Genomic DNA, 55,307 nt, shown 5'->3' with positions numbered 1-55,307 from the left:
CCGTCACGAGCCCCCTTTCGCCCGCTGAACATCCGCGTGTCCGGGCACTCGGGTGCCATTCCTTCCGGCCGGGGCGAAGCCAACACGACCCGACCCCCGCGAAGATCGCGCTACCCGCAACGTCTAGAGTGGCGTGGTACGCGCAAGTCTTCACCGGGCCTTCACCGCCCGGCTGTGCTTGCTGGCCTTATCTCCGCGGCGCCAGCCGCAGAAGTTACTTCCAGGGGTGTGCGTGACGGCCGTCGAATCCCGTCCTGCGGGGGCGCTCTCTCGGAGCCCGGGGAATCCCGGTCCCGTGAACCGGCCGTTCGGGGCCCGGGTCATGGCATTCGTGGCACTGACCAAGCCGCGGATCATCGAGCTGCTGCTCATCACCACCGTTCCGGTGATGTTCCTCGCCGAACAGGGCGTGCCCGACCTGACGCTGGTGCTGCTCACCTGCGTCGGCGGCTACCTCTCGGCGGGCGGCGCCAACGCGCTGAACATGTACATCGACCGCGACATCGACGCGCTCATGGACCGCACGTCGCAACGTCCGCTGGTCACCGGCATGGTCAGCCCGCGCGAGTGCCTGGTCTTCGGCATCTCGCTCGCCGTGATCTCGACGCTCCTCTTCGGACTGACCGTCAACTGGCTCTCGGCCTGGCTCTCGCTCGGCGCGCTGCTCTTCTACGTGGTCGTCTACACGATGATCCTGAAGCGCCGTACCTCCCAGAACATCGTCTGGGGCGGCATCGCCGGCTGCCTGCCGGTCCTCATCGGCTGGTCGTCCGTGACCAACTCGATGTCCTGGGCGCCGATCGTCCTCTTCATGGTGATGTTCTTCTGGACGCCGCCGCACTACTGGCCGCTGTCCATGAAGGTGAAGGAGGACTACGCGCGTGTCGGCGTGCCGATGCTCCCCGTCCTCGCCTCGAACAAGGTCGTCGCGCGGCAGATCGTCCTCTACAGCTGGGTGATGGTCGGCGTGTCGCTGCTGCTGCAGCCGCTGGGCTACACGGGCTGGTTCTACACGATCGTGGCCGTGCTGTGCGGGGCCTTCTGGCTGAAGGAGGCGCACGCCCTGCAGGCCCGCGCCAAGGCGGAGGTCACCGGCGCCAAGCTCAAGGAGATGCGGCTCTTCCACTGGTCCATCACCTACGTGTCGCTGCTCTTCGTGGCGGTCGCGGTGGACCCGTTCCTGCGCTTCTGAGCCCCGGTCCTGCCGTGGAGGCCGTGCGCCGGTGGCCGTGAGGCCGTTCGGCGGGCGGCCTCTTCCGCGTTCTGTTACCGGCGGGTAGCATGCGGCTCATGGCAGACACCAAGCAGGCGGACGAGCAGCTGGACAAGCGCTCCGAGAAGCAGGCGGCGAGGCTCGCCCGTGAGATGCGGAACTTCGCCGGGTCCCACGGCGGCAGCGCCGAGGGCCAGCTCGCCCACATAGGGCGCGGCCGGGTGCGCGTCGCCCTCGTCGGCGGCAACGGCGAGTGGGGCAACCTCGTCGCCCCCTCCCAGGCGGCCGCCCGCAAGGCCGCCGAGCTGGCCGGGGTGACCCTTCACGACGACTTCGACGGCGACCTGGCCGCCAAGGTCCGCACCGGCCCGTACGAGTGGTCGCGGATGGCCGGCATCCAGGTGGGCGGCCCCTCCAACGGCTGAACCTGCCGCGCGCACGCAGAAGCCCGCCGGCCACGGTCCTCTTCCGAGGGCCGTGGCCGGCGGGCTTTCGTACGTGTGCTGAGAGTGCCTCAGGCGGCCGTGGTGGCCTTGGGGGCCGCCAGCGGCTCCTGGTCCCCGGCGGGGGCCGGAACGGCCGCGAGCGGGCCGCGCTCGCGCAGCGAGAGGAAGACCCGCAGCACGCAGATCCACACCAGCGTCGAGCCGAACATGTGGATGCCCACGACCAGCTCCGGCAGGTGCAGGAAGTACTGCACGTAGCCGATGACGCCCTGGAAGGCGAGGCAGCCGAAGAGCTCGAGGAGCATCCGGCGCGGCGCCGCGGGCGCCTTGACCGCACGGAGCGTGAACCACAGGGCGACGCTCAGGCCGACCACGATGTACACGAAGTCCACGTGCAGCTGGGTGATCTCCTGCCAGTCCAGCGGGATGCGGTGCACCTTGCGCGCGTCACCGGCGTGCGGGCCGGCGCCCGTGACGACCGTGCCGATCACCGTGAGTGCGGCGGTGGCCAGCACCAGCAGCCAGGAGAGCTGGCGGACGGGCCGGGCGACCAGGTCGCGCGGCTCGTCGTCGCCCTCGGAGGCCCGCCGCCACGAGATGACCGCGACCGTGAGCAGCGCCGAGGACACCAGGAAGTGCGAGCTGACGATGTACGGGTTCAGGCCGGTCAGTACGGTGATGCCGCCGACCACGGCGTTGCCCATGACGACCCAGAACTGCGCCCAGCCCAGGCGGGTGAGCGAGCGGCGCCGGGGGTGGCGGGCGCGGGCGGCGATGATGAAGAGGCCGATGACCGCGCACAGCACGTAGGTGAGCAGGCGGTTGCCGAACTCGATGATGCCGTTGATGCCCATCTCATGGGTCGGCGTGAGGCTGCCGGGGGTGCACTGGGGCCACGTGGAGCAGCCCAGGCCCGACTGGGTGAGCCGGACCGCGCCGCCGGTCACGACGATGACGACGGCCATGACAACCGTGGCGAGCGCGGCGCGTCGCACGAAGGCAGCCGACGGCTGCCAGCGACGGGCGATCTGCTCCAGGGGATTCAGCGAATTCGGCACGGGCTCATCGTAGGCGGCGGCTTGTGCGTCTTTTCACGAGGGGTGCGAAACGGTGCGTACCGTGTACTCCGCGTGGCCCGGACGTCACTCCCAGCGGAAGAACTCCGCCGCCGCGCCCAGACCGAGCACGGTCCACACGGCGAGGATGCCGAGGTCCGCCAGGGGAAGTCCCGCACCGTGCTGGAGGACGTCGCGCAGCCCGTCCGAGAGCGCCGAGATCGGCAGCAGCTGGAGCACGGACTGCACCGCGCCGGGGAACTTCTCCAGCGGCACGATGACGCCGCCGCCGACCAGCAGGAGCAGGAAGACCAGGTTGGCCGCGGCGAGCGTGGCCTCGGCCCTGAGCGTGCCGGCCATCAGCAGGCCGAGCCCGGAGAACGCCGCCGTACCGAGGACCAGCAGCAGGACGACCCATACGGGGTTGCCGTGCGGGGACCAGCCGAGCGCGAAGGCGACCACGGTCAGCAGCACGATCTGCAGGACCTCCGTGACCAGCACGGAGCAGGTCTTGGCGGTCATCAGGGCCCAGCGGGGGAGCGGCGAGGCGCCGAGCCGCTTGAGCACCCCGTAGCGCCGCTCGAAGCCGGTGGCGATGGCCTGGCCGGTGAAGGCGGTGGACATCACGGCGAGCGAGAGGATGCCGGGCGCCAGGAAGTCGACGGACTTCCCCGCTCCTGTGTCGATGATGTCGACGGCGGAGAACAGCACCAGGAGGAGCGTCGGGATGATCACGGTGAGCAGCAGCTGCTCCCCGTTGCGCAGCAGCATCTTCGTTTCGAGGAGCGCCTGTGCGCGGATCATCCGGGGAAGCGGCGCCGCGCCCGGCTTCGGGGTGAACACACCCGTGGTCGTACTCACGCGCGCAGCTCCTTACCGGTCAGCTCGAGGAAGACGTCCTCCAGGGTGTGCCGCTCGACCGCTATGCGGTCCGGCATCACGCCGTTCTGCGCGCACCAGGAGGTGACGGTGGCCAGCAGCTGCGGGTCGATCGTGCCGGTGACCCGGTACGCGCCGGGCGTCAGCTCGGCCGCCGCGCAGTCCGCGGGCAGCGCCTTCAGAAGCGAGCCGAGGTCCAGGCCCGGCCGGCCCGTGAAGCGCAGGGTGTTCTCCGCGCCCCCCTTGCACAGGGCCTCGGGGCTGTCCTGGGCGATGACCCGGCCTCCGTCGATGATCGCGACGTCGTCGGCGAGCTGCTCGGCCTCGTCCATGAAGTGGGTGGTCAGCACCACGCTGACGCCGTCCGTACGCAGCTCCCGTACGAGGTCCCAGGTGGCGTGGCGGGCCTGCGGGTCCAGGCCCGCGGTCGGTTCGTCGAGGAAGACCAGCTCGGGGCGGCCGACGACGGCCATGGCGAGCGCCAGGCGCTGCTGCTGGCCGCCGGAGAGCCGCCGGTAGTTCGTCCGGCCGCAGGAGCCCAGGCCCAGCCGCTCGATCAGGAGGTCCACGTCGACGGGGTGGGCGTGCAGCGAGGCGGTGTGCCGCAGCATCTCCTCGGCGCGGGCACCCGCGTACACGCCCCCGGACTGCAGCATCACGCCGATACGGGGGCGCAGCGCGGCGGCGTCGGCGACGGGGTCCAGGCCCAGGACGCGGACGGTGCCCGCGTCGGGGCGGCGGTAGCCCTCGCAGGTCTCGACGGTGGTGGTCTTGCCGGCGCCGTTCGGGCCGAGGACGGCGGTGACGGTGCCGCGGGCGACGGTGAGGTCCAGGCCGTCCACGGCGGTCTTGGTGCCGTACCGCTTGACCAGTCCCGTGACCTCGACGGCAGGCTCTCGCCCGTGGGTCCGGGGGGTGTCCCCCGGAGAGGTGCTGCGCATGACCGGCAGTCTACGAAGGGGCGCCCCTCGGCTCCCACGGGGGCTCCCGCGTATCCGACGCGAGGCGGCCTTGCACTTAGGGGAACCTAAGTGATAGAGGCCACCACGCGCACGGCCGGGCGAGGCTTGTCCTGGTCTGAAGAATTACGCAACAATGGCGTTGTGAAATACGCGAGCGAGGATCGACAGGAGCCCGTGGCCGGCCCGGCCGCCGGGCCGGTGACCTCCGCTTCTGCGCAGGTCACCGGGCAGGACGAAGCGCACGGCACGCGCAATCGCGTCGCCCGCTCCATCCTGGACCACGGCCCCTCCACCGCCGCCGAGCTGGCACTGCGGCTGGAGCTGACGCAGGCCGCCGTACGCCGCCATCTGGACGCCCTCGTGGCCGAGGGCGTCGTCGAGCCCCGCGAGAAGCGGGTGTACGGCACGCGTTCCCGGGGCCGCCCCGCGAGGGCCTTCGCGCTGACCGACTGCGGCCGGGACGCCTTCGACCAGGCGTACGACAGCCTGGCCTCCGACGCGCTGCGCTGGATCGCGCAGAGCGCGGGCGGCGGCGAGCGCGGCGAGGCCGCGGTCGCGGAGTTCGCCCGCGCCCGGCTGGAGGCCCAGGCGGAGGAGTACCGCACGGCGGTCGAGGCCGCGTCCCCCGAGGAGCGCACGAAGGCCCTGGCGAAGGCCTTGAGCGCGGACGGGTACGCTGCTACGGCGCGCAGCGCCCCCCATCTGCAGCAAGGTGAACAGCTCTGCCAGCACCACTGCCCGGTCGCCCATGTGGCCGAGCAGTTCCCTCAGCTGTGCGAGGCGGAGACCGAGGTCTTCTCGCGCCTGCTCGGGACCCATGTGCAGCGTCTTGCCACCATCGCCCACGGCGACGGTGTCTGCACGACCTTCGTACCGAAGGCGACCGCCCAGGGCACCCCCAAGGCCCAGGGCCCGCCGCGGACACCGAAGGCCACCGGCAAGGCCGATCACCGCATCACCAAGACCACCACCGCATCTGCAAGCACGGCCGGGAGGAACCCCGCATGACGCTCCCCACGGAGACTGCTCACCCTGAGCTCGAGGGTCTGGGCAAGTACGAATACGGCTGGGCCGACTCCGACGTCGCCGGCGCGTCCGCCAAGCGCGGCCTCTCCGAGGAGGTCGTCCGCGACATCTCGGCGAAGAAGAACGAGCCGGAGTGGATGCTCAAGCTTCGCCTCAAGGGCCTGAAGCTCTTCGACAAGAAGCCCATGCCGAACTGGGGCTCGGACCTCTCCGGCATCGACTTCGACAACATCAAGTACTTCGTCCGCTCCACCGAGCAGCAGGCTGCCAGCTGGGAGGAGCTGCCGGAGGACATCAAGAACACCTACGACAAGCTCGGCATCCCGGAGGCGGAGAAGCAGCGCCTGGTCGCCGGTGTCGCCGCGCAGTACGAGTCCGAGGTCGTCTACCACCAGATCCGTGAGGACCTGGAGCAGCAGGGCGTCCTGTTCCTGGACACCGACACCGCGCTCAAGGAGCACCCGGAGCTCTTCAAGGAGTACTTCGGCACGGTGATCCCGGCGGGTGACAACAAGTTCGCCTCGCTGAACACCGCGGTGTGGTCCGGCGGCTCGTTCATCTACGTGCCCCCGGGCGTGCACGTCGACATCCCGCTGCAGGCCTACTTCCGGATCAACACCGAGAACATGGGCCAGTTCGAGCGGACGCTGATCATCGTCGACGAGGACGCCTACGTCCACTACGTCGAGGGCTGCACGGCGCCGATCTACAAGTCGGACTCGCTGCACTCCGCCGTCGTGGAGATCATCGTCAAGAAGGGCGGCCGCTGCCGCTACACGACGATCCAGAACTGGTCGAACAACGTCTACAACCTGGTCACCAAGCGTGCCGTGGCCTACGAAGGCGCGACCATGGAGTGGGTCGACGGCAACCTCGGCTCCAAGGTGACGATGAAGTACCCGGCCGTCTACCTGATGGGCGAGCACGCCAAGGGCGAGACGCTGTCCATCGCCTTCGCGGGCGAGGGCCAGCACCAGGACGCCGGCGCCAAGATGGTCCACATGGCTCCGAACACCTCCTCCAACATCGTCTCCAAGTCGGTGGCGCGAGGCGGCGGCCGGACCTCCTACCGCGGCCTGATCGAGATCGGTGAGGGCGCCGAGGGCGCCAAGTCCAACGTGCTCTGTGACGCGCTGCTGGTGGACACGATCTCCCGCTCGGACACCTACCCCTACGTGGACGTCCGCGAGGACGACGTGTCCATGGGCCACGAGGCGACCGTCTCCAAGGTCAGCGAGGACCAGCTCTTCTACCTGATGGCGCGCGGCCTGTCCGAGGACGAGGCCATGGCGATGATCGTCCGCGGCTTCGTCGAGCCCATCGCCCGCGAGCTGCCCATGGAGTACGCGCTGGAGCTCAACCGGCTGATCGAGCTGCAGATGGAGGGCGCGGTCGGCTGACCCGAGCCGTCCCGGGCCGGGTCCGCGCACCCGGCCCACCCCCCCCGCAGCAAACTTCTTGATCCAGAAAGCGAGCTACACGACAGCCATGGCTGAGGCTCAGAACATCCCGGCCGGTTCGACGACCGCCGGTTCGATCGCGGTGGCCGCGGAGTCCACCGTCGCCACCCGGATGAGCGCCCCGCCGTCCTACGACGTGGCGGACTTCCCCGTGCCGCACGGCCGCGAGGAGGAGTGGCGCTTCACGCCGCTGGAGCGCCTGAAGGGCCTCCACGACGGCACCGCCACCGCCACCGGCGGCATCACGGTCGAGATCAACGCGCCGGAGGGCGTGACGGTCGAGGCCGCGGACCGGGACGACGCGCGGGTCGGCAAGGCCGGCAAGCCCATCGACCGCGTCGCCGCGCAGGCCTACAGCTCCTTCGAGAAGGCCTCCGTGGTCTCCGTGCCCAAGGAGACCGTGCTCAGCGAGCCCATCCGCATCGCCGTCCACGGCGAGGGCGGGGTCGCCTACGGCCACCAGGTCATCGAGCTGGGCGCCTTCGCCGAGGCCGTCGTCGTCATCGACCACACCGGTGACGCCACGCTCGCCGCCAACGTCGACTACCTCCTCGGTGACGGCGCCAAGCTGACCGTCGTCTCCGTCCAGGACTGGGACGACAGCGCGGTCCACGCCGGCCAGCACAACGCCCTGGTCGGCCGGGACGCCTCCTTCAAGTCCGTGATCGTCACCTTCGGCGGCGACCTGGTCCGGCTGAACCCGCGCGTGACGTACGCGGGCCCCGGCGGTGAGGCTGAGTTCTACGGCCTGTACTTCACCGACAACGGCCAGCACCAGGAGCACCGTCTCTTCGTCGACCACGAGGCGACCAACTGCCGCTCCAACGTCGTCTACAAGGGCGCCCTCCAGGGCGAGGACGCGCACGCCGTCTGGATCGGTGACGTCCTCATCCGCGCGGCGGCGACCGGCACGGACACCTACGAGCTCAACCGCAACCTCGTCCTCACCGACGGCGCGCGGGTGGACTCGGTGCCGAACCTGGAGATCGAGACCGGCGAGATCGTCGGTGCCGGCCACGCCTCGGCGACCGGCCGCTTCGACGACGAGCAGCTCTTCTACCTGATGGCCCGCGGCATCCCCGCCGAGGAGGCCCGCCGCCTGGTGGTCCGCGGCTTCTTCGCCGAGCTGGTCCAGCAGATCGGCCTCCCGGACGTCGAGGAGCGCCTCATCGCCAAGATCGAGGCCGAACTGGAAGCGTCGGTGGCATGACCCCCAACTTCGTACGAGCCTGTGGGCTGAGCGAGCTCGAAGAGGACACCCCCAAGCGGGTCGAGCTCGACGGCACCCCGGTCTCGGTCGTCCGCACCGAGGGCGAGGTGTTCGCGATCAACGACATCTGCTCGCACGCGAACGTCTCCCTCTCGGAGGGCGAGGTGGAGGACTGCTCCATCGAGTGCTGGCTGCACGGCTCCAGCTTCGACCTCCGCACCGGCAAGCCGTCCGGCCTTCCCGCGACGCAGCCCGTCCCCGTATACCCCGTAAAGATCGAAGGGGACGACGTGCTCGTCTCCGTCACCCAGGAGTCCTGAGTTCCCCATGGCAACGCTTGAGATTCACGACCTGCACGTCTCCGTCGAGGCCGAGAACGGCCCGCGCGAGATCCTGAAGGGCGTCGACCTGACCGTGAAGCAGGGCGAGACGCACGCCATCATGGGCCCCAACGGCTCCGGCAAGTCCACCCTCGCGTACTCCCTCGCGGGTCACCCCAAGTACACGATCACCGGCGGCACCGTCACCCTCGACGGCGAGGACGTCCTGGAGATGTCCGTCGACGAGCGCGCCCGCGCCGGCGTCTTCCTCGCCATGCAGTACCCGGTCGAGGTCCCCGGCGTCTCCGTCTCCAACTTCCTGCGCACCTCCGCCACCGCCGTCCGCGGCGAGGCCCCCAAGCTGCGGACGTGGGTCAAGGAGGTCAAGGAGGCCATGGAGCGCCTCAACATGGACCCGGCGTTCGCCGAGCGCAACGTCAACGAGGGCTTCTCCGGCGGTGAGAAGAAGCGCCACGAGATCCTCCAGCTGGAGCTGCTCAAGCCGAAGATCGCGATCCTCGACGAGACCGACTCCGGTCTGGACGTCGACGCGCTGCGCATCGTCTCCGAGGGCGTCAACCGGGTCCGCGAGACCGGTGAGGTCGGCACCCTGCTGATCACCCACTACACGCGGATCCTCCGTTACATCAAGCCCGACCACGTCCACGTGTTCGCCAACGGCCGGATCGCCGAGTCCGGTGGCCCGGAGCTGGCGGACAAGCTGGAGGCCGAGGGCTACGAGGCGTACGTGAAGGGTGGCGCAACCGCGTGACACAGCTGCCGGGCCTCCTCGACACAGAGGCGATCCGTAAGGACTTCCCCATCCTGGGGCGTGAGCTCCACGACGGGAAGAAGCTCGTCTACCTGGACAGCGCTGCGACCTCGCAGACGCCCAGCCAGGTCATCGACGTGCTGAGCGAGTACTACGAACGCTACAACGCCAATGTCCATCGCGGCGTGCATGTGCTCGCCGAGGAGGCCACGGCGCTGTACGAAGGTGCTCGCGACAAGGTCGCCGAGTTCATCAACGCACCGAGCCGCGACGAGGTGATCTTCACCAAGAACGCCTCGGAGTCGCTCAACCTCGTCGCGAACATGCTGGGCTGGGCCGATGAGCCCTACCGGGTGGACCACGAGACCGAGATCGTCATCACGGAGATGGAGCACCACTCCAACATCGTGCCGTGGCAGCTGCTCTCGCAGCGCACGGGCGCGAAGCTGAAGTGGTTCGGGCTGACCGAGGACGGCCGGCTCGACCTCTCGAACATCGACGAGATCATCACGGAGAAGACCAAGGTCGTCTCCCTGACCCTGGTGTCCAACCTCATGGGCACGGTCAACCCCGTCGAGGCGATCGTCCGCAAGGCGCAGGACGTCGGCGCGCTGGTCGTCTTCGACGCCTCGCAGGCCGCGCCGCACATGCCGCTGGACGTCCAGGCGCTCCAGGCCGACTTCGTGGCCTTCACCGGCCACAAGATGTGCGGCCCGACCGGCATCGGCGTGCTGTGGGGCCGCCAGGAGCTGCTGGAGGACCTGCCGCCGTTCCTCGGTGGCGGCGAGATGATCGAGACCGTCTCGATGCACTCCTCCACGTACGCCCCGGCACCGCACAAGTTCGAGGCGGGCACGCCCCCGATCGCCCAGGCCGTCGGCCTCGGCGCGGCGGTGGACTACCTCAACTCCATCGGCATGGAGCGGATCGCCGAGCACGAGCACGCGCTCACCGAGTACGCGGTGAAGCGGCTGTTGGAGGTCCCCGACCTGCGGATCATCGGCCCGACCACGGCCGAGGACCGGGGCGCCGCGATCTCCTTCACGCTCGGTGACATCCACCCGCACGACGTGGGGCAGGTGCTCGACGAGCAGGGCATCGCGGTCCGGGTCGGCCACCACTGCGCGCGGCCGGTCTGCCTGCGGTACGGAATTCCTGCGACGACACGAGCGTCGTTCTATCTGTACTCCACCCCGGCCGAGGTCGACGCCCTGGTCGACGGCCTGGAGCACGTCCGTAATTTCTTCGGATGAGGACGAGGACTGACTGACCCGTGAAGCTGGATTCCATGTACCAGGACGTCATCCTGGACCACTACAAGCACCCGCACGGCCGGGGCTTGCGGGACGGCGACGCCGAGGTGCACCACGTCAACCCGACCTGCGGTGACGAGATCACCCTGCGCGTCCGCCTGGACGGCGCGACCATTGAAGACGTGTCCTACGACGGCCAGGGCTGCTCCATCAGCCAGGCCAGCGCCTCCGTCCTCAATGAACTCCTGGTCGGCAAGCAGCTCGGCGAGGCACAGCAGATCCAGGAGACCTTCCTGGAGCTGATGCAGTCCAAGGGCCAGATCGAGCCCGACGACGCCATGGAGGAGGTGCTGGAGGACGCCGTCGCGTTCGCCGGCGTCTCGAAGTACCCCGCCCGCGTCAAGTGCGCCCTCCTGAGCTGGATGGCGTGGAAGGACGCGACGGCCAAGGCCCTCTCCGAGGAGGCGAAGACCGCATGACCGAGAACGCAAGCGCCACGGAGGCGCCGGCCGGGGCAGCCGCCCTGAAGCCGGCCACCGAGGAAGAGGTCCGCGAGGCCCTGTACGACGTCGTCGACCCCGAGCTGGGCATCGACGTGGTCAACCTCGGCCTGATCTACGGCATCCACATCGACGACGCCAACATCGCCACCATCGACATGACGCTCACCTCGGCGGCCTGCCCGCTGACCGACGTCATCGAGGACCAGGCGAAGTCCGCCACCGACGGCATCGTCAACGAGCTGCGGATCAACTGGGTCTGGATGCCCCCGTGGGGCCCCGACAAGATCACCGACGACGGCCGCGAGCAGCTGCGCGCGCTGGGGTTCAACGTCTGAGCCGCCCGTCGACCGGTTTTTCGGCCGTGCCCGCCAGGACACCTGGCGGGCACGGCCGTTTTCCGTGCCTCGTCGATCAGGTTGTGTACGCCCGTACGCATCGTTGTGTACGCTTGTACGCATGGCCTATGTGACGCTGGGTGCGGCGATTCTGGTGGAGGTGCTGGCCACCACCGCGATGAAGTACAGCGACGGGTTCACCAAGCTGTGGCCCTCGCTCGGCACCGCGGCGGGGTACCTGGTCGCCTTCGTGCTGCTCGCGCAGACGCTGAAGACGATGAGCGTGGGGACCACGTACGCGATCTGGTCCGGCGCCGGGACCGCCGTGATCGCCGCCATAGGGATGCTGTTCCTCGGGGAGGCGGCGAACGCGGCACGGCTGATCGGCATCGCGCTGATCATCGTCGGCGTGGTCGTGCTGAACCTGGGCGGGGCGCACTGATGCCCCGGCGCTACGACCCCGAGCGGCGGCAGCGGATCATCGACGCGGCGATCCGGGTGGCCGAGGAGCAGGGCATCGGGGCGCTCAGCCACCGCGTGGTGGCCCGCGCCGCGGACGTGCCGCTGGGCTCGACCACGTACCACTTCGCGTCCCTGGACGACCTGCTGGTGGCCGCGCTGCGGCAGGTGTGCGGCGAGTCGGGCACCGCGGTGGCGAGCTGGACGGCGTACCTGGAGCGGGAAGCGCCGCTCGCGGACCGGATCGCCGACCTGCTCCAGGCGTACATGGACGACGAGCGGCGCGGCCGGGTGCGGATGGAGTACGAGCTCTACCTCGCGGCGCTGCGGCGGCCCGCGCTGAGCCCGGTGGCCGCCGAATGGCTGGACAGCACGCTGGAGGTGCTCGCCCGGTACACCGACCTCGGTACGGCCCGGGTGCTCGGCGCGCTGATCGACGGGCTGCTGCTGCAGCTGCTCCTCACCGGCCGGCCGTTCGACCGGGACGAGGTACGGGCCGAGGTGGCCCGGGTGACCGGCGAGCAGCCGGTGCCGGTCCGCGCACGTCTGACGGCTGAGACCGGTTCGCCAGGCCGGGGGCGCGCCGGTTAGGTTTTCCGCATGACCGAAGCAGCAGCCTCCTCCCGTACGACCGGCGCCGTCGCCGCCGGACTCGCCACCGTCACCACCGACGGCACCGTCCTGGACACCTGGTTCCCGGCGCCCGAGCTCGTCGCCGAGCCCGGCCCGGCCGGTACCGAGCGGCTGACCGCCGAGCGCGCCGCCGAACTGCTCGGCGAGGCCGCGCCCAAGGCGCTCGGCGCCGACGCCCGCCGCGGCGTGGAGATCGTGGCCGTGCGCACGGTCATCTCCTCGATCGACGACAAGCCGCTGGACGCGCACGACGTCTACCTCCGTCTCCACCTGCTCAGCCACCGCCTGGTGCAGCCGAACGGCCAGAACCTCGACGGCATCTTCGGCCTGATGGCCAACGTCGCCTGGACCTCGCTCGGCCCGGTGGCCGTCGACCAGCTGGAGACCGTGCGGCTGAACGCCCGCGCCGAGGGCCTGCACCTCGCCGTCTTCGGCGTCGACAAGTTCCCGCGGATGACCGACTACGTCGCCCCGTCCGGCGTCCGCATCGCCGACGCCGACCGGGTCCGCCTGGGCGCGCACCTCGCGGCCGGCACCACCGTCATGCACGAGGGCTTCGTCAACTTCAACGCCGGCACGCTGGGCTCCTCCATGGTCGAGGGCCGCATCAGCCAGGGCGTGGTGGTCGGCGACGGCTCCGACATCGGCGGCGGCGCGTCCACCATGGGCACCCTCTCCGGCGGCGGCAAGGAGCGCATCCGCATCGGCGAGCGCAGCCTGGTCGGCGCCGAGGCCGGTGTCGGCATCGCGCTCGGCGACGAGTGCGTGGTCGAGGCGGGTCTCTACATCACCGCCGGTACCCGCGTGACGATGCCCGACGGCCAGATCGTCAAGGCCGCCGAGCTGTCCGGCGCGGACAACATCCTCTTCCGCCGCAACTCGACCACCGGCGTGGTGGAGGCCCGTCCGAACAACGCGGAGTGGGGCGGCCTGAACGACGTGCTGCACCACAACTGAGCCGCACGTCCACGGCACCGCCGAACGGCCCGTGCGCCCCGGATCCCGTCCGGAGCGCACGGGCCTTCGGCATTGTCGGTGGCCCCCGATAGGGTGACCGTATGCGTGATCTTGTGGCGGGGCTGGGTTACTGGGGCAAGGGGCAGCGCTGGGTCGCGCGGCACGGCCGGTGGTGGGGTTTCGGGCTGCTGCCCGCGCTCGTCACCCTGGTGCTGTACGCGGTCGCGCTGACCGTCTTCTTCTTCTGGGCGGACGACATCGCCGGCTGGGCGACACCGTTCGCCGACGGCTGGGGCTCGCCCTGGCAGGGGCTGGTGCGCGGGCTGTTCGTCGCGCTGCTCGTGGCGGGCGGCCTGCTGCTGTCCGTCCTCACCTTCACCGCCGTCACGCTGGTGATCGGCGACCCGTTCTACGAGTCGCTGTCGGAAAAGGTCGAGGAGTCCGAGGGGGACTGCCCCGAGGGCCCGGACCTGCCGCTCTGGCGCGAGGTGTGGATCGCGGTCAAGGACAGCGTGTACGTGCTGCTGCGGGCCGCCGGGTTCGGACTGCTCTTCTTCGTCCTGGGCTTCCTGCCGGTCATCGGCCAGACCGTGATCCCGGCCATCGGCTTCTGCGTCTCCGGCTTCTTCCTCACCGTCGAGCTGACCTCGGTCGCCCTGCAGCGCCGCGGCATTCCGGTGCGCGAGCGGATGCGGCTGCTGCGCGGCCGCAAGGCGCTCGCCGTCGGCTTCGGCACCCCGCTCGTCCTGCTCTTCCTGGTGCCGTTCGTCGCCGTGGTCCTGATGCCGGGCGCGGTCGCGGGCGCGACGCTGCTGGTACGGGAGCTGGTGCCGCAGCCGGCGGCGGACCCGGAACCTGAGCAGGGGCCCGCGGGCGGCGCGGGGGAAGTGCCCGCGCCGCACCCCGGATTCAGGGCCTGACGCGCAGCACCTGCGGGTCGTGGTCGCTGGCCTGGTCGGCGAATTCAGCGTTGAGGTGGACGATGTCGTAGTCGGTACGGGTCAGGGCCGGGCTGGTGAGCATGTGGTCCAGGGCCTGGGAGTTGCCGTTGTAGACGTAGCCGTAGCGCTCGGCCTTCGGGAGCCGGTTCACCTGGTCGGTGAGGACGCCGCCCGCGGTGAGCTTCTTGAGCGCCGGTGAGAACTGGTAGTCGTTCAGGTCGCCCGCGACGATCACGGCCGCCTTCGGGTCGACGGCGAGGACGTCCTGCACGAAGCCGCGCACGGCCTCGGCCTGCGCGACGCGCTGGGTCTCGGAGGTGCGGGCCGGCGGCTGGAAACGGCTGTCCAGCCCCTGGTCGCCGCCCTTGGAGTTGAAGTGGTTGGCGACCACGAAGACCGGCTCGCCGCGGAAGGAGAACTGGCCGGCGAGCGGTTTGCGGCTGTCCTTCCAGGCCGCGTTGCCGGGGTCGATACGGCCGGGGGAGACGGACAGGGCGGCGTGCCCGTCCTTCTCCCCGACCTGCACCGGGGTCGTCGCGTCGCCGCCGGGCGCGCTGGTGAAGGAGACCCGCTCGGGGTCGTAGAGGAAGGCGACGCGGATGTTGCCGCCCGGCTGGCCGCCGTCCTGGTCGTCGGCCGGGTCGATCTGGGCCCACTTGTACGCCGGGCCGCCGGCCTTCACGACGGCGTCGGTGAGCTTCTTCAGCGTGGCGTCCGCGGACACGACTCCGTCGTTCGTGGGCCCGTTGTCGTCCTGGACCTCCTCCAGAGCCACGATGTCGGGCGAGGCGAGGTTCTTCACCAGCGCCTCGGCCAGCCGGTCGAACTTGGCCCGGGCGGTCTTCGGTGAGAGGTTCTCGACGTTGTACGTGGCGACCGACAGCTCGTCGGCCGACTGCTTGCGGGTCGTCTCGCGGGACGGCCCGTGGTCGGCGAGCGCGCCCAGGTCCGTGGCCTCGATCGTGTAGCCGCCGAAGTTGTCGTAGTCCAGCGGCCCGGCGGTGGTGCCGGTCAGCGCGTCACCGACGTCGGCGACCGGGAAGGGCCGCTCGGCGAACGGGATGAGCGAGGTGACCTTGAGGCGGCCCGCGTTCGGGTCGGCGTACGAGGAGTAGAGCGTGCCGCCGCGGGCGGTGCGCCGGTGCTTGGGCTCGGCGGTCACCCACAGTTCGTTGTAGGAGGTCGTGGGGCCGACGACCGGCGCGTCGGAGACCGCGACCCGCATGCCCTCCAGCGACTCGTAGCGGTCCAGCGCGTACGAGCCGGGCCGCAGCTTCAGCGGCTCGATGTCCTTGCCGCCGTGGTCCGGGGCGTATCGATTCGGCACGGACGACGGGCTCAGCCGGAAGGCCGCGGGGAGACGATTCTTCGCCGAGGTCACCGTCCATTTCGCGCCAGTGATCTCGGTGACGGACTGCAGCCCCGCGTCCTTGCCGCCGGGGTAGTACTCGGTGACCGTGCCGGTCACCTCCACCGCGTCGCCCACGGCGACGTCCGGGGTCTGCTTCCCGGTGAAGACGAAGACCGCCTCGCTGGTGGCCGGGTCCCGGTCCGGGTGCGGGTCCTGGAACCAGAAGCCGCGCGCCGACCCGAAGGAGCGTACGGCGGTGACGACGCCGGGCACGCCCGTGACCTGCTTCCCGGCCAGCGGGGATATGCGGGTGCTGCCCTGGATGTCGTGGATCCTGGCGTCCGCGGCCGCGGCGGACTGCGGAACGGCGAGCAGCCCGGCGGCGACGGCAGCGGCGGCCACCGAGGCGAGCGTGAGCGGTCTGCGGAGCGTACGGCGGGACGGCATGGTGGCCTCCGGAGGTGTGGGGAAACGAGGGAGGAACTGCGTATCGGAGGTCGGTCCGCTACGCGCGTCAATCTCTTGCGTGCGCACGGAAGTTGTCAAGGCTCGTCCGGTGTACGGCGGCGGGCGGACCGGTGAACCGCCCGGGATCGTCACGATTCCGTCTACGCTTGGCGGCGCACCAGCTGTAGTCCGCCCGAGGAGCTGAACCGTAGATGTCCGACGAGCGCCCCACCCTTCCCCCGGTGCGGCTGCACCCCGAAGCGGAGCTGGCCAGGGACGCGCTGAGCGCCCCCCTTTTCGCCCGGGCGGCGAAGCTCGCCCGCTGGGCCGAGCGCGAGGTACCGGTCGGCGTCGGCGGTGACCTCCTCGAAGAGCAGCTCGCCGAGGCCGCAGGCCACCTCGGTCTGGCCGTCGACGAGGACGGCACCGGCTACGCGGCCGAGGCCTGGCAGCTGGCCGTGGACACCGGCCTGGTCGAGATCGAGGAGCACGCGGGCGAGGACGAGGACCTGCCCGACGGCGCGCCGGCCGGCACCGCCACCCCCGGCGAGGAGCTGCGCCTGCTGACCCAGGGCACCGCGCAGGACGTACTGGCCATCTGGCTCGGCGGCATGGAGACCGTACTGGCCGACGCCGCGGCGCCGGACCTCGGCGACCTCGTCGAGCAGATCGCCGAGGGCGGCGAGCTGGACCTGGACTCCATCGACTGGAACCCGGAGGACGAGGCCGAGCTGCTGGACGGCATCCTCGGCAACCTCTACATGCTCTGCGCGCTGGCCGAGGACCCGGAGCAGAGCGTCCCGCTCCCGGCGCTCGCCGCCTCCATGATCGTCCCGGCCGACATGGACGAGCCGACCGACGACATCCTCGAAGAGGTCTCCGAGGCGATGATGCGCCTGGACGACCAGTTCCGGGTCCTGGAGCCGATCGGTCTGGTCGCGTACCAGCCGGTGGACGAGGCGCTCATCGAGGAGCTGGACGAGGAGGGCGAGACCGTCAGGTCCGCCGAGCCGCTGGAGGACGAGGACGTCAGCCGGTACGGCATGGTCCGGCTCACCCCGCTGGGCATGTACGCGGTCCGGGCCCGGATGCTGGACGCGGGCGTCGAGGCCCCGGCCGTCGGCGACCTCTCCGACAAGGGCGCCGACGTACTGCTCGCCGCGCTGCCCGACTACCCCGAGACCCTGGCGCAGGCCGAGTCCGAGCAGTGGCTCGCGGCCCGCGACGGCCTCACCGCCGCCCGCGACCTGCTGTCCGCCGCGCGCGGCGACGACGACCGGGCGCCGCAGCGCCGGCTCGCCTGCCAGCAGACCCTGTCGCTGGTCGGCCCGGAGGCCGAGCCCGCGCTGCGCGAGGTGCTGGACGACCGGCAGCTGGGCGGGCTGGCCCGGGTGTGGCTGGCCGAGCACGGCGCGACCGGCATCCCCGAGCCCTCCCAGGACATGATCTTCTGGCTGACCGTGGACACGCTCGCCGCGCAGCTGGGCACCGCCGACGAGGACGCGGCCGAGGTACGGGAACTGGTCGTGGGGCTGGTGGGCCAGCACGCCGGCTTCTTCGACGCGGTCTGGCGGGTGGACCACCCGGCGACCGCCGACGTCCTGGAGGCCATGGGCCGGCTGCACCCGGACAAGAAGGCGGCCAAGGAGGCCCGTAAGGCGGCCTTCAAGGCGCGCTCCAAGAAGGGCAGCTAGCTCCCGGCCGGTTCCTGGCAGGGCAGCCGGCTCTCCCGGCAGAGGTGGCCCGTCGCCGTACGTACACGTACGGACGACGGGCCGTTTCCGTCCTCGTGACGGGACGTACCGCCGGGAAAAACGCTTCCTGGACGTCGTGCCCCGTTCAACTGGAATTCGGGCGGGCCCGCAAGCCTGGCGCGCGGAAGCAAGGAAAGAATCCAGCCAGCCAGGAGATGACCATGCCCCTCACCCGCAGGGACTTCGCCAAGCGCGCGACGTACACCGGCGCCGGAGTGGCGCTCGCCGGCAGCGTCGGGGTGCTGGCCACGGCCCCCGGGGCCATCGGCGAGGAGGCCGGGGAGGCCGCCGGTGACGACGGGAAGCGGCAGCTCGGCTACGGTCCGCTGATCGACGACCCGAAGGGCGTCCTCGCGCTGCCCGCCGGCTTCAGCTACAAGATCATCACCCGTACCGGCGTCACCAAGCTGGAGAGCGGTGAGTACACGCCCGCCAAGCACGACGGCACGGCCACCTTCGAGGGCTCGCGCGGCGCGACTCTGCTCGTGAACAACCACGAGATCAAGGGGCCGCGCAGCAAGGCGAAGCACCCGGTGCCGCTCGCCGAGGGGCTGGTCTACGACCCGGCGGCGGCCGGCGGCTGCACCGTCGTGGAGGTCTCCAAGGACGGCGAGCACGTCAGTGAGTGGGTCGGCGTCGCCGGCACCTCCACCAACTGCGCCGGCGGCCGCACCCCCTGGGGCACCTGGCTGAGCGGCGAGGAGACCGAGGACCGGGCCGGCGAGAACGGCATGACCAAGGACCACGGTTACGTCTTCGAGGTCGACCCGCGCGACCACCGGGCCGCCCGCGACCCGAAGCCCGTCAAGGCGTTCGGCCGCTACCCGCACGAGGCCGTCGTCGTTGACCCCAAGCGCGGTCACGTCTTCCTCACCGAGGACGCCGACAACCCCAACGGCCTGCTCTACCGCTGGACCCCGCCGGAGGGCTTCCGGCACGGCCGCGGGCAGCTGCGCACCCTCGCCGACGACGCGGGCGTGCTCGCCGCGTTCAAGTGCTTCGACTCCGGCGGCCGCTTCGTCGACGACCTCTCCCGCGCCACCGAGCCCGGCACCGTGTACGGCGTGGACTGGGTCGAGGTCCCCGACCGGGACGCCCGCTCCACCTCGGTCCGCAAGCAGTTCAAGGACGGCGAGATCACCCGGGCCCGCAAGCTGGAGGGCATGTGGTGGGCGGACGGCGGCGCGTACGTCGTGTCGTCCTACGCCCGCGAGGAGAGCCCGGTCGAGCACGACGGCCAGGTGTGGTTCTACAACCCCGCGCGCCGCACGCTGACCCTGAAGGTCCGCTTCGGCATCAACGCCGACCCCTCGAAGGAAGGCGCCCTGGACGGCCCGGACAACATCAGCGTCTCGCCGTACGGCGGCCTGATCATCGCCGAGGACGGCGAGGGCGTGCAGCACCTCTTCGGTGCCACCGAGGACGGCCGTACCTACCCGGTCGCCCGCAACGAGATCAACATCGGCACGGCTGAGGAGCCGGAGTACAGCGAGTTCACCGGGCCGGTCTTCTCGCCCGACGGGCAGACGCTGTTCGCCAACATCCAGGACCCGGGGATCATGCTCGCGATCACCGGCCCCTGGCGGCGGCAGGGCTGACGGGGGCGCCGATGCGTCGCCGGACCGGCCGGGCCAGGGGGCGCCCGGCCGGCCGCGTCAGCTGTCCGCGGGCCGGTCCGCGGTGAGCACGTAGTAGTCCAGCAGCCCCTTCTCGTACGCGGTCAGGAACCGGCGCGGCCACAGGTCCCGCAGCTCGGGCACCTGATCGAGGTACCGGTCGTACGCGGCCCACACCGACTCCCCGATCGCCCGGATCCGCACGTCCGACAGTCCGGCCGCCGCCAGCGCGGCGGCCACCTCGTCCGCCACGTGGGCGAGGTCGAGGCCGTCGGCGTAGGTGGGCAGCAGTCCGGGCAGCGCGCGGGCGGCCTCCTGGCCGGTGGCGAAGAACGTCGTCAGCGCCAGCCGGCCGCCCGCGCGCAGCACTCGCGCCGCCTCGCGCGCGAAGCCCGGCACGTCGGGGAAGTGCTGGGCCGCCTCGACCGAGAACAGGCAGTCCACCGAGGCGTCCGGCAGCGGCATCCGTTCGGCCGCGCCGCGCCGGTAGTCCAGCCGTCCGGGATACGCGGCCCGCGCGTCGGCGTTCCGCTGCCGGGCCCGTTCGACCTGGTCGGGATGGACGTCCAGGCCGGTGACCGAGCCGAAGCCGTACTCGCGCAGCGCGAGCGCCGAACCGAGGCCCAGCCCGCAGCCGACCTCGGCCGCGTCCCGCCCCTCCGTAGGGCCGAAGGAGCGCAGCACCAGCCGGTACAGCTCCTGCTCCGTGGCGATCCGGTCGGCCTCGGTCAGCGGACGGCCGGCCGGCGCGTCCGCCCAGTACCCGAAGTTGATGAACCCGCCGGCGAACGCGGGGACGGTGCTGAGGTCGAAGTCCCCGTAGATCTGATCCAGGGGTGGGACGGTGGGCGGCTGGTCGGCGGGCATCGGTGGCTCCTCGCTGCTCGGCGGGGCCTGGGAGACCGGCGGGAGACCGGTGAGGAATCCCATGCGCCCGAAAACGTTGTACGGAAGGTGAACTCCACGACAGCGGCCCCACGATTCTCGGTCCTGGACCGGTCCCGCACCAGAGCGGGACGGCCGCAGGCCGAAGCCCTCCAGGAGACGGTGCGCTTCGCGCGGGAGGCGGAGCGGCTGGGCTACCACCGCTTCTGGGTGTCGGAGCACCACAGCGTGCCCGGCGTGGCGGGCTCGGCCCCCACGGTGCTGGCCGCCGCCGTCGCCGCGGCCACCGACCGCATCCGCGTCGGCACCGGCGGCGTGATGCTGCCCAACCACCGGCCGCTGGTCGTCGCCGAGCAGTTCGGCGTGCTCGCCTCGCTCTTCCCCGGCCGCATCGACATGGGCCTGGGCCGCTCGGTCGGCTTCACCGACGGCATCCGCCGGGCGCTGGGGACGGAGAAGGACGCCACCGAGGACTTCGGCGCGCAGCTCGCCGAGCTGACCGGGTACTTCACCGGCACCCAGACGGCCCATCCGCAGGTGCACGCGCGGCCCGCCGAGGGACTGACCGTGCCCGCCTTCGTGCTGGCCACCGGCGCGGGCGCGGACATCGCGGCGGAGGCCGGACTGGCGTTGGTGATCGGCGACGTCCGCGGCCGGGACGCGCTGCTCCGCGCGATCGGGCGTTACCGTTCGGGGTTCCGCCCCTCCGGCTTGTGGGACCGCCCGTACGTCGTCGTCTCCGCGACCGTCGCGGTGGCCGCCACCACGGAGGAAGCCCGCCGGCTGCTGCTGCCCGAAGCCTGGGCGATGGCGTACTCCCGCACGCGCGGGGTCTTCCCGCCGCTGGAACCGGCCGAGGCCGTGCTCGCCCGGGAGGCGGCCATGACGCCCAAGGAGCGCGAGTTCTACGAGGCGGCGCTGAGGGGGCAGATCCACGGCACGGAGGCCGAGGTCCGCGCGGCCCTCGCCGACCTGTTCGCCACTACGGGCGCGGACGAGCTGCTGGTCACCACGAGCACGTACGACCGCGCGGCCCAGCTGGACTCGTACCGGCGGTTGGCGGGGCTGGCCGGGCTCTAGCGGCCGGCGCCGAGAATGAACGTGCCCTTCGCAGGCAGGGTCGCCACCACGCCGCGCTCCCGGAGCAGCGCGACGGCGCGGCGCACGGTCCCGATGCTGACCCCGTAGATCTCCGTCATGCGGCGTTCCGCAGGCAGGGCAGCGCCCGTCGCCAGCTTCCCCGACCGGACCTCCTCCTGGATCTGGTCGGCCAACTCTTCGTACCGATAGCGCGGCAGCTCGCTCATGGTACGAGCCTGCCGCTGTCTACAGCACCCTGCAGCTCTAGAACGCGTCCGGACGCGTTGGGACGCGCTGGGTATCAGGGGGACGCGGTTGGGGTACCGTCAGGCGTGAAAAGACCCCCGCGACCGTGCGACCGGTCCGGGGGCGTGGCCGACACAGCCAAGGAGTGCCGACATGCAGAGCCTACGACGACTCCCGTGGACCGACGAGGGGCGGGCGGCGTTCGTCCCGCCCGGGGACGGGCTGGTGAACGACCTGGCGGACGCCGTCGAGGGCGAGATGCTGGGTATGGCCAGGGCCGACGCCTCGCGGGGGCGGGCCCTGGCCGATGACCCGGCTGCCTCCGGGGTGGAGCTGCGCGGGGCGGTCTGGTATCTCGCTCGCGCGGTCGAGGACGCGGCCCTGGTCGCCGACCTGCGGGCGGAGCGGTTGGGCGGTGCGGAGGCGTAACCGACAAGGGCTCGCCTCGCCGGGGCGGCGGCTCGATGACGCCGCCCCGGCGTGCCGGTCAGAGCGCCTGGGCGCCCGGCTTCACCATGCCGCGGACCGTGCGGGAGTCGACGTACTCGCCCAGGGCCGTCATCTCCCATTCACCGCTGTACTGGCGGATGAGCTTGGCCATCAGGACGCCCGTGCGCTTCTCGGAGCCGGTCAGGTCGAAGCGGACCAGCTCCTCGCCGGACTGGGCGTCCAGCAGGCGGCAGTAGGCCTTGGCGACGTCGGTGAACTTCTGGCCGGAGAAGCTGTTCACCGTGAAGACCAGGCCCGTGACCTCCGGGGGGAGGCCGCCGAGGTGGACCGTGATCGCCTCGTCGTCGCCCGAACCCTCGCCGGTGAGGTTGTCCCCGGAGTGCTGGATCGCGCCGTTGAGGATCGTGAGCTTGCCGAAGAAGCAGTTGTCGATCTTCTTGCGGTCCGGGCCGTACGCGATGACCGAGGCGTCCAGGTCGACGCTCTTGCCGCGGAAGGCGGGCTCCCAGCCGAGGCCCATCCGGACCGAGGACAGCAGCGGGCGGCCGCCCTTGACCAGGGAGACGGTCTGGTTCTTCTGGAGGCTGACGCGGCCCTTGTCGAGGTTGATCTTCCCGGCGCCGCCGGGAGCCGGGGCCTGCGGGGCCGCGGGCGGCGGTGCGGGCGTGCCCATGGAGCCCGGCGCGCCGGGGACGGTGGCCGGCGGGGCGACCGGGGCGGGGGCGCCGGTGGGCGGGCCCCACTCGCCGGCGGCCGGGGCGCCCGGGTGCGGCGGCGCGGGCGGCGTGGCGGGCTGCTGCGGCTGCAGCGGAGTGGCCGTGGGCGCCGCCGGCTCCTCGACGGTGACGCCGAAGTCCGTGGCGATGCCGGCCAGGCCGTTGGCGTAGCCCTGGCCGACCGCGCGGACCTTCCAGGCGCCGTTGCGGCGGTAGACCTCGACCACCACGAGGGCGGTCTCGGCGCCCAGCTGGGGCGGCGTGAAGGTGGCGATCACGCTGCCGTCGTCGGCGCTGCGGACCGTGGCCGTCGGCTCCGTGCCCGCGAAGGTCGCGCCGGGCGCGTCCAGGCTGGCCGTGACGACGATCTTCTCGATGCCGGCCGGCACGGCGGCGGTGTCCACCGTGATGGTGTCGCCGCTGCCGCCCCCGCCGGCGGTGTGGGTCACGCCGGGACCGCTCGGTTGGTTGTAGAAGACGAAGTCGTCGTCGGAGCGCACCTTGCCGTCGGCGGTCAGCAGCAGGCCCGACACGTCCAGCCGCACGGGGGCGGTGACGTCCACCGCCACCCGCGCTGCGGAGAGCGGGAGGTTCGAGCCAGGAGTCATAGCGGTCATGTCCTGGGTAACGACCGGCGCCGCTTTACGGTTCCATTACCAGCGAGAAGGGCGGAACCGTTCAGTGTCGTTCGCGGGAGTTGCCGAAGAGCAGCCGGTAGATGATCAGCAGGACCAGGGCGCCGGCGATGGAGGCGATCCACATGGACGGGTCGAAGAAGTCCTTCGGTATCGGGCGGTCGAGGAGCTTCGTGGAGAGCCAGCCGCCGACGAAGGAGCCCACGATGCCGGTCAGCGTGGTGCCGACCAGGCCGCCGGGGTCCCGGCCGGGCAGCAGGATCTTGGCGATGACGCCGGCGACCAGCCCCAGTACGAGCCAGCTGACGATGCCCATGATGGTGTTCCTCGTTCCTGCAAGGGGTTGTTACGCCTTCAAGGACGCGAGGACGCCGCCCGGAGTTCCGTGCGGTATACCACTACCAGGACCGCCGCCGGTGGCATGCCTTCAGTACGGCCAGATCGGCGGGTCCGTGCAGAAGGCGCCGCCGAGGTGCGCGTGTTCGGGGTTGTCCGGGTCCAGCGGGCCCTGCTCGGCGAGGAGTTCGGCCGCGTACACCTCGGAGTCGTCCTGCGGCTCGTACCCGAGGGCGCGGGCGCTGGAGAGGTCCCACCACAGGCGGGTGTTGGCGGAGGAGCCGTAGACGACGGTGTGGCCGACGTCCTTCGCGGTGAGCGCCGCGTGCAGCAGCCGGGCGCCGTCGGCGGGGCTCATCCAGATGGACAGCATCCGCACGTTGGTGGGCCGCGGGAAGCAGGAGCCGATGCGGACCGAGACGGTCTCGATGCCGTGCAGGTCCCAGTAGAGCGAGGCCAGGTCCTCCCCGAAGCCCTTGGACAGACCGTAGAAGGTGTCGGGGCGGCGCGGGGTGTTCACCGGGATCGCGCCGGAGCCGTCCTCGGGGCGCGGGGTGAAGCCGACGGCGTGGTTGGAGGAGGCGAAGACGATGCGCCGCACGCCTTCCTCGCGGGCCGCCTCGTAGAGGTTGTAGGTCCCTTCGATGTTGGCCTGGAGGATCTTCTCGAACGTCGACTCCAGGGAGATGCCGGCGAGGTGGATCACCGCGTCGACGCCCTGCACGGCCTTGCGGAGCGCGTCCCGGTCGGAGAGGTCGGCGACGATGGCGTCCGGCTCGCCCTCGATGGGCAGCCGGTCGAAGAGCCGCAGCTCGTAACCGTACGGGGGCAGCAGTTCACGCATCAGGGTGCCGAGGCCGCCGGCGGCGCCGGTCAGCAGAACGGTGCGGGGTGCGGTCATGGCCGTCAACGTAAAGAAGTGCGGTGCCCCGGTCAAGATGGTGGACGCGGAAGGGCTCTTGACCCGCTGGAGCCGCTGTCTTAGCGTCATCGCGTTCACTCATATGGACACTGGCCACGCATGCGTCCCGCGGACGTGGCCCTCCGAAGGGAGCCCGATGCGCGCCGCCGCCTTCCTCTACCCCTGGGACGTCGTCGGGGACCCGGACGCCGCGCGCCGGATCGCCGGGCTCGGGGTCCGGCAGGTCACCCTCGCCTCCGCCTACCACTCCACCCGGGCCCTCACCCCCCGCCACCCCCGGCACCGCGTCGTCACCGCCCGGCACTCCGCCGTCCTCTACCCGCCCGCACCGGAGCGCTGGGAAGGCCGCGCGCTGCGCCCGTATGCGCAGGACTGGCTCCCGGGCCCCGACCCGTACGCGGAGGCCGCCCGCGCGCTCACGGACGCGGGCCTGGAGGTGCACTCCTGGGTGGTGCTGGCGCACAACTCCCGGCTGGGCGCCGAGCATCCGGAGGCCGTGATCCGCAACGCCTACGGGGACCCCTACCCCTGGGCGCCCTGCATCGCCCGCCCCGAAGTGCACGAATACCTCGTGACGCTGGCCGCCGAGGCCGCCGTACGGCCGTACACCCGCGGCACCGAGCTGGAGTCCTGCGGCTGGTACGGCCTCGCGCACCTGCACGCGCACGACAAGACCGGCGGAGTCGGCCTGAGCGGCGCGGCGCAGTACCTGATGTCGCTGTGCTTCTGTGCGGAGTGCCGCAACGGGTACGCGGCGCTGGACGCCGACCCCGAGGGGCTGCGGCAGGCGGTGCTGCGTGCTCTGGAGCCCGTGTGGGCGGGCGGCGGCAGCGCAGCAGCACGGGACCGCGCGGGGGAGTGGGCCGAGGTCGTCGAAGCGCTCGGCGGGGAGTACGCCTCCGTCGTCGCCGACTGGCGGAACCGGGTCGCGGGGGAGCTGCGGCGCGCGGCCGTGGCCGCCGTACGGGCGGCCGCCGGGCCGGACTTCCGCGTCATGCTGCACGCCGACCCGGCGCCGCACCGCTGCGGTGCCAACGCCGGGGTCCGTCCCGGGCAGATCTTCGACTACGCGGACGGTGTCGTCGTGCCGTGCACGGGCAGCGCGGCGGAACGGGCGGCGGCGCTGGCGCCGTTCGAGGGGCGCGGCATCCGGGCGGCGAACTTCACCGTGGTGCGGGGGATGGGCGGCAGTCCGGAAACACTCGCCGCGGACGCCGCCCACGCCGCCGCGTCCGGCGCCGGCGAGCTGCGGCTGTACCACGCGGGCCTGGCGTCCGACGTGGACCTGGAGGCGGTGCGCACGGCGCTCACGGAGCTGAGCGGCTCCGGGGCCTGATCCCCCTCAAGGCCGCGCCGACCCTAGAGACGCCGCGTAGCCAGCGTCAGCCGGTCCCGCGCGTCGAACAGCGCGTCCTTGACCATCTGTTCGTGCGCCGGGGTGAGCCGGGCGACCGGCACCGAGCAGCTGATGGCGTCGCGGGCCGGAGTGCGGTACGGGATCGCCACCCCGAAGCAGCGCAGGCCGAGGGTGTTCTCCTCGCGGTCGACGGCGTAGCCCTGCTCCCGCACCGTGTGCAGCTCCTCGATGAGCTTCTCGCGGTCGGTGGTGGTGTGCTCGGTGAGCGAGGGCAGCGTCTCCGGGAGCATCTTGCGTACCTGCTCGTCGGAGTACGTCGCGAGCAGCGACTTGCCCAGGGACGTGGAGTGCGCGGGCAGCCGGCGGCCGACGCGGGTGAACGGGCGCAGGTAGTGCTGGGACTGACGGGTCGCCAGGTAGACGACGTTGGTGCCGTCCAGGCGGGCGAGGTGGATGGTCTCGGTGGTGTCGTCCGAGAGCCGGTCGAGCGTCGGCCGCGCGGCGGCCACGACCTCGTCGCCGTCGATGTAGGACGTGCCGACGAGCAGGGCGCGCACCCCGATGCCGTACCGCGTGCCGGTGGCGTCGGTCTCCACCCAGCCGAGGTCGACAAGGGTGCGCAGCAGCATGTAGAGGCTGGACTTCGGATAGCCGACGGCCTCCTGCACGGAGGCGAGGCTGTGCATCCCGGGGCGGCCCGCGAAGTACTCCAGCAGTTCGACCGTCCGCACCGCGGACTTGACCTGTGATCCCCCGGTCTCGGCAGCCGCCATCGCCCTTGACCCCTCAGTTCGGACAGTCATAGAGTCCCCACGTATTCACACTCCGGGACGCAGTTCAGTATATCGAACAAGCCCCGGAGCGCAGCAAGTACTCGGCCCGGGAGGAATGCACGGTGGCAGCACCAGTCTGGAGCGTCGACCCCCGCAGCGGGAAGCAGCGCGAAGAGGTTGCGGCCGAGGCCACAGCCGAGGAAGTCGACGCGACCGTACGGGCCGCGCACGAGGCCCGCGGCTCCCTGGCCGACCGGACCGTGCGCGCCGCCTTCCTGCGTCGCGCCGCCGACCTTTTGGACCAGGCGGGCGAGGCCGTCATCGAGGCCGCCGACGCCGAAACCGCGCTCGGCCCGGGCCGGCTCACCGGTGAACTGGCCCGGACGACCGGCCAGCTGCGTGCCTTCGCGGACATCGTCGACGAGGGCGCCTTCCTGGACGTGCACATCGACCACGCGGACCCGCAGCTCACCCCGCCCCGGCCCGACCTGCGCCGCTACAAGATCCCGCTCGGTGTGGTCGCCGTGTACTCCGCCTCCAACTTCCCGCTCGCCTTCTCGGTGCCCGGCGGCGACACCGCCAGCGCCCTCGCGGCCGGCTGCCCGGTCGTCGTCAAGGCGCACCCGGACCACCCCGCCACCTCCGAGCTGTGCGCGGCGCTGCTGCGCCGCGCCGCCGCCGAGTCCGGCCTGCCCGAGGCCGTCGTGGGCCTGGTGCACGGCTTCGACGCGGGCGTCGAACTGGTCCGCCACCCGCTGATCTCCGCCGCCGGCTTCACCGGTTCGGTACGCGGCGGCCGCGCGCTGTACGACGCCGCGGCGGCCCGCCCGCACCCGATCCCCTTCCACGGCGAGCTGGGCAGCCTCAACCCCGTCGTGGTCACCCGGGACGCCGCCGAGGAGCGCGCCGAGCAGATCGGCGCGGGCCTGGCGGGGGCGATGACCCTGGGCGTCGGCCAGTTCTGCGTCAAGCCGGGCCTGGTGCTGGTCCCCGAGGGCGCGGCCGGCGACGGGCTCGTCAAGGAGCTGACCGCCAAGGTCAGCGACACCGAGGCGGGCGTGTTGCTGGACCACCGGATGCGGGACGCGTTCATCGAGGGCGTGCAGGCGCGCGCCGAACTGCCCGACGTCGAGGCCCCGGTGACGCCCGGCGCGGGCGGCGAGCACACCGTGTCCGCCGGCTTCCTCACCCTCCCCGCGGCCCGGCTGGCCGCCGAGGGCCCGCACGATCTGCTCCTGGAGGAGTGCTTCGGCCCGGTGACCGTCGTCGCGCGGTACGCCGACGACGCCGAGGCGGCCGCCGTCCTCGGCCGGCTGCCCGGCAACCTCACCGCCACCCTCCAGCTGTCCACCGCCGAGGGCGCGGGCGAGGGCCGGGGCGGCGAACTGCTCGCCGAGGTCACCGCGCTCGCGGGCCGTGTCGTGGTCAACGGCTGGCCCACCGGCGTCGCGGTGGCCCCCGCGCAGCACCACGGCGGCCCCTACCCGGCGACCACGTCCACCTCCACCTCCGTCGGCGGTACGGCCATCGAGCGCTGGCTGCGCCCGGTCGCCTACCAGGACACCCCGCCCGCCCTGCTGCCGCCCGAGCTGCGCGAGGAGAACCCGCTGGGGCTGCCCCGCCGGGTCGACGGCGTACGGGAGGCGTGACGCGCGTGCGCCACGCAGCGAGCGGCCCGGACCTCACCGTCCGGGCCGCCGCCACGGCCGACCTCGACGTACTGGCCGCGCTGCACTCCCGGGCCCGCGCCCGGTACTTCAGCGGGCGGCTGCCCGACGCGCTGCTGGACACCCCCGCCGAGCGGGCCCGCTGGCGTGACACCTGGGAGCAGGCGCTGGCCTGCCCGGACACGGCCGTGCTGTGCGCGGAGCGGTCCGGGGCGCCCGTCGGCGTCGCCGCGTACCGGACCGGCAGGGACGCGCCCGCGGGCGGCGTCGAGCTGAGCCAGCTGCACGTCGACCCCGCCCACTGGCGCAGCGGCGTCGGCAGCGCCCTGCACGACGTCTGCGTCACCGCCTGGCGCGCCGCCGGCCACACCGCGGCCCGGCTCCAGGTGTACTGGCACAACCGCCGGGCCCGGGACTTCTACGCCCGGCACGGCTGGCAGCCGGACGACGGCCGCCGGCCGGCCCCCGACGACACCCACCTCAGCCTGCTGCTCACGCTGCCTCCCGGCGCGCGATGAGCTGCAGACGGCGTACGGAGTGACCGTGCAGCGTGCCGACGACGTCGGTGCGCTCCTCGGCCACCGCGAAGCCGTGCATCCGCAGCAGCCGCCGCAGGTGCTCCGGTTCGTGGTGCCGGACCACCGCGCCGTCCTCGGTGCGGAACACCCCGTACGCCCCGAACTCGTCCTCGTACGCCGTGTACCGGGCACGGGAGCGCGGGTCGGTCTGCAGCGGCACGTCACTGAGGTGGAGCAGCCCGCCGGGACGCACCACGCGCGCCAGCTCCTTGAGGACGGCCCGCTGCCCGGTGTCCTCCGGTACGCGGGTGAGCACCCCGAAGAGGAGCGCCGCCGCGTAACGGCCGTCCTCGAAGGGCAGCGGCAGCGCGGCGCAGTGCGTGAGCCGCAGCCCGGGATGGTCCTGCCGCCCGCGCTCGACCAGTGTCCGTGACCCGTCGACGCCCTCGGCCGCGTACCCCAGCGCCGTCAGCTCCGCGACCCGCCTGCCGCGGCCGCAGCCGTGGTCCAGGATGCGCGCGCCCGGCGCCAGCTGTGCGCGCAGGGCCGCGGGGTCGAAGGGATGGCTGTCGGTGGTGGGGGCCCCGGCTGTCTCCCATGAGCCGAGACGTTCCTGCGGCGTCGTCATGCCGGGACCGTACCGGCGTGTGCCGACGCGGACGGCCCGATGCACGGCAAGTGCATCGGCGAGCGGACGAAGACAGCGGAAAACCGCCCATGGATGGGTAAAAGTGATTCCTCCGCGCGGCCGCGGATGGACGCCCGGGCCCCCGGCGATCACAGTGGGGGGATGGAGCGACAGCGACTGGGCGGCCCGGAGTTCGCGCCCGAGACGACGTACCTCAACACCCCCGGCAGCGGCCTGCTGCCCGCCAGGGCCGCCGCCGCCCTGCGCGAGGAGGCCGTCGCGTCCGCCTCGTACGGCACGATGGGCGTGGACTACTTCGGCCCGGCCGCCGCCGCCCGGGCCTCCTTCGCCCGGCTGGTGGGCACAGCGCCGGACCGGGTCGCCGTCGGCAGCTCGGTCGCCGTGTCCAGTGCGCTCATCGCCGCATCGCTGCCCGAAGGCGCCGAAGTGCTGGTGCCCGAGGGCGACTTCAGTTCCCTGGTCAACCCCTTCGCCGCCCGCCCGGGCCTGCGCGTGCGCACCGCGCCGCTGGAGGGGCTGGCCGACGCGGTGCGGCCGGGCACCGCGCTGGTGGCCTTCAGCGCGGTGCAGGCGCTGGACGGCCGGATCGCCGACCTGGCGGCCGTCCGCGCGGCGGCCCGCGCGCACGGTGCCCGCACGCTGCTGGACGTGACGCAGGGCGCCGGCTGGCTGCCGCTGGAAGCGCGGCGGTTCGACTACGTCGTGTGCGGCGCGTACAAGTGGCTGCTGTGCCCGCGCGGCACCTCGTTCCTGGTGGTCGCCGAGGACGCGCCGCAGCCGCCCGCGCTGCATGCGGGCTGGGTGGCCGGCGCGGACCCGGGGGAGTCCAACTACGGCCCGGTCGAGCGGTTGGCCGAGGACGCGCGGCGTTACGACGAGCCGCACGGCCACCTCGCCCACGTCGGTGCCCGGCACTCCCTCGCGCTCCTCGAAGAGATCGGGGTGGCCGCGGTGCACGCCCACAACACCGCGCTGGCCGCCCGGTACCGCGCCGGACTCGCCGAGCTGGGCTACGAGGCGCTGCCCGCGCCGGGATCGGCGATCGTCACGGTCCCCGCGCTGGCCGCGGCGCACGGACCGCTGGCCCGGGAGGGGGTCCTGGTGGCCGTCCGGGCCGGGAAGCTGCGGGCCGGGTTCCACCTGTACAACACGGCGGACGACGTGGACCGGCTGCTGGCCCTCCTCAAGCGCCTCGACCTGCCCAGGAGCTGACGGGGTTCCGGGGGTCCGGGAATGCCGTGGTGGCGGGCGGTGTTGGGGCCGGTGACCGCACAGGACCTCGTGAGAGGGAAGTTTTGACCACTGCTTTCGACCCCGTCGACCTGGCCGGGCTGACGCTCGCCAACCGTCTCGTCATGGCACCGATGACGCGCAACCGCGCCACCGCCGACGGTGTGCCCACCCCGTCCATGGTCCGGTACTACACCCAGCGGGCCTCGGCCGGCCTCATCATCACCGAGGCCACCCAGCCGAACGTGGTGGGCCGCGGCTACCCGTTCACGCCGGGGCTGCACACCGCCGAGCAGATCGCGGGCTGGCGCGAGGTCACCGACTCGGTGCACGCCGCGGGCGGCAAGATCTTCGCGCAGCTGTGGCACGGCGGCCGCATCGGCCACCCCGTCACGCTGCCGGCCGGCCTGATACCGGTCGCGCCCTCGGCCGTCGTCGCCGACCAGCAGGTCTTCACCGAGGACGGCCTGAAGGACTGCGTCGTGCCGCGCGAACTGACCGGCGACGAGGTGCGGGAGACCATCGCCGACTTCGCGGCCGCCGCGCGCAACGCCATCGAGGCCGGCTTCGACGGTGTGGAGCTGCACGGCGGCAACGGTTACCTGATCCACCAGTTCCTCTCGCCCGCGAGCAACCTGCGCACCGACGAGTGGGGCGGTTCCGACGAGGCCCGCAGCCGGTTCGCCGTCGAGGTCGTCGAGGCCGTCGCCGCGGAGATCGGCGCGTACCGCACCGCCCTGCGGATCTCGCCCGGCAACCCCTTCAACGGCATGTCGGAGCCCGAGCCCGAGGCCACCTACACCGCGCTGGTCGAGGCGATCGCCCCGCTGGGCCTGGCCTACCTGCACGCCTGCGACGTCCGTGACGCGGAGCTGCTGGCGCGGCTGCGGAAGCGCTTCGGCGGCACCTTCGTGCTGAACCCCGCCGTCGACGGCCGCCCCGCCGGGCCCGAAGAGCTGTCGCTGGTCGAGGAGGGCGAGGCCGACCTGCTGGCGTACGGCCGGCTGTTCCTCGCCAACCCCGACCTGCCCGCGCGCCTCGCGGCCGGCGGCCCGTTCAACGAGCCGGTACGGGAGAGCTTCTACGGCGGCGACGACAGCGGCTACGTGGACTACCCCGCGCTGACCGGCTGATCCCCCGCAGTACTCCGGGCGGGTGGCCGCGCCCTACGGCCGTCCGCCCGGACCCGCACCGGCCCTCAGACCTCCCCGCGCACCATGCGCAGCAGCCGGTCCAGCACCGCACCGCCGCCGGCGGTCAGCCCGTCGTGCTCCCACTCGTTGGTCACCCACGCCCGCAGGCCACGGATGCGCTCCGCGGTACGCAGCGAGTGCCCGGCGTCGACGTACATGTCGTCCGCGTACACCGCCGCCACGACCGGCACCTCGTTCGCCGCCAGCCGCTCCGCGTCGTAGAGGTCGGGCCAGTCGGTGCGCTCGGCCAGTGCGTGGGCGGTCTCCTTGAGCGGCCGCAGCGCCGGGTCGGTGTCGAACAGCCACGGGAAGATCGTCTCGCCCGTGAAGTGCAGCGGGCCGCCGTCCGCCAGCGCCCGGTCCACGTCGAACTGCGGGAACTCCCCGCGCACCGCCTCGGCCGCCCAGCCAGTACCCTTCGGATCCACCGACCGCTGGCCGTAGATCGACTCGTGCAGCACGGCGAACATCGGGGACTCGGCGAACGACAGCCGCGCCCGCACCCGCTCCAGGAACACGTCCGACAGCTCAGGCCCGGACACCCCGGACACCCAGGCCTCGTCCAGGATGTCGTGCAGCGCGTACGAGCCGCTGCCGGTGCCCAGCATCATCCCGAGCCCCTGGAACGCCTCGGCGGTCAGCCGCCCGCCGCCCGGCAGCCGCACGTCCCGCTCCCGGAGGTGCGCCGCGATCCGCAGGACCGACTCCACGTCCTGCGGATAACGCGCGTAATGCGCCGCGTTCTTGCGCGCGATACGCGGATACGCCGCCCGGTAGACGTCCTGGGCGCTCACGTCCAGGCCCGGCAGACCGCCGGTGACGAACGCCTCGCGCAGCCCTTCGGGGGCGCGGCTGAGGTAGTGGACCGTACAGAAGCCGCCGAAGCTCTGCCCCAGTACGCTCCACCGCTCCTCCCCGATCAGGTGGCGGCGGAACAGCTCGGCGTCCCGGACGATCGAGTCGGCGCGGAAGTGGGCCAGGTACGCGGCCTGTTCCCGCGGCGAGCCGCGGCGCGCGAGGGTCTGCCGGGTCGCGGGCGTGGAGCGTCCCGTACCCCGCTGGTCCAGCAGCAGTACGCGGTAGTCGCGCAGTGCGCGGTCCAGCCAGGAGTCGCGGGCGAGCGGGCGGGGCGTCGTGAGCCCCGGTCCGCCGCGCAGGTACAGCAGCCACGGCAGCCGCTCCCGCTCCCGGCCCGCGGCCACCGCCTCCCGCGCGAAGACCTCGATCCGCTCGCCGTCCGGCGCGTCGTGGTCCAGCGGGACCTGGAGGACGTGATCGGTCAGGACGACCCCCGGCCGCCGGTCGATGGGCATGGTGCTCCCTCGGTTCTGGTCGTTCGTGTGTGTCCGCTTGTTCCCTGCCGGAACCGCGCCGGATCAGGCTAGCCTCACCGGCGCGCCGGGCAATTCGGCCGGGCGGACGGCTACCGCGCGGCGGCGCGGACAGCTAGGAATGGCAGCACGACCTCACGAGGTGGTGCCGGTGGACCGGAGAACTGCTAGCCCGACGACTCCGCCGCGCGACGAGGACCTGCACCGGCGACTGGTGTACGGCGACGAGTCCGCCCTCGGCGAGGTGTACGACGCCTTCGGCGGGCTCACGTACGCCGTGGCCGCTCGCGTCACCCGCAGCACGAACGCCGCCGAGGAGGTCGTCCAGGAGGTCCTCACCCACCTGTGGGCCCGTCCCTACGCCTTCGACCCGGCCCGCGGGTCACTGCGGGCCTGGCTCAGCATGCGCGCCCACCGCCGCGCCGTGGACCGGATGTGCGAGGAGGAGCGGGAGCGCCGGGCGGTGCTCGCCGGCGCCGCGCTGCTGCCGCACACCGCGCTCGCCGAACTCCCGCTGGCCCAGCGGCAGGTGCTCCACCTGGCGTACTTCGCCGGGCGCACCTACCGGCAGGCCGCGGTGGAACTGGGCATTCCCGAAGGCACCGCCAAGACCAGGCTCCGCGTGGCGCTGCGCAGCCTCGCCGACCGGCTGGCCGACCCGCCGGATCCGGCCGTGGAGAAGGGCATCTGATGGGCTGGGACCCCGCGGAGGAGCACCCCGAGATCGCCGAGCTGCTCGCCGCCTGGGCGCTGGACGCGGTGATGTCCGGCGACGAGGAGCGCATCCGCGCGCACGTCGAGGACTGCGCGGAGTGCGCTGAGGAACTGGCACGGCTGCGGGAGGCCGTGCACCGGCTGGACGGACCGCCCGCCGAGCCGGCCAAGGGCGGCCGGCGGGGCGTGGACAAGGTCGGCCGGGGGCGGCTGATGGCAGGCGCCCGGGCGGCGCGCACCGGGCACGACGCACCGGCCGCGCACGCGGCGCCGTACGCCGCTGCGGTCGCGAGCCTGGAGGCGCTGCTGCGCGAGCTGGACGGTACGCCTGCGCGCTGGGGAACGCCGGTGGTGCACGACTGGGACGTGCAGGGCACGGTCGCGCACCTGATCGCGGCGGACGAGCCGCTGGCCGAGCGGCTGGGGATGCTGCCGGTGACGCGGGCCGAGCCGGGCGGCACCGGGGACGCGGCGCCCTGGGAGGTGCGCTGGGCGGCGCGTACGGAGGAGGTGGTGGCGTACGAGCACACCCGGCCGCCGGCCGAGACGGCCGAGGCCTGGCGGACCCAGGCGCACGGCCTGCTGGACCTGCCGGAGGCCCGGGAGGAGGAACCGGCCGCGCTGCCCACCGCGCTGATGGGGAAGCGGCTGCCGGTCGCCGACCACTACGTGATCCGGGCGTTCGAGACCTGGATCCACACCCGGGACATCGGGCGGGCACTGGGGCTGACCGTGCCCCCGCCGCCGCCCGTGCACCTGCGTCGGCTGGTGGCGCTCGCGGTACGCATCCTGGACCTGGCGCTGGGGGACGGCGCCCGGCCGGTCCTGCTGGCGGTGGAGGGCGAGGCGGGCGGCGACTGGGTGCTGGGCCCGGCCGCCGAGCCGGTCGCCGCCGAACTGGTCCTGGACGCGGTCGACCTCTGCCTGCTGGTGGGCGGCCGGCTCACCCCGCAGGAGGTGAGCCGGGGCCAGGCAGGCGACGCGGCCGCCGCTCAGCATGTGCTGGCGACGGCCGCGTCACTGGCCTGGTTGTGAGCCGGGGACCCTTGGGCTGGGCCCAAGGCCCCCCGGCCCGGAACCGGGCTCCTCGTCACGAAGAAGAGGACACCACGGAGTCGCGCCTCACTTGACCGGGGTGAAGTCCCGGGCGCCGATGAACTCCGGACGCCGCACCGGGGCCGCGAACGGCTCCACCGCGGCGTTCTCCACGCTGTTGAACACGATGAAGACGTTGCTGCGCGGGTACGGCGTGATGTTGTCGCCGGAACCGTGCATGCAGTTGCAGTCGAACCAGGTCGCCGAGCCGGCCTTGCCGGTGAACAGCTTGATGCCGTACTGGTCGGCGAGCTTGGTCAGGGCCTCGTCCGAGGGCGTGCCGGCGTCCTGCATCTGCAGCGACTTCTTGTAGTTGTCCAGCGGCGTCTCACCCGCACAGCCCAGGAAGTACTTGTGCGAGCCAGGCATGATCATCAGGCCGCCGTTGGTGTCGTAGTTCTCGGTCAGCGCGATCGAGACGGACACCGTGCGCATGTTCGGCAGGCCGTCCTCGGCGTGCCAGGTCTCGAAGTCCGAGTGCCAGTAGAACCCGGACGCACCGAAGCCCGGCTTGACGTTGATCCGCGACTGGTGGACGTAGACGTCCGAGCCGAGGATCTGACGGGCGCGTCCCACTACGCGCGGGTCGGCGACCAGCTTGGCGAACACCTCGCTGATCTTGTGCACCTCGAATACGGACCGGACCTTGTCCGACTTCGGCTCGACGATCGAGCGCGGGTCGGCCTTGATCTCCGGGTCATGGGTGAGCCGGTCCAGTTCGGCGCGGTACACCGCGACCTCGTCCGCCGTGATGAGTTCCTCGATGGCGAAGAAGCCGTCGCGTTCGAAGTCGCTCAGCTCGGACGGCTGGAAAGGGCCTGCCGTGCCGGGCTGCGACCACACCACCGGGTCCTGCCGCGGGGTGATCACCTCGGTGGCCCCACGGGTCGGGTACAGGTCGGCGGTGCGCTCGGGTGCGGTGGTCATGGTGTTGCCTTCCTCTCCTCTCGTACGTGCCTTCCTCAACTGCCGGACGGGGCAGCGGGCCTGATCCAGCGGCGTCAGCTCGCCTCGGGCTCGGTGAGCAGCGGGTACACGCCGTTCTCGTCGTGGTCCTCGCGACCGGTGACCGGCGGGTTGAAGACGCACACGCAACGGAAGTCCGTCTTCGGCCGCAGGGTGTGCTTCTCGTGGCCGTTGAGCAGGTACATCGTGCCGGGCTCGATCCAGTGCTTCTCACCGGTCTCCCGGTTCTCGAGCTCTGCCTCGCCCTCTACGCACAGTACGGCCTCGATGTGGTTCGCGTACCACATGTCGGTCTCGGTGCCCGCGTAAAGGATGGTTTCGTGCAGCGAGAAGCCGACGCCCTCCTTGGCGAGCACGATGCGCTTGCTCTCCCACGTCCCCGAAGCGGACTTGACGTGGCGGTCGGTGCCCTCGATGTCCTTGAACGAGCGAACGATCACGTGGCTGGTGCCTTTCTGTTCTGCGAGTGGTGAGGTCCGGCGGGAGGGGCCGGCCGTCCGGCCGGCCCCTCCCGGGTGCGTCCGTCAGACGCTGTCGCGGACCGCGCGGGCGAGGATGCGCAGACCCTCGTCCAGCTCATCGGGGGTGGTGGTGAGTGCCGGCAGCAGCTTGACGACCTCACTCTCCGGCCCCGAAGTCTCGATCAGCAGGCCCAGTTCGAAGGCCCGCTTGGAGATCTTGTTCGCCAGGCTCTTGTCGGCGAACTCCATCCCCCAGACCATGCCGCGGCCGCGGTAGTCCACACCGGCCCGCGGGTGCTCCTCGGCGATGGCTCGCAGGTGCGATTCGATGATCTCACCGCGGGCGATGGTCTGCTTCTCCATCTGGCCGTCGGCCCAGTAGGTGTCCAGGGTCGCGGCGGCCGTGACGAAGGCCGGGTTGTTGCCGCGGAAGGTGCCGTTGTGCTCGCCCGGCTCCCAGACGTCCAGCTCCGGCTTGAAGAGCGTGAGCGCGAGCGGCAGGCCGTAGCCGCTGATGGACTTGGAGACCGTGACGATGTCCGGCACGATGCCCGCCTCCTCGAAGGAGAAGAAGGCACCGGTGCGGCCGCAGCCCATCTGGATGTCGTCCACGATGAGCAGCATGTCACGGCGGTGGCACAGATCCGCGAGGGCGCGCAGCCACTCGGGACGGGCGACGTTGATGCCGCCCTCGCCCTGGACCGTCTCGACGATGACGGCGGCGGGCTGGTTGAGGCCCGAGCCCTGGTCCTCCAGCAGCCGCTCGAACCAGAGGAAGTCCGGGTAGCGGCCGTCCAGGTAGTGGTCGAACGGCATCGGGGTGCCGTGCACCAGCGGGATGCCGGCGCCGGCGCGCTTGAAGGCGTTGCCGGTGACCGCGAGCGAGCCCAGCGACATGCCGTGGAAGGCGTTGGTGAAGGACACGATCGACTCGCGGCCCTTGACCTTGCGGGCCAGCTTCAGCGCGGCCTCGACCGCGTTGGTGCCCGTCGGGCCCGGGAACATGACCTTGTACGGCAGGTCACGCGGGCGCAGGATGACGTTCTGGAACGACTCCAGGAACGCCCGCTTGGCCGTGGTGGACATGTCCAGGCCGTGGGTGACGCCGTCCCGCTCGATGTAGTCGATCAGGGCCCGTTTGAGTACCGGGTTGTTGTGGCCGTAGTTCAGCGACCCGGCACCGGCGAAGAAGTCGAGGTAGGCGTGGCCGTCCTCGTCGTACATGCGGCTGCCCTGCGCCCGGTCGAAGACGGTGGGCCAGCCGCGGCAGTAGCTCCGCACCTCGGATTCGACGGTCTCGAAGACGCTCAGGTCCGGCTGGGTGATGGTCACAGCATGCTCCTGGGAGATGTGGGGTGTGACAGAGAGGGAAGTCGTGGGGTGAGGCGCAGCGCTGTGGCTCGCGCTGCGGCTCGCGCTGCGGCTCAGTGCCGTGGCGGCGCAGGGGCGGCGAAGGGACCGATGCGGTGCAGCACCTCCGGCTCGTGCCCCTCCTCGGGGAAGAGCCCGGCGTCGAAGAGGACCTCGCGCTCGACGGACGCCTGGTGACGCTCGGCGAAGGAGGCGAACAGCCGGTTCGACGCGGTGTTGTCGGGGGAGATCGTGGTCTCGAGGCGAGTGACGCCCTGCTCCTGCGCGACACGGCCGGCCAGGCCGTCCAGGAGAGCTGCGGCCAGCCCGCGCCCCCGGTGCGCGTCGTCGACGGCGACCTGCCAGACGACGAGGGTCTCGGGGCGGGCGGGGCGGAGGTAGCCGGTGATGAAGGCGGCCGGCGCGCCCGCGGCGTCGCGGGCGACGACGGAGGTGGCGGCGAAGTCACGACACCACAGCAGGTAGCTGTAGGACGAGTTGAGGTCCAGCGTCCGGGAGTCCCGGGCTATGCGCCAGATGGCCGCCCCGTCCTCCACTCGCGGGGCATCGAGCTTGAAGCCCTCCGGCATTTCTCTGAATTCGCTTCGGGCACGTGCAAGGTCTGCTTGTGCGGCGGTCATGCGAATTAAATTTACCCAGGGAAATTCGAAAATGCATCGCGGGCTGGGGTTACGGAGACGGGGGGTTCTGTGTTATCGCGCGGGGGCGCACGGGCGCACGAATGCCTCGTGGGATGTCTCGGTTTGCCCGGAAAATACGGGGCAAATCTTCCCCGCTGTGGGGTCGGTCACATGTAGGTAACGACCACGTGATCCGTCCGAATTACGGGCCTTGCGGGTCACCCGAATCGACGCGTTTGAGCTGCGGAAAAGCGGGCAGAAGAATACGGGAAGCTGCGCACCTCAAGAATTGGAAATTCTTAGGTAACAGGTGTACAGCAAGGAAAGCCCCGAGCGCCATGGGGTTTCCGGGATTCTTCCGGCGAGGTGGCCCCGTCCAGCGCTGCGCGCCCGGCTCGTACAGTGCGTGCATGAGCGATAGCGCGGTGCTGCACATCAAGGGGAGGGTCCTCGCCGGGCCGGACGACGTACGCGAGGACCTGTGGGTCGTCGGCGGACGCGTCAGCTGGACACGGCCGGCCGGGGCGCGGGACGTCACCACCATCGAGGGCTGGGCGCTGCCGGGCCTGGTCGACGCCCACTGCCACGTGGGCCTGGACGCGCACGGCGCGGTGGACGAGGCGACCAGCGAGAAGCAGGCGCTCACCGACCGCGAGGCGGGCACGCTGCTCATCCGGGACGCCGGCTCACCCGCCGACACCCGCTGGATCGACGACCGGGAGGACCTGCCGCGGATCATCCGTGCCGGGCGCCACATCGCGCGCACCCGCCGCTACATCCGCAACTTCGCACACGAGATCGAGCCCGAGGACCTGGTGGCGTACGTCGCGCAGGAGGCGAAGCGGGGCGACGGCTGGGTCAAGCTCGTCGGCGACTGGATCGACCGGGAGACGGGCGACCTGGCGTCCTGCTGGCCGCGTGGCGCGGTCGAGGCCGCGATAGCGGAGGCGCACCGGCTGGGGGCACGCGTCACGGCCCACTGCTTTGCCGAGGAGTCCCTCGCGCCCCTCGTGGAGGCCGGTATCGACTGCATCGAGCACGCGACGGGCCTGACCGAGGAGACCATTCCGCTCTTCGCCGAGCGCGGCGTCGCGATCGTGCCCACACTGGTGAACATCGCGACCTTCCCGCAGCTGGCGGCCGGCGGCGACGAGAAGTACCCGCGCTGGGCCGACCACATGCGGCGGCTGCACGAGCGCCGCTACGACACGGTACGGGCGGCGTACGACGCCGGGGTGCCGGTGTACGTCGGTACGGACGCGGGCGGGTCGCTCGCGCACGGTCTCGTCGCCCAGGAGGTCGGAGAGCTGGTCAAGGCCGGTATCCCGGCCCTGGATGCGCTCTCGGCGACCGCGTGGGGCGCCCGGGAGTGGCTCGGGCGTCCTGGGCTCAGCGAGGGCGCGCCGGCCGACCTGGTGGTGTACGAGGCCGATCCTCGGGCGGACGTACGGGTTCTCGGCACGCCGCGGCGGGTGATTCTGCGGGGGCGGGTGGTCGGTTAGGGGCCCGCCGTGGGAGTGCGTGCCGGTGGCCCCCTGCGGCGCCGTTGTGGCCGGTCGCGCAGTTCCCCGCGCCCCTGGGGCGGCGCTGCGCGCCCGCCCCACCGGGGCACGTCTTACGCGCCGGCCTTGCGGGCGCCTCGGGCCATCCATGCCGCGACGACCGCGCCGGAAATGTTGTGCCAGACCGAGAAGACCGCTGCCGGCAGCGCAGCTGCCGGGCTGAAGTGGGCCGTGGCCAGGGATGCTGCCAGGCCGGAGTTCTGCATGCCGACCTCGAAGGCCATGGCACGGCTCGCCGGGCGGCCCAGGCGGGCCAGCGCGCCCGCCCCGTAGCCGAGCGCCAGGCCGAGGCCGTTGTGGAGGACCACGGCGAGCAGCACCAGTGCCGCCGCGTCCTTGATCTGCGCCGCGCTGCCCGCCACCACGACCAGCACGATCACCGCGATGGTCAGCGCGGAGAGCCAGGGGAGGGCCGTCAGCAGCTTGTCGATGAAGCGCCCGGCCACCAGCCGGACCAGCAGGCCCGCGAAGACCGGCAGCAGGACCGTCTTGAGGATGTCCGTGACCATGACACCGGCGTCCACATGCATGAACTGCCCGGCCAGCAGGTACGTCAGGGGCGGGGTCACGAAGGGGGCGACCACGGTGGAGACCGTGGCGACCGAGACGGACAGGGCGACGTCGCCGCGGGCCAGGTAGGTCACGACGTTGGAGGCCGTACCGCTCGGGGCGCAGCCGACCAGGATCACGCCGGCCGCCAGCGCGGGCGGCAGGTCCAGCACCGTGGCGACCAGCCAGCCGAGGCCCGGCATGATCACGTAGTGCGCGACCAGGCCCAGGCCGACCGCCCACGGCCGCTTGGCGACCGCGGCGAAGTCCGGGACGGTGAGCGTGAGACCCATGGAGAACATCACGACGCCGAGCAGCCACGGCACGGCCGGTGCCCAGCCGGTGAAGTGCGAAGGCCAGAACAGGCCGATCAGCCCGGCCACGATCACGAGCAGCGGGAAGAGCGTGACGGCACGGCGCGCCGCCCGGTCGGACGAGGGAAGGTCGCCGGTCTCCTGGGGAGGGGCTGCCGCGGGCTTCTGGTGCGTCTGCTCGTTCGTCACGGCGGCACCTTACGGGGACCTTACGTGTATCGAGCAACGGGGTTCCGGATGGTGGACGGCCCCCGGACCGCCTTCCGTCGGCGCCCGGACCGCCTTCGGCCGGCGCTCAGACCGCCTTCGCCAGGGCCGTCACGAAGCGGTCGGTGGTGTCCCGGCCCCGGACCGCCAGCCGCAGCCAGTCGGTCCCCAGGCCCGGGAACGTGTCGCCGCGCCGGACCGCGAAGCCCAGCTCCCGCAGCCGCTCCCGTACGCCCGCCGCGTCCGGCAGCCGGATCAGCACGAACGGACCCTCGGCCGGTCGTACCACCGTGACCTGCGGGAACTCGTCCAGCCGCGCGATCAGGTACTGGCGGTCGGCGGCGATCTCCGCGGCCGCCGCCGCGGCCTCGGCGAGTGCCGCCGGCTCGCAGCACGCCTCGGCCGCGGTGAGCGCGGGGGAGGAGACCGGCCACAGCGGCTGGACCCGCTCCAGCGCCTCGATGATCTCCGGGTCCGCCAGCACGTACCCGATGCGCAGCCCGGCCAGCCCCCAGGTCTTGGTGAGGCTGCGCAGCACCACCAGACCCGGCAGGTCCGTACGGGACGCCAGGGACTCGGCCTCCCCCGGCACCGCGTCCATGAACGCCTCGTCGACGACCAGTGTGCGGCCGGGGCGGGCCAGTGCCGCGACGGCTTCGGCGGGATGCAGCACGGACGTCGGGTTGGTCGGGTTGCCGATCACGACCAGGTCCGCGTCCTCCGGTACGGCGTCCGGATCGAGCCGGAAGCCGTCCCGCTCGGTGAGCAGCACCCGGCGCACCTCGTGCCCGGCGTCCCGCAGGGCCGCCTCCGGCTCGGTGAACTGCGGGTGCACCACGACCGGCCGCTCGGCCCGCACCGCCCGCGCGAGCAGCACGAACGCCTCGGCGGCGCCGGCCGTCAGCAGTACCCGGGAGGCCGGCAGCCCGTGCCGGGCGGCGACCGCCGCGCGCGCCGCCGTGCCGTCCGGGTACGCGGCCAGCCCGTCCAGCGACGCGGCGATCCGGGCCTTGAGCCAGGCCGGCGGGGTGCCCGTACGGACGTTGACGGCCAGGTCGGTGAGGCCGGCCGCGGCGCCGCGTACCTCGGCGTCCCCGTGGTGGCGAAGGTCGGGCAGGGTGGTCACGGCGTCTCCTCGTGCGTGTGTACGGTCTGCTGCGTGCGTACGGTCTGCTGCGTGCTGCCGTCGTGGGGTGCGGCGCGGCGGGCGACCGCACAGGTGGCCCGGGCCGTGCCGCCGCCCGCGGGCGCTGCGGTCCGTTTCGGGACGGCCAGCGTGCCGCCAGGGCCGGCCGCGGCCAGCGCGGCTGCCTCGGCGACGGACGGCGTCCCGGTGGCGGCCAGCACCGCGTCCGAGGGATGCGGCACCGGCACGGCGGCCAGCACGGCGGGCGGGTACGCCAGCAGCTCCACCCCCAGCAGCGCCGCGGCGGCCCGCAGCCCCGGCTCCCGGGCCCTGGCGTCCACGGTGGCCAGCGCGCGCACCGCGGCGAGCGGCAGCGCGGCCTCCGCGAGCACGGCCCCGACCAGCGCCGTCAGCTCCTCCGCCGGTACTCCGGGCCGTGCGCCGACCCCCACCACCAAGTCCCGCTCCGGTCCACGCTCGGCAGGCACGGCAGGCACGGCGGATCCTTTCGACGGGGCGGAACTGGACATGCGTAACCGGCCGGAGATCAGTAAGCAGGTGACACGGGTACCCGCTGCGGTACCGGTCCGGGACCGTCGGCGAGAGGGGCGGCACAGTGCCAGTGGTCATCGCGGTCGGCGCGTTCCTGATGACCCTCGTCGGGGGCTGGGTCGCCCACCGGGTCACCGACCGCCGCCACCTCATCCTCGGCCTCGCCGGCGGGCTGATGCTCGGCGTCGTCGGCCTCGACCTGCTGCCGGAGGCCCTGGAGGCGGCCGACGTGCGGCTCCTCGGGGTGCCTGCCGCGCTGCTCTGCTTCGTACTCGGTTTCCTCGCCGCGCACGCGGCCGAACGCCTGCTGGCCGTACGGAAGGCGGCCCACGGCATGGACCCGGAGGAGCGGGTGCCGCAGGTGGGTCTGACGGCGGCGGCCGCCATGGTCGTGCACAGCCTGATGGACGGCTTCGCGATCGGCGCTGCCTACCAGGTCGGCAGTGAGATGGCGGTGGCCGTGGCGCTCGCCGTGATCGCCCACGACTTCGCCGACGGCTTCAACACGTACACGGTCGCCAGCCTCTACGGGAACGCCCGGCGCAAGGCGGTGCTGCTGCTCTGCGCGGACGCGCTGGCCCCCCTCGTGGGCGCGGCGGCCACCCTCCTGGTCACCCTGCCGGAGCAGCCCCTCGGGTTCTACCTGGGCTTCTTCGGCGGCGTCCTGCTGTACCTCGCGACCTCCGACATCCTGCCCGAGGCCCACCACGACCACCCGGCCCTGTCGACGCTGGCCTGCACGGCCGCGGGCGTGGGCTTCATGTGGCTGGTGGTCGGCCTGTCGGGCGGCTGAGGCCATCAGGCGCTTCCCGCCCACGCCGCGGCGCGCGCCGCCAGCCGGTGCGCGAGCGACGGCTCGGCCGCCCAGTGCACATGCAGGTACGAGGCGTGCACACCGTCCTGCACGAAGCCCTCGGTACGCCGCTCGGGGCGGACGAAGCCCCACGCCGGGCGCTCGCCGGTGCCCGGCTCCAGGACCGTGCGGTGGAACTCGTGGCCGCGCACCCGCGTCCCGGCCGCGGCCGGCGCGCTGTCGCCGACGGCCACCGCCTCCCGGTAGCCCAGCGTCAGCCGCTCCGACATCCGCCCGTCGGCGGGGAGCACCCCGCACATCGGCTTGCCGTCCAGCGACCGGGACAGGTACAGCAGGCCCGCGCACTCCGCGGCGACGGGCGCGCCCGCGGCCGCGAGGCGGGCGACCTCCGCGCGCAGCGGCTCGTTCGCCGACAGCTCCGGCGCGTACACCTCGGGGAAACCGCCGCCGATCACCAGACCGGCGGTGCCCGCAGGGAGCTTCTCGTCACGCAGCGGGTCGAAGGTGACCACCTCGGCCCCGGCGGCCGTGAGCAGCTCGGCGTGCTCGGCGTAGGAGAACGTGAAGGCCGCGCCGCCCGCCACCGCGATCACCGGGCGGCCCGCGGCAGGTGTCTCCGGGGCCCGCGGCGTCCAGGCCGGTCCGGACAGCTCCGGCGCGCTGCGTGCCAGCGCCAGCAGCCCCTCCAGGTCGCAGCCGGTACGGATCTGCTCGGCGAGCGCGGCCACCGAGTCCACCGCTTCCGGGGCCCGCTCCGCGACCGGGACCAGGCCCAGGTGCCGGGCGGGCGTACCGACCTTCGGCGCGCGCCGCAGACAGCCCAGTACCGGCACACCCGCGCCGCCCAGCGCCTCGCGCAGCAGCGCCTCGTGCCGGTCGGAGCCGACCTTGTTCAGGATCACCCCGGCGAGCCGCACTTCCGGGTCCCAGGACGCGAAGCCGTGCACCAGCGCCGCCACCGACCGGGACTGCGAGGACGCGTCCACGACGAGGACGACCGGCGCCCGCAGCAACTTCGCGACCTGCGCCGTCGAACCCAGCTCGCCCATGCCGGACGCGCCGTCGAACATGCCCATGACGCCCTCGACGAGCGCCAGGCCGGCACCGGCCGCGCCGTGCAGGAACAGCGGCTCGATCAGGTCCGGGCCGCACAGGTACGCGTCGAGGTTGCGGCCCGGGCGCCCCGTGGCCAGCGCGTGGTACCCCGGGTCGATGTAGTCCGGGCCCACCTTGTGCGGGGACACCGCGAGACCGGCCTCCCGGAAGGCCGCCATCAGACCGGTGGCGACGGTGGTCTTGCCGCTGCCCGAGGAGGGCGCGGCGATCACCAGGCGCGGGATGTTCACCACGTGCTCGTCCCTCCGGTCACCACCGGGTACTCGTCTCCGGTCACCACCGGGTACTCACCACTCAATGCCCCGCTGGCCCTTCTGGCCCGCGTCCATCGGGTGCTTCACCTTGGTCATGTCGGTGACCAGGTCGGCGAAGTCCACCAGCTTCTCCGGCGCGTTACGGCCCGTGATCACGACATGCTGGCTGCCGGGACGGTTCCGCAGCACCTCGATCACCTCGTCGGTGTCGATCCAGCCCCAGTGCATCGGGTACGCGAACTCGTCCAGCACGTACAGCTTGTACGACTCGGCCGCCAGGTCCCGCTTGACCTGCTCCCAGCCCTCGCGGGCCGCCTCCTCGCTGGACTCGATGTCGCGCTGCACCCAGGACCAGCCCTCGCCCATCTTGTGCCACGCGACCGTGCCGCCCTCGCCGGTCTCCCCGAGGACGCGCAGCGCGCGCTCCTCGCCGACCTTCCACTTGGCGGACTTCACGAACTGGAACACCCCGACCGGCCAGCCCTGGTTCCAGGCGCGCAGCGCCAGCCCGAAGGCGGCGGTGGACTTGCCCTTGCCGGTGCCGGTGTGGACGAAGACGAGCGGGCGGTTGCGGCGCTGGCGGGTGGTGAGGCCGTCGTTCGGTACGACGGTCGGCTGTCCCTGCGGCATCAGGCGGCCCTCCGGTGGGTGGTGTCGGTGACGTTTCGTACGAGCGCGGAGACGCTGTCCGCGCGCAGTTCGTCGAGGGTGACGGCGGTGCCCTGCAGAGCGCGGGCCAGCTCCCCGGCCAGGCCGAGACGCACGGGACCGGCCTCGCAGTCCACGACCACCGAGGCGACGCCCTCGGAGGCCAGCAGCTGCGCCGCCTTCGAGGCACGCGGCCGCGGCTCCACGCCGCCGGTCGCCCGGCCGTCCGTGACGACCACGACCAGCGGGCGGCGCGAGGCGTCCCGCATCCGCTCCACCCGCAGCACCTCATGGGCCTTCAGCAGGCCCGCGGCCAGCGGCGTCCGGCCGCCGGTCGGCAGCTGCTCCAGCCGTGCGGCACCCGCCTCCACGGAGGAGGTGGGCGGCAGCGCGACCTCGGCTTCCGCGCCCCGGAACGTGATCATGCCGACCTTGTCGCGCCGCTGGTACGCGTCCAGCAGCAGCGACAGCACCGCGCCCTTGACCGCGGTCATCCGCTTCCGGGCCGCCATCGAACCGGACGCGTCCACGACGAAGAGGACCAGATTGCCCTCGCGGCCCTCCCGTACGGCCTCGCGCAGATCGTCCCGGCGGACGACGAGCCCCGGGCCGCTGCGCCCGCGCCTCTTCTGGTGCGGTGCCGCGGCCTGCACGGTGGCGGCCAGGTGCAGCTTGCCCAGCGCGCCCCGGGGGCGGCGGGAGCCGGTGGTACGGCCGTGCGCGGTACGGGCCCGCGAGCGGCGGCCGTCGGCGCCCTCGCCGAGCCCCGGCACGTCCAGCCGCTTCGTCTTGAACGGCTCGGCGGCGCCCACGGCGGCCTTCTCCGGCGCCGCGCCGCTCCCGTCCGCGGCCTCCTCGCCCTTGGGCTGCGCGGGCTGCTCCTGGCCGCCGTCCGTGCGCTGGTCGGGCACGGAGGGCTGCTCGGGGCCCGCGTCCGCGCCGGACGGCTGCGGCGCGTCGTCCGGCCCGTCCTGCGGCGGCACCCCGCCGCCACCGTCAGGGCCGCCCTCCGGCCCGTCCGGGCCGTCGTCCGGGCCCTCCGGCTCCGGGTCCGGCTCGTCCTCCTGGGAGTCCTCCTGCGGGCCGTACTCCTCCAGCGTCCGGTCGAGCTTGTCCTCGTCGAGGCCCGGAGCGTCGAAGGGGTTGCGGCGGCGCCGGTGCGGCAGCGCGAGCAGCGCGGCCTGCCGTACGTCTTCCTCCTGCACCTGGGTACGGCCCGCCCAGGCCGCCAGCGCGGTCGCGGTACGCGCCATCACGATGTCGGCGCGCATGCCGTCCACCTCGAACGCCGCGCAGGTCGCCGAGATCTGGCGGAGCGCCGCGTCGCCGAGCACGACGTCCGGGAGCAGCGCGCGGGCGGCGGCGATGCGCTGCCGCAGCGCCTCTTCCTCGGCGGCCCAGCGCGCCGCGAAGCCGGCCGGGTCGGCGTCGTACGCCAGCCGCCGCCGGACCACCTCGACCCGCTGGTCGGGCTCGCGGGAGGCGGCCACCTCCACGGTCAGCCCGAAGCGGTCCAGCAACTGGGGCCGCAGCTCGCCCTCTTCGGGGTTCATCGTGCCCACGAGGAGGAAGCGCGCCGCGTGCCGTACGGAGACGCCCTCGCGCTCCACGTAGGAGGAGCCCATGGCGGCGGCGTCCAGGAGGAGGTCGATCAGGTGGTCGTGGAGGAGGTTGACCTCGTCGACGTACAGGATGCCGCGGTGCGCGTCGGCGAGCAGACCCGGCTCGAACGCCTTGACCCCCTCGGACAGCGCGCGCTCGATGTCGAGGGCGCCCACGAGGCGGTCCTCCGAGGCGCCCACGGGGAGCTCGACCATGCGCGCCGCGCGTGACTCGGCGGGGCCGGCCTCGTGCGGCCCGTCGGGGCACTGCGGGTCCGGCGCCGCGGGGTCGCAGCTGAAGCGGCAGCCCGGGACCACCGGGACGTCCGGCAGCAGGTCGGCCAGGGCCCGCACCGCGGTGCTCTTGGCGGTGCCCTTCTCGCCGCGTACCAGAACGCCGCCCACCGCCGGGCTGACGGCGTTGAGCAGCAGCGCCAGCCGCAGGTCGTCCATGCCGACGACGGCGGTGAACGGGTACCGGGTGCTCACGTGCTGATCACTCCTTCGAGTGGCTTCGGGTCTGCGTACGGGGAATCGGTCGTCGGTCATGGCGCCCCCGGCGGAACGAACGGCAGCCCCCTCGGGACGCCGTCCTCGATGAGCCGCAGCAGCGCCTCCGTGTCCGCGTGTTCCTCGATCAGGTCGCCCAGCGCGTCGAGCTGTTCCTCGCGCAGCGCGTCGAAGCAGGTGTCGGGCGCGGGCACGAAGGCACGCCCCGCGTCCGCCGCCACCCGGCGCAGGAACGCGCGCCGGAAGCCGTCGCTCTCCAGGGAGCCGTGCCAGTGCGTGCCCCATACGGAGCCGACGCGGCAGCCGTCGAGGAACGGCTCGTCGCCCTCCCGGACGTCGGCCACGCCGTGGTGGATCTCGTACCCGGCCACCGGCTCGCCCAGCGCCTCGCCCTCGGGACGCGCCAGGGTCTTCTCCGCCGCGAACCGTACCCGTACGGGCAGCAGTCCGAGCCCGTCGACCGTGCCGGCCCGCGACTCCACCTCGTCCTCGATGTGCTCGGCGAGCATCTGGAAGCCGCCGCAGATGCTCAGCACCGGGCGGCCCTCGGCGGCCCGGCGGGCGACCGCGTCCGCGAGGCCGCGCTCGCGCAGCCACTGGAGGGCCCGGACGGTCCCGCGGGTGCCGGGCAGTACGACGAGGTCGGCGTCGGCCAGCTCCTCGGGGCGGTCCACGAAGCGGACGACGACGCCCGGTTCGGCGGCGAGCGCGTCCACGTCGGTGAAGTTGGACATCAGGGGGACGGCCGCGACGGCGACACGGAGGATGTCGGAGCCGTGCGGCGGGGCCACCACGGACTCGCGCACCGCGCCGCGCAGCGAGACGCGCAGGCCGTCCTCCTCGTCGATGCCCAGCCCGTGCCGGAACGGCAGCACGCCCAGCGTCGGCCGGCCGCTCAGCTTCTTGAGCATGTCCAGGCCCGGCTCCAGCAGCGTCACGTCGCCGCGGAACTTGTTCACCAGGTAACCCGCGAGGTGCGCCTGGTCGGCCTCGGACAGCAGCGCGGTGGTGCCGAAGAACGACGCGAAGACGCCGCCGCGGTCGATGTCGCCGACGACGACCACGGGGAGGTCCGCGGCCCGCGCGAGGCCCATGTTCACGATGTCGGTACGGCGCAGGTTGATCTCCGCGGGGCTGCCCGCGCCCTCGCAGATCACCGCGTCGTGCGTACGGCGCAGCTCGGTCAGGCAGTCGGTGACCGTGCCGAGCAGCCGCTCCTGGCGGCCCGAGTGGTAGCCGCGGGCGCTCAGCTCGCCCACCGGCTTGCCCAGCAGCACGACCTGGCTGCTGCGGTCGCTGCCGGGCTTGAGCAGCACCGGGTTCATCAGCGCGGTCGGCTCGACGCGGGCCGCCGCGGCCTGCATGGCCTGCGCCCGCCCGATCTCCGCGCCCTCGCGCGTCACGTACGAATTGAGCGACATGTTCTGCGCCTTGAAGGGCGCGACCTTGACGCCCTGGCGCGCCAGCCAGCGGCAGATGCCCGCCGTGACCACGCTCTTGCCCGCGTCCGACGTCGTCCCGGCGACCAGCAGTCCGCCGCCGAGAGTCCTGTGCGTACCGCTCACCGGGTTCTCCTCGCCTTCCGGGCCGTACGGACCGCGCCCACGGCGATCCGCGCCCCGACCGTCGTCGCCAGCGCCAGCGCGCTCACCCGGCGCGAGAGGCGCACCGCACGTGCGATGTCGGCCCCTTCGACCGTACGGGCGCCGCCGTTGAGCACCGGCCGGTGCTCGACCCGCCCCGCGTACGCGAGCGTGCCGCCCAGCCGTACGCCCAGCGCCCCGGCGAAGGACGCCTCCACGGGGCCCGCGTTGGGGCTGGGGTGCCGCTTGCCGTCGGCCCGCCAGGCGCGCCACGCGCCGCGCGGGTCGGGCCCGGCGGCGGTGGCCAGCAGCGCGGTCAGCCGCGCGCCGGGCCAGCCCGCCACGTCGTCCAGCCGGGCCGAGGCCCAGCCGAACCGGCGGTAGCGGTCGGACTTGTGCCCCACCATCGCGTCCAGGGTGTTCACCGCGCGGAAGGCGACCAGGCCCGGTACGCCGCCCACGGCGCCCCAGACCAGCGCGCCGACGACCGCGTCGGAGGTGTTCTCGGCGACGGACTCCACGACGGCGCGGGCCATCTGCTGTCCGTCCAGGGACTGCGGGTCGCGGCCGCACAGGTGCGGCAGCCGCTCGCGCGCCACGTCGAGATCGCCGGCCTCCAGCGCGCCGCCGATGGCGCGCGCCTCCCGGCCCAGCGTCGTACCGCCCAGCACGGCCCAGGTGGCGGCGGCGGTCAGCGCGACATGTGCGGGGGCGCAGTGGCGTACGGCACGGGAGAGCAGCGCGGCGCCCAGGGCGGCCCCGCCGGCGCACAGTGCGGTGTGCGCCGCTCCGTATCCACGGTGGTCGCGCCACAGCCCGCGCTCCACTGCGCCCGCGGCCCGCCCGAAGGCGGCCACCGGGTGGCCGCGGCGGGGATCGCCCACGGCCAGGTCGCCCAGAAAGCCCAGAGCCGCGCCGCACGCATAGGTGGCGTGTTCGGCACGCATCGTCGGATCAGCCTGCCGTCGTGCCTCGGCGGGACGGCCGCACGCGGTCGCGTGCCGGACGTACGGCGGAAGGCAGGGGTCTCGGCTCGGAGCCCGGCATGGCGTGTGTCCTCACTCAGGGTCCGCGCCCTGGCTCGACGTGACCGGCGACGAGAGTCTCCTGGCTCCCGGATCGACGCTTCCCCCGGCCTTCCAGCCCGTGCCTGCGGCGGGCCGTGACCTCTTCTGGAGGAGCGCTCCCCGGTGACAGTGGCGGGACCGCGCCGGATTCTCACCGGACTTCCTCATCTGTCGCCGAATGGCACCGGGCAGTCCACCACGTGCCGCGAATGCCCGTCAACTCACCCTTGACCTGCGCCGCAGTCGTATGGCAGTGCCTGTGGCCAAGGACACAGCCAGGACGGCGCGTGCCGACCTGTTGCCTGCCGAACGCCCGGCACGACACCATCGGAGGCACCTATGGCCGAGGTGCCGCAGGAGGGGGACGGGGCATGCCGCAGAACCGGGAGCACCACGAGGTACGGATCAGAGTCACGGGGACCCACAACGCGGATCAGGACCTGGAGGACCTGCGGAACTGGCTGCAGCGGGAGCCCTGGCTGACCGACCGCACGCACGAGTGGCGCCGGGTGCCGGGCGCGGAGCCCGGCCCGCGCACCGGCGCGGACGCGGCGGAGCAGGGCTCCGAGATGGCCGTCGGCGTCGACGACCTCGTCCTGGTCCTCATCGGCGCGGTCGCAGCGCCGATCACCGAGCAGCTCCTCATCGCGCTGCGGGAGTGGCTCGCCCAGCGCAGGGAGACCGCCGCCGCCGGCGAGGCCCCGGGGCTCGACCTCACCGACGCCTCCGGACACCGCCGCCTCGACGACCCCGATCCGCGTACCGAACGCGACGACCAGGGTGGCCGCGTCGGCACGGAGTAACCGGCGATGCCTCTCTACGACGCGCGGGGCAAGCGGAACCGCGCGCTGGTCATCGGCGTCAGCCGGTACCAGGACCCGCGGCTGCCCGACCTCGACGCGGTCTTCGCCAACCCCGACGAACTGGGCCGGGTGCTGTGCGCCCCGGCCACCGACCTCTTCCTGCCCCAGGAAGTGACGCCGCTGCGCCCGGACACCCCCGAGGAGCTGACCGCCGCGCTGCGCACCGCGGCCCGCGAGGCACGCGGACTGCTGCTCGTCCACTTCTCCGGGCACGGCCGGGTCCGGCGCGACGGCAGTGATCTGCACCTGCTGGTCGGCTCGTCGCGGGTGGCGCAGGACGAGCGCCGGGTCGCCTCGCACGAAGCGGTCTCCTGGGCCAAGGACGTCCTGCCGCGCCTGGAGGATTCCCGGGCCGACCGCGTCGTCGTCGTGCTCGAATGCTGCTTCGCGGGCAACGCGGACGACAGCTTCCGCACCCACGAGAAGCCGGTCTCGCTGCTGATGGCCGCCCAGCCGAACCGCCGCATCTTCAGCGGGACCGAGCCCGGCGGCGGCACCCTCTTCACCCGGGCCGTGCTCGACATCCTCGAACACGGCATCGAGGGCAAGGAGTTCGTCACCTTCGAGGACCTGGCCGGCGAGCTGCGGCGGCGGCTGGCCGGGCACACCACCCCGCAGGGCGGCGCCTGGGTGCCGCGCGCCTCCAAGCAGAACACCGTCGACGACGTGGTGGTCTCGTTCGCCAACCGGGGGCCGCGGCCCCGCCGTACGCCGCCGGTGGTACGGGCCCGGCGCTGGTGGCGCACCCGGCTGCGGCCCAGGTTACGGCTGCTGGCCGTCGGCGCCGCCACGCTCGCCCTCGTCGTCGGCGCGGTGCTCTTCGCCGGTCAGCTGCGGTCGTCCGGCCCGTGCCCGCCCGCCCAGGAGCTGCGGCTGCTCACCGCCCCCGAGGCTGAGCCGACGCTGCGCGCCGCCGCCCTCGCGTACGAGATGTCCGACCTCAACGCCGAACCCGTACCGGGCGAGGAGCACGTGCCCGACGGCTGCCGGCGCACCCAGATCACCGTCTACTCCGCCGCCAAGGACCAGGTCGCGCAGGGCTTCGCCGCTGCGGACCGCTGGCAGGGCGAGGCCGAGGGCACCGAGCAGGCCCCGTCCGGCACCGGCGGCCAGGCCACCGAGCCGCTCTACCGCCCTGGCCCGCAGCCCGACCTGTGGCTGCCCGAATCGACGGTGGACTACCTCCAGGTCCGCGAGGACCTGGCCGCGGACGCGCCCGCCACCCTGCACCGCATCGGGCCGGTCGCCTACACCCCGCTCGTCGTCGGCGTACCCGCCGAACGGGGCCTGCCCGACGTGGAACAGGCCGGCAGCAGCTGGCACGAGATCCTGGACGACGCGGCGGACAGGAAGCTGCGGCTGCTGCGCCCCAGCCCCGTCCTGTCCGGTGTCGGCCTGATGCACACCATCGGTCTCTACCTGGCCGACGACGGCATGCCGGTCGCCGAGGACAGCGGTGCGCCCGCGCCGGAGGTGGCCGAGCGGGCGGAGAGCCGGCTGCGGGCACCGGGCAGCCAGTACGCCGGCAGCGCCGAACTGCTGTGCTCGCTGCGCCCGGGTGCGGCTGCGTCCGGCGCGGTGCCGCGCGCCACCGCGGCGCCGCTGGTCACGGAGAAGTCCCTCGCCGACGCCAACCTCGGCCACGCCGTCGGCAACTGCCCGGCCCTCGCCACCGTCCCCGAGAAGGACGACCGCTACGAGGCGTACTACCCGTCCGGCGTGCCGGGCCTGGACCACCCGCTGATCCGTGTCACCTGGAAGGGGGCCGCCGACGCCGAGCGCCGGGAGGCCGCCGCGGAGCGGTTCGCCGACTGGCTGCGGCGGCCGGGCGGCGGACAGAAGGTGATCACGCAGGCCGGGTACCGCGGGGTGAACGCGGTCGGCCGCGCCGCCCCGCCGCCCACCGGCTCCCCGCTCCGCGACAGCCGGGCGGGCGTCCTGCCGGACGCCGGCGTGGAGCCGTACACCGCGGGACAGCCACGGGTCGCCCAGGTGCTGGCCGCGTACGACTCGGCGCACCGCCCCGGACAGCTCCTCTTCCTCCTCGACACCTCCACCTCCATGGCGGACGGCGGCCGGATCGCCGAGGCGGCGGACGCGGTCGGCCGCGCCCTGGAGGTCCTCGGGCCGAAGGACACGTACGGGCTGTGGACGTATCCCAGGCCCGGCACGGCCGCGCGCGACCGCGAGCGCCCGGTGGAGCGGGTCCCGGCGGGCAGCACCGACCCCGCTGCGGGACGCACGGTCCTGGAGCGCCTCCAGCGGGGCGACGGCGGCCTGGTCGACCAGGGGGCATGGATGCGGGAGGCGCTCACCGCAGCGCTGGACCGGCTGCGCGACGGCCCGGCCGGGCGGACCAAGGCCGTGGTGCTCGTCCTCGACGAGGACGACGGCGCGGGGAAGCGGTCGGCGGCGGCGCGTGAGGCGCTCTCCGACGCGCTGGCCGCGCATCCCAGGGTTCCCGTGGTGGTGCTGGCGGCCGGCAAGGGCGGCTGTGACGCGGCCCCGGTCCGGCACATCGTCACGGACTCCGGAGGCAACTGCGTGGCCGGCGGGCCGGGAGCCGCGGACACCCTGGCCGGACTGGTGGCCTCCTTCGGCACGGGCGGACAGGAGGCGGGCCGGTGAAGCGCGTGGCCGCGGCGGCCGCCGCCGTCCTCTGCCTGCTCGCGGCGGGCTGTACGGACCCGGGGCCCGCGCCTGCCGTGGACGGTGACATCGTCCTGGCCACCGGCAGCGATCTCAGCAGCACCGGGGTGCGCCGGGAGCTGATCCGGCAGTGGGAGCGGCGGACCGGGAGGACGGTCCGCATCGTCAAGCTGCCGGACACCGCCGACGGGCAGCGCAGCCAGCTGCTGGCCGCAGGACAGTCCGGCAACAGCGGGTACGACGTGCTCAACATCGACGTGGCCTGGACCGCGGAGTTCGCCGCCGCCGGCATCATCCGGCCGTGGGGCGCGGAGCTGGACGGCGACTTCCTCGCCAGCGTCAAGAAGACGGTCGTCACCGGCTCCGACGGCACCGTCTGGGCCGTCCCCTTCAACACGGACGCCGGACTGCTCTACTACCGCAGCGACCTGCTGGAGAAGTACGGGTACGACGGGCCGCCGGAGACCTGGGAGCAGCTGCGGACCTGGTCGCAGGAGATCATGGCGAAGGAGAACGCCCACCGTCCGCCGGCCGAGAAGCTGTACGGCATGGTCGCCCAGCTGCGGCCCTACGAAGGTCTCACCGTCAACACCCTGGAGTCGGTCTGGGCGTCCGGCGGCGACCCGGAGCGGACCGCCCACCTCGCCGGGGCGCTGCAGCAGGGCGTGTACGCGCTCAAGGAGCGGCTGCGTACGATCATGCCGCAGGAGGCGACGGCGATGGACGAGACCGCCAGCCGGCAGTGGTTCGCCGAGGGGCGGGCGCTGTTCATGCGGAACTGGCCGGTGGAGTACGCCTCGGTCGCCGAGAAGCTCGAACCGGGCCGGCAGTTCGACGTGGCCCAGCTGCCCGCGGGCTCGCCGGAGGGCCGGCACCGCACCGTCCTGGGCGGCCAGAACCTCGCCGTAGCGGCCGACGCCGCGCATCCGGACGAAGCGCGTTCGCTGATCACCGCCCTCACCTCGGCCCGCAGCGAGCACTGCCTGCTGCAGCGCGGCTTCGCGGCCACCCGGGCCTCGGCGTACGACGGCACGGCGCCCCCGTGCGACCTGCCGCCCGACGACGCCCGGCGGGAGGAGGGCGAC

At 72.8% G+C, this 55,307-nt stretch carries 54 protein-coding genes and 1 riboswitch (1 of these 55 only partly in view); of the genes, 30 read left to right on the top strand and 24 right to left on the bottom strand.

From position 1 onward, the window contains the following. Nucleotides 1-226: 226 nt before the first annotated feature. Nucleotides 227-1,192: a heme o synthase gene (locus AAC944_RS10030; RefSeq protein ID WP_030619187.1), complete on the top strand. Its 966-nt coding sequence runs from the start codon at nt 227-229 to the stop codon at nt 1,190-1,192. Between the two features lie 89 nt (nt 1,193-1,281). Further along, entirely contained in the window at nt 1,282-1,638 is a 357-nt protein-coding gene (locus AAC944_RS10025) for a hypothetical protein (protein WP_078888755.1), read from the top strand. Nucleotides 1,639-1,727: 89 nt separating this feature from the next. Here AAC944_RS10025 and AAC944_RS10020 read toward each other — a convergent pair whose 3' ends face one another. The 3 genes from AAC944_RS10020 to AAC944_RS10010 all read right to left on the bottom strand — a co-directional run bounded on the left by AAC944_RS10020 (nt 1,728) and on the right by AAC944_RS10010 (nt 4,534). Then, nucleotides 1,728-2,717, bottom strand: coding sequence for a COX15/CtaA family protein (locus AAC944_RS10020; RefSeq protein WP_030619184.1), 990 nt, complete (start codon nt 2,715-2,717; stop codon nt 1,728-1,730). 84 nt (nt 2,718-2,801) lie between these two features. Continuing rightward, on the bottom strand, nt 2,802-3,518 hold the full coding sequence (locus AAC944_RS10015; RefSeq protein WP_051872062.1) for an ABC transporter permease: 717 nt from the start codon (nt 3,516-3,518) through the stop codon (nt 2,802-2,804). A 53-nt stretch (nt 3,519-3,571) separates the two neighbouring features. Next, nucleotides 3,572-4,534, bottom strand: coding sequence for an ABC transporter ATP-binding protein (locus AAC944_RS10010; protein WP_030619180.1), 963 nt, complete (start codon nt 4,532-4,534; stop codon nt 3,572-3,574). Between the two features lie 162 nt (nt 4,535-4,696). On the opposite strand from AAC944_RS10010, the gene AAC944_RS10005 reads away from it, so the two are divergent. From AAC944_RS10005 to AAC944_RS09950, 12 genes are all read left to right on the top strand, one after another. Then, on the top strand, nt 4,697-5,563 hold the full coding sequence (locus AAC944_RS10005) for a helix-turn-helix transcriptional regulator (protein WP_030619178.1): 867 nt from the start codon (nt 4,697-4,699) through the stop codon (nt 5,561-5,563). Continuing rightward, nucleotides 5,560-6,981, top strand: a complete 1,422-nt coding sequence (sufB, locus tag AAC944_RS10000) for a Fe-S cluster assembly protein SufB (protein WP_030619177.1) — start codon at nt 5,560-5,562, stop codon at nt 6,979-6,981. The genes AAC944_RS10005 and sufB overlap by 4 nt, the downstream gene beginning before the upstream one ends. Before the next feature lie 88 nt (nt 6,982-7,069). Next, a complete protein-coding gene (gene sufD, locus AAC944_RS09995) occupies nt 7,070-8,251 on the top strand; it encodes a Fe-S cluster assembly protein SufD (RefSeq protein ID WP_030619176.1) in 1,182 nt (393 codons plus the stop codon). Next, nucleotides 8,248-8,571, top strand: coding sequence for a bifunctional 3-phenylpropionate/cinnamic acid dioxygenase ferredoxin subunit (locus tag AAC944_RS09990; RefSeq protein WP_030619174.1), 324 nt, complete (start codon nt 8,248-8,250; stop codon nt 8,569-8,571). The genes sufD and AAC944_RS09990 overlap by 4 nt, the downstream gene beginning before the upstream one ends. A gap of 7 nt (nt 8,572-8,578) precedes the next feature. Then, nucleotides 8,579-9,343 carry a Fe-S cluster assembly ATPase SufC gene (sufC, locus tag AAC944_RS09985; RefSeq protein ID WP_030619173.1) on the top strand — a complete coding sequence of 255 codons (765 nt, stop codon included), beginning with the start codon at nt 8,579-8,581 and terminating at the stop codon, nt 9,341-9,343. Then, nucleotides 9,340-10,596: a cysteine desulfurase gene (locus AAC944_RS09980; protein ID WP_030619171.1), complete on the top strand. Its 1,257-nt coding sequence runs from the start codon at nt 9,340-9,342 to the stop codon at nt 10,594-10,596. The genes sufC and AAC944_RS09980 overlap by 4 nt, the downstream gene beginning before the upstream one ends. Before the next feature lie 20 nt (nt 10,597-10,616). Beyond that, the gene (sufU, locus tag AAC944_RS09975; protein WP_030619169.1) at nt 10,617-11,075 is read left to right on the top strand and encodes a Fe-S cluster assembly sulfur transfer protein SufU; all 459 of its coding nucleotides are present in this window, start codon (nt 10,617-10,619) and stop codon (nt 11,073-11,075) included. Further along, a complete protein-coding gene (locus tag AAC944_RS09970) occupies nt 11,072-11,434 on the top strand; it encodes a metal-sulfur cluster assembly factor (RefSeq protein ID WP_030619167.1) in 363 nt (120 codons plus the stop codon). Before sufU ends, AAC944_RS09970 begins: the two co-directional genes overlap by 4 nt. 121 nt (nt 11,435-11,555) lie before the next feature. Continuing rightward, complete coding sequence (locus tag AAC944_RS09965) at nt 11,556-11,876, top strand: DMT family transporter (protein WP_030619165.1); 321 nt, start codon at nt 11,556-11,558, stop codon at nt 11,874-11,876. Next, complete coding sequence (locus AAC944_RS09960) at nt 11,876-12,484, top strand: TetR/AcrR family transcriptional regulator (protein WP_051872056.1); 609 nt, start codon at nt 11,876-11,878, stop codon at nt 12,482-12,484. The genes AAC944_RS09965 and AAC944_RS09960 overlap by 1 nt, the downstream gene beginning before the upstream one ends. A gap of 9 nt (nt 12,485-12,493) precedes the next feature. Then, nucleotides 12,494-13,483 carry a 2,3,4,5-tetrahydropyridine-2,6-dicarboxylate N-succinyltransferase gene (gene dapD / locus AAC944_RS09955; protein ID WP_030619161.1) on the top strand — a complete coding sequence of 330 codons (990 nt, stop codon included), beginning with the start codon at nt 12,494-12,496 and terminating at the stop codon, nt 13,481-13,483. A gap of 101 nt (nt 13,484-13,584) precedes the next feature. Next, the gene (locus tag AAC944_RS09950) at nt 13,585-14,403 is read left to right on the top strand and encodes an EI24 domain-containing protein (RefSeq protein ID WP_030619158.1); all 819 of its coding nucleotides are present in this window, start codon (nt 13,585-13,587) and stop codon (nt 14,401-14,403) included. On the opposite strand, the gene AAC944_RS09945 is transcribed toward AAC944_RS09950, so the two are convergent. Continuing rightward, a complete protein-coding gene (locus AAC944_RS09945) occupies nt 14,393-16,222 on the bottom strand; it encodes a DUF8508 domain-containing protein (protein WP_030619157.1) in 1,830 nt (609 codons plus the stop codon). The two genes, AAC944_RS09950 and AAC944_RS09945, sit on opposite strands and share 11 nt — an antisense overlap. Before the next feature lie 212 nt (nt 16,223-16,434). Here AAC944_RS09945 and AAC944_RS09940 point away from each other — a divergent pair, with 212 nt between their 5' ends. Together AAC944_RS09940 and AAC944_RS09935 are read left to right on the top strand one after the other, a co-directional pair. Next, on the top strand, nt 16,435-17,916 hold the full coding sequence (locus tag AAC944_RS09940; protein ID WP_030619153.1) for a hypothetical protein: 1,482 nt from the start codon (nt 16,435-16,437) through the stop codon (nt 17,914-17,916). 221 nt (nt 17,917-18,137) lie between these two features. Continuing rightward, nucleotides 18,138-19,574: an alkaline phosphatase PhoX gene (locus AAC944_RS09935; protein ID WP_030619151.1), complete on the top strand. Its 1,437-nt coding sequence runs from the start codon at nt 18,138-18,140 to the stop codon at nt 19,572-19,574. 57 nt (nt 19,575-19,631) lie between these two features. Here AAC944_RS09935 and AAC944_RS09930 read toward each other — a convergent pair whose 3' ends face one another. Next, entirely contained in the window at nt 19,632-20,459 is an 828-nt protein-coding gene (locus AAC944_RS09930; protein WP_037772783.1) for a class I SAM-dependent methyltransferase, read from the bottom strand. Between the two features lie 87 nt (nt 20,460-20,546). On the opposite strand from AAC944_RS09930, the gene AAC944_RS09925 reads away from it, so the two are divergent. Continuing rightward, nucleotides 20,547-21,557, top strand: coding sequence for an MsnO8 family LLM class oxidoreductase (locus AAC944_RS09925; RefSeq protein WP_030619146.1), 1,011 nt, complete (start codon nt 20,547-20,549; stop codon nt 21,555-21,557). Here the strand turns inward: AAC944_RS09925 and AAC944_RS09920 are convergent. Continuing rightward, entirely contained in the window at nt 21,554-21,784 is a 231-nt protein-coding gene (locus AAC944_RS09920) for a winged helix-turn-helix domain-containing protein (protein ID WP_030619144.1), read from the bottom strand. The genes AAC944_RS09925 and AAC944_RS09920 overlap by 4 nt on opposite strands. 172 nt (nt 21,785-21,956) lie before the next feature. Between AAC944_RS09920 and AAC944_RS09915 the strand changes: the two genes are divergently transcribed. Next, on the top strand, nt 21,957-22,232 hold the full coding sequence (locus AAC944_RS09915; protein ID WP_030619141.1) for a hypothetical protein: 276 nt from the start codon (nt 21,957-21,959) through the stop codon (nt 22,230-22,232). A gap of 58 nt (nt 22,233-22,290) precedes the next feature. Here AAC944_RS09915 and AAC944_RS09910 read toward each other — a convergent pair whose 3' ends face one another. The 3 genes from AAC944_RS09910 to AAC944_RS09900 all read right to left on the bottom strand — a co-directional run bounded on the left by AAC944_RS09910 (nt 22,291) and on the right by AAC944_RS09900 (nt 24,841). Next, nucleotides 22,291-23,577 (bottom strand): TerD family protein, encoded by a 1,287-nt coding sequence (locus AAC944_RS09910; protein ID WP_030619139.1) that lies wholly within the window; start codon nt 23,575-23,577, stop codon nt 22,291-22,293. A 70-nt stretch (nt 23,578-23,647) separates the two neighbouring features. After that, nucleotides 23,648-23,920, bottom strand: a complete 273-nt coding sequence (locus AAC944_RS09905; RefSeq protein WP_030619137.1) for a GlsB/YeaQ/YmgE family stress response membrane protein — start codon at nt 23,918-23,920, stop codon at nt 23,648-23,650. 111 nt (nt 23,921-24,031) lie between these two features. Continuing rightward, the gene (locus AAC944_RS09900) at nt 24,032-24,841 is read right to left on the bottom strand and encodes an NAD-dependent epimerase/dehydratase family protein (protein WP_030619135.1); all 810 of its coding nucleotides are present in this window, start codon (nt 24,839-24,841) and stop codon (nt 24,032-24,034) included. 157 nt (nt 24,842-24,998) lie between these two features. Here AAC944_RS09900 and AAC944_RS09895 point away from each other — a divergent pair, with 157 nt between their 5' ends. Next, a complete protein-coding gene (locus AAC944_RS09895) occupies nt 24,999-26,198 on the top strand; it encodes a glycoside hydrolase family protein (protein ID WP_030619133.1) in 1,200 nt (399 codons plus the stop codon). A 23-nt stretch (nt 26,199-26,221) separates the two neighbouring features. Here the strand turns inward: AAC944_RS09895 and AAC944_RS09890 are convergent, their stop codons facing one another. Continuing rightward, a complete protein-coding gene (locus AAC944_RS09890) occupies nt 26,222-26,992 on the bottom strand; it encodes an IclR family transcriptional regulator (protein ID WP_030619129.1) in 771 nt (256 codons plus the stop codon). Nucleotides 26,993-27,114: 122 nt separating this feature from the next. Between AAC944_RS09890 and AAC944_RS09885 the strand changes: the two genes are divergently transcribed. Both AAC944_RS09885 and AAC944_RS09880 read left to right on the top strand, forming a co-directional pair. Continuing rightward, nucleotides 27,115-28,641 carry an aldehyde dehydrogenase (NADP(+)) gene (locus AAC944_RS09885; RefSeq protein ID WP_030619126.1) on the top strand — a complete coding sequence of 509 codons (1,527 nt, stop codon included), beginning with the start codon at nt 27,115-27,117 and terminating at the stop codon, nt 28,639-28,641. Nucleotides 28,642-28,646: 5 nt separating this feature from the next. Next, a complete protein-coding gene (locus tag AAC944_RS09880; protein ID WP_030619123.1) occupies nt 28,647-29,177 on the top strand; it encodes a GNAT family N-acetyltransferase in 531 nt (176 codons plus the stop codon). Here AAC944_RS09880 and AAC944_RS09875 read toward each other — a convergent pair. Beyond that, nucleotides 29,152-29,805, bottom strand: coding sequence for a class I SAM-dependent methyltransferase (locus AAC944_RS09875; protein ID WP_030619121.1), 654 nt, complete (start codon nt 29,803-29,805; stop codon nt 29,152-29,154). The two genes, AAC944_RS09880 and AAC944_RS09875, sit on opposite strands and share 26 nt — an antisense overlap. A 126-nt stretch (nt 29,806-29,931) precedes the next feature. Between AAC944_RS09875 and AAC944_RS09870 the strand changes: the two genes are divergently transcribed. Next, nucleotides 29,932-31,038, top strand: a complete 1,107-nt coding sequence (locus AAC944_RS09870) for an aminotransferase class V-fold PLP-dependent enzyme (protein WP_078888753.1) — start codon at nt 29,932-29,934, stop codon at nt 31,036-31,038. A gap of 83 nt (nt 31,039-31,121) precedes the next feature. Further along, complete coding sequence (locus tag AAC944_RS09865) at nt 31,122-32,189, top strand: alkene reductase (RefSeq protein WP_030619113.1); 1,068 nt, start codon at nt 31,122-31,124, stop codon at nt 32,187-32,189. Between the two features lie 65 nt (nt 32,190-32,254). Here AAC944_RS09865 and AAC944_RS09860 read toward each other — a convergent pair whose 3' ends face one another. Then, nucleotides 32,255-33,562: an alpha/beta fold hydrolase gene (locus AAC944_RS09860; protein WP_030619110.1), complete on the bottom strand. Its 1,308-nt coding sequence runs from the start codon at nt 33,560-33,562 to the stop codon at nt 32,255-32,257. Between the two features lie 139 nt (nt 33,563-33,701). On the opposite strand from AAC944_RS09860, the gene AAC944_RS09855 reads away from it, so the two are divergent. Both AAC944_RS09855 and AAC944_RS09850 read left to right on the top strand, forming a co-directional pair. After that, nucleotides 33,702-34,271 carry a sigma factor gene (locus AAC944_RS09855; protein ID WP_030619107.1) on the top strand — a complete coding sequence of 190 codons (570 nt, stop codon included), beginning with the start codon at nt 33,702-33,704 and terminating at the stop codon, nt 34,269-34,271. Next, nucleotides 34,271-35,329, top strand: a complete 1,059-nt coding sequence (locus AAC944_RS09850) for a maleylpyruvate isomerase family mycothiol-dependent enzyme (protein WP_030619104.1) — start codon at nt 34,271-34,273, stop codon at nt 35,327-35,329. The genes AAC944_RS09855 and AAC944_RS09850 overlap by 1 nt, the downstream gene beginning before the upstream one ends. 87 nt (nt 35,330-35,416) lie before the next feature. Here the strand turns inward: AAC944_RS09850 and thpD are convergent, their stop codons facing one another. From thpD to ectA, 4 genes are all read right to left on the bottom strand, one after another. Further along, nucleotides 35,417-36,316 (bottom strand): ectoine hydroxylase, encoded by a 900-nt coding sequence (gene thpD, locus AAC944_RS09845; protein WP_030619102.1) that lies wholly within the window; start codon nt 36,314-36,316, stop codon nt 35,417-35,419. A 74-nt stretch (nt 36,317-36,390) separates the two neighbouring features. Continuing rightward, on the bottom strand, nt 36,391-36,795 hold the full coding sequence (locus AAC944_RS09840; protein ID WP_030619099.1) for an ectoine synthase: 405 nt from the start codon (nt 36,793-36,795) through the stop codon (nt 36,391-36,393). 84 nt (nt 36,796-36,879) lie between these two features. Continuing rightward, complete coding sequence (ectB, locus tag AAC944_RS09835) at nt 36,880-38,148, bottom strand: diaminobutyrate--2-oxoglutarate transaminase (protein ID WP_030619096.1); 1,269 nt, start codon at nt 38,146-38,148, stop codon at nt 36,880-36,882. Nucleotides 38,149-38,240: 92 nt separating this feature from the next. After that, nucleotides 38,241-38,807 (bottom strand): diaminobutyrate acetyltransferase, encoded by a 567-nt coding sequence (ectA, locus tag AAC944_RS09830; RefSeq protein WP_078888752.1) that lies wholly within the window; start codon nt 38,805-38,807, stop codon nt 38,241-38,243. Nucleotides 38,808-39,217: 410 nt separating this feature from the next. Between ectA and AAC944_RS09825 the strand changes: the two genes are divergently transcribed. Further along, nucleotides 39,218-40,309, top strand: a complete 1,092-nt coding sequence (locus AAC944_RS09825) for an amidohydrolase family protein (RefSeq protein ID WP_030619081.1) — start codon at nt 39,218-39,220, stop codon at nt 40,307-40,309. Nucleotides 40,310-40,422: 113 nt separating this feature from the next. Here AAC944_RS09825 and AAC944_RS09820 read toward each other — a convergent pair whose 3' ends face one another. From AAC944_RS09820 to AAC944_RS09810, 3 genes are all read right to left on the bottom strand, one after another. Beyond that, the gene (locus AAC944_RS09820; protein ID WP_030619079.1) at nt 40,423-41,421 is read right to left on the bottom strand and encodes a bile acid:sodium symporter family protein; all 999 of its coding nucleotides are present in this window, start codon (nt 41,419-41,421) and stop codon (nt 40,423-40,425) included. A gap of 106 nt (nt 41,422-41,527) precedes the next feature. Further along, entirely contained in the window at nt 41,528-42,565 is a 1,038-nt protein-coding gene (cobC, locus tag AAC944_RS09815) for an Rv2231c family histidinol phosphate aminotransferase CobC (protein WP_030619077.1), read from the bottom strand. Continuing rightward, a complete protein-coding gene (locus AAC944_RS09810) occupies nt 42,562-43,062 on the bottom strand; it encodes a cobalamin biosynthesis protein (RefSeq protein WP_368397090.1) in 501 nt (166 codons plus the stop codon). Before AAC944_RS09810 ends, cobC begins: the two co-directional genes overlap by 4 nt. Nucleotides 43,063-43,214: 152 nt before the next feature. On the opposite strand from AAC944_RS09810, the gene AAC944_RS09805 reads away from it, so the two are divergent. Beyond that, on the top strand, nt 43,215-43,910 hold the full coding sequence (locus AAC944_RS09805) for a ZIP family metal transporter (protein WP_438272817.1): 696 nt from the start codon (nt 43,215-43,217) through the stop codon (nt 43,908-43,910). Between the two features lie 5 nt (nt 43,911-43,915). Here the strand turns inward: AAC944_RS09805 and AAC944_RS09800 are convergent, their stop codons facing one another. Genes AAC944_RS09800 through AAC944_RS09780 form a run of 5 tightly spaced genes read right to left on the bottom strand, consistent with a single transcriptional unit; the run spans nt 43,916 to nt 50,590 of the window. Continuing rightward, nucleotides 43,916-45,280, bottom strand: coding sequence for a cobyrinic acid a,c-diamide synthase CobB (locus AAC944_RS09800; RefSeq protein WP_030619070.1), 1,365 nt, complete (start codon nt 45,278-45,280; stop codon nt 43,916-43,918). A gap of 54 nt (nt 45,281-45,334) precedes the next feature. Next, nucleotides 45,335-45,931, bottom strand: coding sequence for a cob(I)yrinic acid a,c-diamide adenosyltransferase (gene cobO, locus AAC944_RS09795; protein WP_030619067.1), 597 nt, complete (start codon nt 45,929-45,931; stop codon nt 45,335-45,337). Continuing rightward, nucleotides 45,931-48,039 (bottom strand): putative cobaltochelatase, encoded by a 2,109-nt coding sequence (locus AAC944_RS09790; protein ID WP_030619064.1) that lies wholly within the window; start codon nt 48,037-48,039, stop codon nt 45,931-45,933. The genes cobO and AAC944_RS09790 overlap by 1 nt, the downstream gene beginning before the upstream one ends. A 56-nt stretch (nt 48,040-48,095) precedes the next feature. Beyond that, complete coding sequence (locus tag AAC944_RS09785; protein ID WP_030619062.1) at nt 48,096-49,625, bottom strand: cobyric acid synthase; 1,530 nt, start codon at nt 49,623-49,625, stop codon at nt 48,096-48,098. Beyond that, nucleotides 49,622-50,590, bottom strand: a complete 969-nt coding sequence (locus tag AAC944_RS09780) for a cobalamin biosynthesis protein (RefSeq protein WP_030619059.1) — start codon at nt 50,588-50,590, stop codon at nt 49,622-49,624. The genes AAC944_RS09785 and AAC944_RS09780 overlap by 4 nt, the downstream gene beginning before the upstream one ends. A gap of 153 nt (nt 50,591-50,743) precedes the next feature. Then, nucleotides 50,744-50,876: riboswitch (cobalamin riboswitch) on the bottom strand. Nucleotides 50,877-51,081: 205 nt separating this feature from the next. Here AAC944_RS09780 and AAC944_RS09775 point away from each other — a divergent pair. The 3 genes in view from AAC944_RS09775 to AAC944_RS09765 are tightly spaced (at most 6 nt apart) and all read left to right on the top strand, a layout consistent with a single transcriptional unit that may run on beyond the window. Next, nucleotides 51,082-51,513 carry a hypothetical protein gene (locus AAC944_RS09775; protein WP_051872051.1) on the top strand — a complete coding sequence of 144 codons (432 nt, stop codon included), beginning with the start codon at nt 51,082-51,084 and terminating at the stop codon, nt 51,511-51,513. 6 nt (nt 51,514-51,519) lie between these two features. Then, nucleotides 51,520-54,201, top strand: a complete 2,682-nt coding sequence (locus AAC944_RS09770) for a caspase family protein (RefSeq protein ID WP_030619047.1) — start codon at nt 51,520-51,522, stop codon at nt 54,199-54,201. Continuing rightward, nucleotides 54,198-55,307, top strand: partial view of an extracellular solute-binding protein gene (locus AAC944_RS09765; protein WP_030619046.1) — the 5' portion only. 237 nt of this gene lie beyond the right edge of the window; only the first 1,110 of its 1,347 coding nucleotides appear in the window; the start codon lies at nt 54,198-54,200; its stop codon lies off the right edge, out of view. The genes AAC944_RS09770 and AAC944_RS09765 overlap by 4 nt, the downstream gene beginning before the upstream one ends.

It is taken from the genome of Streptomyces sclerotialus, assembly GCF_040907265.1.
GTDB classification, from domain to species: domain Bacteria; phylum Actinomycetota; class Actinomycetes; order Streptomycetales; family Streptomycetaceae; genus Streptomyces; species Streptomyces sclerotialus.
Note: the sequence above shows the minus strand (reverse complement) of the source record. Positions and strands in the feature narration are given on the sequence as shown.

Bases quoted from the DNA above. Each gene is read 5' to 3' on its own strand.
- AAC944_RS09935 (WP_030619151.1), top strand. From the start codon at position 18,138: ATGCCCCTCACCCGCAGGGACTTCGCCAAGCGCGCGACGTACACCGGC.
- AAC944_RS09920 (WP_030619144.1), bottom strand. From the start codon at position 21,784: ATGAGCGAGCTGCCGCGCTATCGGTACGAAGAGTTGGCCGACCAGATC.
- cobO (WP_030619067.1), bottom strand. From the start codon at position 45,931: ATGCCGCAGGGACAGCCGACCGTCGTACCGAACGACGGCCTCACCACC.
- AAC944_RS09890 (WP_030619129.1), bottom strand. From the start codon at position 26,992: ATGGCGGCTGCCGAGACCGGGGGATCACAGGTCAAGTCCGCGGTGCGG.
- AAC944_RS10025 (WP_078888755.1), top strand. From the start codon at position 1,282: ATGCGGCTCATGGCAGACACCAAGCAGGCGGACGAGCAGCTGGACAAG.
- AAC944_RS09900 (WP_030619135.1), bottom strand. From the start codon at position 24,841: ATGACCGCACCCCGCACCGTTCTGCTGACCGGCGCCGCCGGCGGCCTC.
- thpD (WP_030619102.1), bottom strand. From the start codon at position 36,316: ATGACCACCGCACCCGAGCGCACCGCCGACCTGTACCCGACCCGTGGG.
- AAC944_RS10010 (WP_030619180.1), bottom strand. From the start codon at position 4,534: ATGCGCAGCACCTCTCCGGGGGACACCCCCCGGACCCACGGGCGAGAG.
- AAC944_RS09930 (WP_037772783.1), bottom strand. From the start codon at position 20,459: ATGCCCGCCGACCAGCCGCCCACCGTCCCACCCCTGGATCAGATCTAC.
- AAC944_RS09970 (WP_030619167.1), top strand. From the start codon at position 11,072: ATGACCGAGAACGCAAGCGCCACGGAGGCGCCGGCCGGGGCAGCCGCC.
- AAC944_RS09945 (WP_030619157.1), bottom strand. From the start codon at position 16,222: ATGCCGTCCCGCCGTACGCTCCGCAGACCGCTCACGCTCGCCTCGGTG.
- AAC944_RS09895 (WP_030619133.1), top strand. From the start codon at position 24,999: ATGCGCGCCGCCGCCTTCCTCTACCCCTGGGACGTCGTCGGGGACCCG.
- AAC944_RS09915 (WP_030619141.1), top strand. From the start codon at position 21,957: ATGCAGAGCCTACGACGACTCCCGTGGACCGACGAGGGGCGGGCGGCG.
- AAC944_RS09950 (WP_030619158.1), top strand. From the start codon at position 13,585: ATGCGTGATCTTGTGGCGGGGCTGGGTTACTGGGGCAAGGGGCAGCGC.
- AAC944_RS09780 (WP_030619059.1), bottom strand. From the start codon at position 50,590: ATGCGTGCCGAACACGCCACCTATGCGTGCGGCGCGGCTCTGGGCTTT.
- AAC944_RS09855 (WP_030619107.1), top strand. From the start codon at position 33,702: ATGGCAGCACGACCTCACGAGGTGGTGCCGGTGGACCGGAGAACTGCT.
- AAC944_RS09850 (WP_030619104.1), top strand. From the start codon at position 34,271: ATGGGCTGGGACCCCGCGGAGGAGCACCCCGAGATCGCCGAGCTGCTC.
- sufB (WP_030619177.1), top strand. From the start codon at position 5,560: ATGACGCTCCCCACGGAGACTGCTCACCCTGAGCTCGAGGGTCTGGGC.
- AAC944_RS09910 (WP_030619139.1), bottom strand. From the start codon at position 23,577: ATGACTCCTGGCTCGAACCTCCCGCTCTCCGCAGCGCGGGTGGCGGTG.
- AAC944_RS09770 (WP_030619047.1), top strand. From the start codon at position 51,520: ATGCCTCTCTACGACGCGCGGGGCAAGCGGAACCGCGCGCTGGTCATC.
- AAC944_RS09960 (WP_051872056.1), top strand. From the start codon at position 11,876: ATGCCCCGGCGCTACGACCCCGAGCGGCGGCAGCGGATCATCGACGCG.
- sufC (WP_030619173.1), top strand. From the start codon at position 8,579: ATGGCAACGCTTGAGATTCACGACCTGCACGTCTCCGTCGAGGCCGAG.
- AAC944_RS09940 (WP_030619153.1), top strand. From the start codon at position 16,435: ATGTCCGACGAGCGCCCCACCCTTCCCCCGGTGCGGCTGCACCCCGAA.
- AAC944_RS09965 (WP_030619165.1), top strand. From the start codon at position 11,556: ATGGCCTATGTGACGCTGGGTGCGGCGATTCTGGTGGAGGTGCTGGCC.
- AAC944_RS09905 (WP_030619137.1), bottom strand. From the start codon at position 23,920: ATGGGCATCGTCAGCTGGCTCGTACTGGGGCTGGTCGCCGGCGTCATC.
- AAC944_RS10015 (WP_051872062.1), bottom strand. From the start codon at position 3,518: ATGATCCGCGCACAGGCGCTCCTCGAAACGAAGATGCTGCTGCGCAAC.
- AAC944_RS09875 (WP_030619121.1), bottom strand. From the start codon at position 29,805: ATGACGACGCCGCAGGAACGTCTCGGCTCATGGGAGACAGCCGGGGCC.
- AAC944_RS09870 (WP_078888753.1), top strand. From the start codon at position 29,932: ATGGACGCCCGGGCCCCCGGCGATCACAGTGGGGGGATGGAGCGACAG.
- AAC944_RS09825 (WP_030619081.1), top strand. From the start codon at position 39,218: ATGAGCGATAGCGCGGTGCTGCACATCAAGGGGAGGGTCCTCGCCGGG.
- AAC944_RS09805 (WP_438272817.1), top strand. From the start codon at position 43,215: ATGACCCTCGTCGGGGGCTGGGTCGCCCACCGGGTCACCGACCGCCGC.
- AAC944_RS09990 (WP_030619174.1), top strand. From the start codon at position 8,248: ATGACCCCCAACTTCGTACGAGCCTGTGGGCTGAGCGAGCTCGAAGAG.
- ectA (WP_078888752.1), bottom strand. From the start codon at position 38,807: ATGACCGCCGCACAAGCAGACCTTGCACGTGCCCGAAGCGAATTCAGA.
- AAC944_RS09775 (WP_051872051.1), top strand. From the start codon at position 51,082: ATGCCGCAGAACCGGGAGCACCACGAGGTACGGATCAGAGTCACGGGG.
- sufD (WP_030619176.1), top strand. From the start codon at position 7,070: ATGGCTGAGGCTCAGAACATCCCGGCCGGTTCGACGACCGCCGGTTCG.
- dapD (WP_030619161.1), top strand. From the start codon at position 12,494: ATGACCGAAGCAGCAGCCTCCTCCCGTACGACCGGCGCCGTCGCCGCC.
- AAC944_RS09860 (WP_030619110.1), bottom strand. From the start codon at position 33,562: ATGCCCATCGACCGGCGGCCGGGGGTCGTCCTGACCGATCACGTCCTC.